This window comes from Embleya sp. NPDC059213 (assembly GCF_042754445.1).
GTDB lineage: Bacteria > Actinomycetota > Actinomycetes > Streptomycetales > Streptomycetaceae > Embleya.
This window is the reverse complement of the sequence record NZ_JBHZAV010000060.1, coordinates 1-53,465: the sequence shown is the minus strand read 5'-3', so window position 1 is coordinate 53,465 and position 53,465 is coordinate 1. Positions and strand designations below refer to the sequence as shown.

The following is a 53,465-nucleotide window of genomic DNA, read 5'->3' as shown; positions in this document are numbered from 1 at the left end:
CACCCCCACACCCCCACACCCCCACACCCCCCTCCCACACCCCCACCCCGTGCCCTCCCGGCGAGCCCCGTGTCATCCCAGCGACGTATCCGTTCACCCTCCGGGCGCATGAACGCCGTCGCAAGGTTCGCCCGCGCGGCGATCGTCGGGGCGCCGGCCGCCGGCTAGCGTTGAGGGCAGATCGGGCACCCGCCCGGTGGCCCTCCGCTCGGAGGCGCCGAAGCACCGGAGCCACGGAGACGGCAGCGATGATCAAAGCCGACGCACTCACCAAGCGCTACGGGCCCAAGACCGCCGTCGAGGCACTGACCTTCACGGTCCGTCCCGGCATCGTCACCGGCTTCCTGGGCCCCAACGGCGCGGGCAAGTCCACCACCATGCGGATGATTCTGGGCCTGGACCACCCGACCTCGGGCACGGTCACCGTCAACGGCCGCCGCTACGCCGACCACCGCGCCCCGCTGCACGAGGTCGGCGCGCTGCTGGAGGCCAAGGCGGTGCACACCGGGCGCTCCGCGTACAACCACCTGTTGTCGATGGCCGCCACCACCGGGATCCGCACCCGCCGGGTGCGCGAGGTGATCGAGATGGTCGGCCTGGACGAGGTGGCCCGCAAGCGGGTCGGCGGCTTCTCCCTCGGGATGGGCCAGCGGTTGGGCCTCGCCACCGCGCTGCTGGGCGACCCGGCCACGCTGGTGCTGGACGAGCCGGTCAACGGGCTGGACCCCGAGGGCGTGTTGTGGATCCGCACGCTGCTCAAGTCGCTCGCCGCCGAGGGCCGCACGGTCTTCCTCTCCTCGCATCTGATGAGCGAGATGGCGCTGACCGCGGAGCACCTGATCGTGGTCGGTCGCGGTCGGCTGATCGCCGACACCTCGGTCGCGGACTTCATCCGCAACGCCGTGCCCAACCAGGTCCGGGTCCGCACGCCCGACGCCGATCGGTTGCGCGCGCTGTTGTTCGGACCCGAGGTGCGGGTCACCGGCCGCGAGCGGGACGTCCTGGAGGTCACCGGGGTGTCCAGCGACGACATCGGCCGGCTCGCGTCGGCGCACGGCATCACCCTGTTCGAACTGGTGCCGCAGCAGGCATCGCTGGAGGAGGCGTTCATGGAATCGACCCGCGACGCGGTCGAATATCGAGTACCCGAGGGCGTGTCCGCGCGGGCGGCGGGCCCGGCCCGCCGGCGCGGCGGCGAGGTCGCGTGATGTCGGCCGGCACCGTCACCCCCGGCACCGGCACCGGCACCGGCACCGGACCCAGGTTCGTCTCCCGGGCCGCCGGCCGAGGCCGGGTCACCTTCGTCCGGGTGCTCAACGCCGAGTGGATCAAGCTGCGCAGCCTGCGCTCGACCTTCTGGGTGCTGGTCGCCGCGGTCTTCCTGGTGATCGCCCTGGGCGTGCTGGTCTGCATCGGCACGGTCAACCGCTGGCCGAACACGAGCGCCGCCGAGAAGGCCCGACTCTCCGCCCCGAACGCGAGCCTGACCGGGCTCTATCTGGCCCAACTGGCCATCGGCGTCCTCGGCGTCCTGGTGGTCACCGGCGAATACGCCACCGGTTCGATCCGGGCCACCATCGCCGCGGTGCCGCACCGGTTGCCGGTGTTGTGGGCCAAGACCGCGGTGTTCGGGGTGGTCACCTTCGTGCTGATGCTCGGCGCCTGCCTGGTCGCCTTCCTGAGCGGGCAGGCGGTGTTGGCCAAGGAGAACATCGACGTATCCCTCGGTGACCCGGGCGTGCCGCGCGTGGTCGTCGGCGTCGCGGTCTACCTCGCCGTCACCGGCATCCTGGCGATCGGCATCGGCGCGATCGTGCGCAACGCCGCCGGCGGTATCGCGATCGTGTTCGGGCTGCTGCTGGTACTGCCCGAGGTGGTGCGCGCGTTGCCCTCCGACTGGCAGAGCCGGATCACCAAGTACCTGCCCAGCGAGGCCGGTCAGGCACTCACCCGGTGGCATCCGAAGGGGGACGAGCTGTCCCCGGGCGCGGGCATCACGGTGTTCGTGCTGTACGCCGCGGTCACGCTCGCGGTGGCGGCGGTGTTGCTCCGCAGGCGCGACGCGTGAACGCGCTGTCGCGACGGTACGGCGGCGAGCGCGGGCTCGCCGTCGTACCGGCACGTGTGGTGGCCTTCACCCGCAGCCATCCGATCTGGGCGGACAGCACCCTCGCGGTGGCCCTGTTGCTGCTCTTCGAGGCCGGGAACCTGCTGCGGTTGTCCGGCTGGGTGGTGTTCGGGGCGGCCCTGACCCTGCCGCTCGCGCTGCGCCGCCGGGCCCCGATCGTGGTGTTCACGGCGGTGGCGATCGTGGCCCTCGGGCAGTGGGCGATCGACGCGCGCACCGGTGCGGACGCGAGTCTGCTGATCGCGCTGTACACCGTGGCCGCGAGCTGCAACCGGCGCCGGACGTTGTACGCGCTCGCCGTGCTGGAGGTGGGCATCGTGCTGGCGGTCGCGCGCTGGACCGTCGACGGGTTCCGGTTCGGCGCGTTCGTCGGGCTCAGCGCGATGGCCGTGACCGCGGCGGTGCTCGGGGCCAACCTGCGGACCCGTCGGCGCTACCTGGCCGCCCTGGAGGAACGCGCCCAACGCCTGGAACGCGAACAGGAACAGCAGGCCGAACTCGCGGTGGCGGCCGAACGCTCGCGGATCGCCCGGGAGATGCACGACATCGTCACGCACAACCTGTCGGTGATGGTGGCTCTCGCGGACGCCGCCTCGATGACCGTGCACAACAAGCCGGAGCGCTCCGCCGCGGCGATGGAACAGGTGTCCGGCACCGGTCGGCAGGCCCTCACCGAGATGCGCCGCTTCCTGGGCGTGTTGCACGAGGACGAACCCGACGCCGCCCGACACCCGCAGCCGGACCTGGCCCGGCTGGGCGCGCTGGCCGAACAGGTGCGCGCGGCCGGCCTGCCGACCACGCTCACCGTGCAGGGCGACACCCGGAACGTGCCGCCCGGTGCCCAGTTGGCGGTCTACCGACTCGCCCAGGAGGCGCTGACCAACACCCTCAAGCACGCCCAGCCCGGGGCGAACGCGCGGATCAGGGTGTGCAGTTCGGCCGATCGATTGGAATTGAGCGTGGTCGACGACGGCCTCCCGCGCCGGATCGGGATCGGCGAGCGGGACGAACCGCGCGGCGGGCGCGGACTGGCCGGCATGCGGGAACGGGCCGCCGTCTACGGTGGAGACGTGGAAGCCGGGCCGTTGCCCGGAGGCGGCTGGCGTGTGTCGGCGCTGTTGCACCTGACCGATCCGGGAGGATCCTGACGTGGCCATCGACGTATTGGTGGTGGACGACCAGCCGTTGTTGCGGTTGGCGTTCACGATGGTCCTGGACGCCCAGGACGACATGAGCCTGGCCGGCGAGGCCGACTGTGGCGAGGAGGCCGTGCGGTTGGCCGAACTGAGGCGCCCGGACGTGGTGTTGATGGACGTACGGATGCCGGGCATGGACGGCATCGAGGCGACCCGGCTGATCACCGAGCGCTGCCCGGAGACCAGGGTGCTGATCCTGACCACGTTCGACCTGGACGAGTACGCGTTCGCCGGGCTGCGCGCGGGCGCCTCCGGCTTCCTGCTCAAGAACGCGCTGCCCGCCGAACTGCTGGGCGCGATCCGCTCGGTGGCGGCGGGAGACGCGGTGGTCGCCCCCCGGATCACCCGCCGCCTGTTGGAGACCTTCGCGCACCGGCTGCCGCAGCACGACGTCACGCCCGGCGCCGAGGACCCGCGACTGGCCCAGTTGACCGAGCGCGAACGCGGCGTGCTGATCGAGGTCGCCCGCGGCCTGTCCAACGCGGAGATCGCCGCCCGCCTGCACCTGTCGGACGCCACGATCAAGACGCACGTGAGCCGGGTGCTGGCCAAACTCGGCGTTCGCGACCGGGTCCAGGCGGTGGTGGTCGCGTACGAGAGCCGCCTGGTGCAGCCGCTCTGAGCCCCGGCGCCGGCCGCCGCTGCGAACCCCGACGACGCCCGGCTCGGGAGCCGCGTGCCGCCGTGGCCGGGGCGCGGCCCCCTTCGTCGCCATGGCCGGCAACACGCACACCACACCGGCGGCGGCCACCGCACCGCGACCCGAACCGGGAGCTTTCGAACTCCGGATCGTCGATGTCCGGAAGCGGGCGCGGATAGCATCGCGGGGCTGTCTCGCCGCATCCGCGCGCGTCCCCGCAGGACGACGCCGAGCCACGGAGCACGCCATGTCGAAGATCTTCGCCGAACTCTCCACGCCGCTCGTGGCGGACGCGTGTGTGCGACACCAGGTGCCGCTGCGGGTCGCCCCGCCGGGCATCGGCGCCGTGCTCCCCGGGCAGCGCATCGCCGGTCGGGTGTTGCCGGTTCGGCACTACGGCAGCGTCGACGTGTTCCTGGAGGCGTTCGGTGCGGCCGAGCCGGGGGACGTGTTGGTGATCGACAACGGCGGTCGTACCGACGAGGCGTGCGTCGGCGACCTGGCGGTCCTGGAGGCCGAGGCGGCGGGGGTGGCGGCCCTGGTGGTGTGGGGGCTGCACCGCGACACGCCGGAACTGGTGGAGATCGGCCTGCCGGTGTTCAGCTACGGCAACTTCCCGCCCGGCCCGACCCGGCTGCACGAGCGCGAGCCCGAGGCGCTGAGCACCGCCCGGTTCGGGCCGCACCTGGTGAGCACCGCCGACCTCGTCTTCGGCGACCGGGACGGCGTGGTGTTCCTCGCCGCCGATCGGGCCGCCGAGGTGCTCGCGACGGCCCTGCGCATCCGCGACACCGAGCGCGAACAGGCCCGCCGGATCCGGGCCGGCGAGACGCTGCGCCGACAGACCACATTCGACGACTATCTGGCCCGCCGCGCGATCGACCCGTCGTACACGTTCCGCCGGCACCTGCGCCGCACCGGCGGCGCGATCGAGGAGTAGCACCGGCCCACCGCCGGCACCGCGGTCAGGACCCGGGCGGATGGTCCGGCGGGTCGGGGGCGCGCGCGAGTGCCAGGACCAGCGCGTCGTCGGCGAGTCGGAGCACGCCGATGTGCCGGACCAGGTCGTCGCCCAACCGTTCCACCGCCAGGACCGGATCGGCGGTCACCCGACCCTCGCCGAACAACGCCCGGATCCGCTCGACCAGCGGATAGTGCCGGCCACTCGTGTCCCGCGCGTCGGCGAACCCGTCGGTCATCAGCAACAGCAGGTCGCCCTCGCGAAACGGCACCACCCACGGGCGGGGCGGCTCCGGATCCAGGTCGCCCAGGCCCAACGGCAGGCCGGGCTCGGGCGGTTCGAGCACATGCACGGCGCCGTCCGCCCGGATCGCCACCGGCTCCTCGTGACCGCGATGGGTGAAGGCCACGTGTTCGGGACGGACCTCGACCAGGAGCGCGGTGACGAACCGCTCCGGCGCGTTCCTGGCCACACTGGTGTCGATCCGGCGTGCCACGGTGCCCAGTTCGGGTTCGTCGTACGCGGCCTCGCGAAACGCGCCGATCGTGATCGCGGCCGTGCGGACCGCCCCCAGGCCCTTGCCGAGCACATCGCCGATGATCACCCGCACCCCGAACGGCGTGTCCAGCGCGATGTAGAGATCGCCGCCGAGCTCGGCCTCCTCGGCCACCGCGAAGTAGCGTACGGCCAGCCGCACCCCGCCGAGATCGTCGCTGGGCGGCAGCAGGATCGCCCGCTGCGCGGCGACGGCCACCTCGGAGACCGCGACCAGGGCCCGTTCGTGGTGGATGCGGGCGGCGGACAGGTATATCGCCAGCGCGGTCGCCATCACGTACATCCAGGTGCTGACCTGGAAGAGGTTGCTGTACTCGGGGCCCAGGTAGCCGTCCTGCGAGGCCAGCCAGTAGCGCAGCGGCAGCGAGACGCAGCCGATCACCAGGATGGCCAGGGGCCGTGCGGTCGCGGCGGCCAGGGTCGGCGCCAGCAGCAGGAACGGGTAGTAGACCGTCGAGGATCCGGTCGCCAGATCCACGGTCGTGACGACGACGAGAATGCTCACGGGCAGCCCGACCTGCCGGACCAGCGACCGGGTCGCCGCCCCGACCCCGCGCGGTGGTGTCAGGTTGCTCATTGTTGCGTCCATGATCGTGGGGAAGCCGGCCCCCGGATGGCTTCGCGGCACCCGCCGAACAGGTGAAGCCGCCCGAACGGACGCGGTGGGCGTCCCGGAGCCGCGGCTCGATACGCCCACCGCGAGGCGGGGGCACGCCCTCAGGGCTGGGGTGCGCTCCGGATGATGGCGAAGGGCGCGCCGAAGGGGTCGGCCAGCCAGGCGAGGCGACCGACCTCGGGGACGTCGGTGGCGGGCATGAGCACCGAGCCGCGGTTGACCTTGGCCCGCTCCACGACGTCGTCCGCGTCGGCGACCTCGAAGTACGCGATCCAGTGCGGGTCCTGGCCGTGCGAGTCCGGAACGATGCCGCCGAACGAGGTGTCCTGCGGGTCGCCCTCGGCCGTGGACAGCACGGTGTAGGTCATCCCGGGCATCTGGAACTCCTGCGAACGCCAGCCGAACAACCCTCCGTAGAAGGCGAGCGCGGCGGCGGGTTCGACGCCGTGCAGTTCGACCCAGGCCAGGGAGTTGGGCTTGCCGAGCAACTCCGAGCCGTGGAAGGTGCCGGGTTGCCAGACGGCGAAATCGGCGCCGGCCGGATCGGTCAGCGGGGACATCCGGCCCATCTCCATGACGTCGAACGGCGCCACTCGAACCGTTCCGCCGCTCTTCGCGGTGGCCGCGGCGGTGGCGTCGGCGTCGGGGGTCCGGAAGTACACCGTCCACGCGGACGACGCGCCCTCCTCGGTGAGCGGACCGAGCCCGGCGACGGTCTTGCCCTCCTGCCGGAAGAGGCCGTAGCCGCCGGCGTCGGGGCCGGCGGACTCGAAGTCCCAGTCGAAGACGGCGCCGTAGAAGGTCGCCGCGGCGGTGGGGTCGGGGCTGCCCAGGTCCAGCCAGTTCGGCGAACCCGTCACGAAGTCGGTGCTGAGCACGTCGCTCCTTTGCCGGGCCGCCGGCGACCCGAATGACATTTTTTGTAGTGACTTGCCCAGTCTGACGCCGGACACCGGCGCCGGGCCCGCCAGCGCGCGGGCCCGGGCCCGAGGTGTCGCCGTTCCTGCGCCGTACGGGTGATCCGGCTACAGCGGTGCCAGGCCGTCGAAGATCTCGTGCAGGACGCGGTCGTCGCGGGTCGAGTCGGCCGCGGGCGCCGGCGCGTGCTCGGTGATGCCCAGCCCGGCCACGGTGAATTCCTCGGCAAGCGCGCGCAACGCCGCGCCCAACCGGGCCGGCTCCAGGCCGTCGGGCTCCGGGACGGACAACGCGCCGAATCGCTTCGGGTCCAGCACGTCGAGATCGACGTGCAGGTAGACATGCGTGGCCCCGGTGGCGGCCACGGCGGCCACCAGTCGGCTCGGGTCGTCGCATTGCTCGACGGACAACCGGCGAATGCCTTCGGCCTCGATGAAGTGTGCTTCGGCCGGGTCGACGGCGCGCACTCCGGCCAGGACGAGCCGCTGCGCGGACGGCCGTTGATCCGGTGGCGGCAGGAGCGCGGTGGGGCCGTCGCCCAGCAGGGTGCGCAGCACCATGCCGTGGAAGGCGCCCGAGGGGGAATCGTCCGGGGTGTTCAGGTCGGGGTGGGCGTCGAACCACACCACCGCGAGGCGTTCGCCGTGCCGAGCCACCGCGTGCGCGATCGGCGCGAGTTCGACACCGCAGTCGCCGCCCACGGTGCACAGGGGGCCGTCGCCCCACTCGGCCAGCACCTCCCGCACGGCCGAGCGCGCGCGGGCCAGGGCGTCGAGTCGGCGCACGCCGTCCCGGTCCGGGGCCGGATCCGCGTCGATGGCGAGGATCGTACGGCGCCGCGCGGGAAGCAGTGCGCTCAACCGGTGCGCGCCCGCGACCAGTCGGTCGGGGTGGGCGGTGCCGGACCCCTGCCATTGGGGGGCGACCAGAAGGTGTTCGAAGCCGGGTGATGCATGAATATGTTTCACTCGACATACATTTGCAGGGGTGGGCGTGGGCTGTCCAGGACTTTGGGGCGCGACGGGGGTGGGCGGGTGCGCCGACCGACTCCGCGCCGCCGTGCTGAGCCGGGTGCGGCCCGGCGCGTGGTCGGCGGCGCGGAGGGATGTTCGGGAAGGGCCGAGAGGCTAGTCGGCGTCGGCGGCGTCGTGATGCTCGACCACCGAGTCCGGGCCCGGCGACATGATCGATTCGTGTCCGTCGGCGGCCCGTACTCGATAGGGCGGGGTGCCGTCGGGGCCCAGGACCTCGACGATCTCCACGAAGTGGTCCTGTTGGCCGACGACTCGGCCGTGGATGAGAAGGCGATCGCCCTTGGTGGCGTGCATGCGGCCTGGCTCCTCTGGGTGGATGGCGTGCGGCGAGACCCCGAGTATTCGCATGGTAACAGGATGATTACGTGTGGTGATGGGTGGGTGCGATCGGGCGGAGCCGGTGGCTGGAGTCCGGGCCGGATCTCTCCTACAGTGCGTAGGACTTACTCTGCCCGGTGAGGAGAGACGTGCGATGGCGCAGCTTGCAGGTGGCGGGCCGGCCGACCCGGCGGACCCGGCCGGCCCGGCCCGCACGGCACGCCCGACATCGCTTCGGGGCGGAGCGGTGTTCGACGCGGTCCCCGCCGAGGTGCCGCGCGCGCGGCGCGTGTTGGTCGCGGCCCTGCGCCGGTGGCACGTGCACGAGGACGACGTGCACACCGCGCAACTGGTCGCCAGTGAACTGCTGAGCAACGCGGTCCGCTACGGCAGCGGGCCGACGATGGACCTGGACGTGCGGCTGGACGCGGAGTCCATACACGTGGCGGTGCGCAATCGGCATGCTCGGCCCAGGCGGCTGTCCCGCGCCAACGGGTCGGCGGTGTCCGGTGCCTCGCTCGGACCGCGGGCGTTGCCGGAGCAGCGCAGGGCGCCGGCGCCGAGTGCGTGGGCGGGGTTCGACGATTCGATGCCGACGGATGCGGCTCCGGAGGAATCGCTCTGGGACCTGTCGGTCTGGGAACGCGAGTGCGGTCGTGGGCTTCGACTGGTCGAGGCGCTGGCGTTGGAGTGGGGGAGCCGGCCGTTGGCGGGGGAACTGCTGGTGTGGGCCACGATTTCGCGGGGCGATCCGGAGGACGCCGGCTCGTAGGCGTCGCCCGGGGCCCCTGGGCCCTGTCCGCCGGATCTCGGTGGGGCCGCGCCGCCGGACGGGGCCTGGCGGGGGTGGGCGAACCGGGCCGGGTGGGTGCAGGCGTCGGTGATGTGGCAGCGGACCAGGGTGGTGCCGAAGTGTGCGGTGCCGACCAGGGTCGTGCCCACCACCAGGCCCGCCATGGTGAGCGCCCCGGCGCGAACGGCCGCGTTGCGCCGCCGGGTACCGATCGGGCAACCCTCCAGGAGCAGTCGGATGCGGCGGCCGGCGTAGGCCGGTGAGCGGCCGATCAGCCGATGCGGCGCGGCGACGGTACCGACCGGTGCGGCGAGCGCGGCCTTGCACACCGCGCTCGCCAGGACGAGTGGGTCGTGGTCGTGGTCGACCGCCCACACGTCGGCGTCGCGTTCCAGGTGGAAGGACAGTTCGTCGCCGGCCCGGGCGGTCCCGGGCAGCCATCCGGCGAGCAGTCGGCAGACCTCGGCGCCGGCCTGCCACCAGTGGTGCGCGCGGGAGATGTGGCCCTGTTCGTGGGCCAGTCCGGCCGCCGACTCGTCGTCGTCCAGCGCGGCCAACGCGCCCGCGCTGACCACGATCGCCCGATGTCGCCAACCCACCGCGGCGAGCAGCACCTCGCGGTCGCCGACCACGATGCTGCCGCCGGGACCGGGCAGCGGGAGCGGATGCGCGGGGGCGCGGGCGCCGCTCAGGCAGGCCCACAGACGTCGGACGGTGGCGGCCACGGCCAGGAACGTCAGCCCGACCAGCAGCAGTTCGGTGTCCCCGACGCCGGCGATCAACTGATGCGGCAACTCGCGCAGCCAACGTGCGAGGCGTGGGGTGTCCGGCAGGCAGATCACCGCGGTGAGCGCGGCGCCGATCGCGATGACGGCGCGGGCCACCAGGGCGGTTCCCCATACCGTCGCCGCGCCCACCGGGCGGACCCGATCCAGGGGGAGCAGGTGTGGTGTCACCACCGCCGCGGCCAGGAGCGCGGCCGGGACGGCGAGCGTGTTCATCGCGCGTCGCGCTCCCGTTCGATCCGGCGGGCGAGTTCGCGCAGGTCCGCCAACTCCGACACGTCCAGCCCGCCGACCAGTTGCGCGAGGGCCACCCGGCGGGCCGGTGCGGACGCGGCGGCCAGCGCGGAACTCACCGAGGACGATACGTAGTCGGCCTCGGTCACGGCGGGCCGATACACGAAAGCCTGCCCCTCCCGGGCCCGGGCCAACAGACCGCGCTCGGCCAACCGATTGCACACGGTCTGCACCGTCGTGTAGGCCCCGCGCGAGGGCTCGGCCAGTTCGGATCGGATGCGCTCGACGGTGCCGGCTTCGATCCGCCACAACACGGCCATGATCTCGGCCTGCAACTCGCCCTGTACCCGTGGCGATTCGTCCATCGCGTGCTCCTTCCTCCGGTGTCCGGGCGCGCCCGCTCCGGCCGGTCGCGGGTCTCGACGGTACCCGCTCGCGGGCGCCCGTCGGAGGCTGCCCGACACACGCCGGCCGCCCGTCCCGTCGCCGCAAGGGCGGTCGGGGCGGGCGGCCGGGTCGAGGCCGAGCGGGTCAACGCGTCGCGGGGGCCGGGATCCGGGTCGTGGCCTGGGAGGCGGTCGTGGGCATCGCCGCCCGGGCCGCCGGGCGTTCGCGCAGCAGCAGGCCGGCGGTCAGCGCGACCAGGACCGCGGTGAGGCCGTGGATGCCGAGGGCCTTGCCGGTCGAGCCCTCGTTGCTCAGCACGATCACCATGTCGCCGGCGGGTATGAAGGACATGGCCAGCATCGCCCACCCCAGCGCTCGCCGGTGACCGGTCAGCAGGAGCGCGAAGAGCACCAGCCCGGTGCCCAGGTCACGCACGCCCTTGATGGCCAGGAAGGCGGTGCCCTCGTGCTCGGGCCAACTCGGCAGACCGAACCCGGACGCGCTCGACTGCGGGGCGATCAGGAAGGAGAGGCCGATGTAGAGGATGAACAGGCCGCCGAGTGCGGCCAGGGTGGTGGTGAGGTTCCTGACGTTCATGGTGGTCTCCCCGTGAGGCGGTGGTTCGGATCGGGCGGTCTTCGTCGTCCTGGAAGAACTCTCGCCGGGGGATCCTGGAAGGCGCATGGAAACGACTTGGAGCGCGGCCCGCGCCGGCCGCCGCAGGCTCGCTACGCGCGGCGCGGCGGTGGCGGGGCGTGCAGGGTGCCGGTGCCCACCATGGCGACGGTGCCGCCGACGGTGATCCGCTCCACGTTCTCGGCAGTGCCGTGCGCGGTGATGGTCAGGGTGCTGGGGCGGCCGACGAAGCGGCCCTGGGACAGGGTGCGTGCCGCGCCGGTGTGGGCCAGGCCGTGGCGCAGCAGGTAGGCCGCGACGCAGCCGGCGGCACTGCCGGTGGCGACGTCCTCCAATCCGCCGTCGTTGTTCCAGTGCCGGCCCTCGGGTGCGCTCGCGTCCAGCAGGTAGGCGAACTCGGCGCCGAAGCCGGCCAGGAAGGCTCCGAAGTCCGGGTGCACGATCCGGGCCCGGCCGAGCGGGTCGGCGCCGTCGACCGGGACGACCAGGTAGCGCAGGCCGGTGGAGACCACCTCCACCGGCAACGTCGGATCCAGGTCGGCCGGGTCCAGGCCCAGGGCTGCGGCGATCTCCGTCCGGCGCGCCGGGTCCGGTGCGGGAATCCACTCCGGCCGACCCTGGTCGAGCACGGCGGACACCCGGCCGTCGGCGTCGGCCCGGGTGCGCACCGGGACGACCCGGTCGGACAGGGCGATCGTCCAACGGCGTTCCTCGCCGACGGCGGCGCCCGACCCGGCGTGCAGGACGGCGCCGGCGCCGAGGACCGGGTGCCCGGCGAACGCGAGTTCCTCGAACAGGTCGAACACCCGGGCGTGCACCACGTCGTCGGCGTCCGGGGTGGTGACGAAGATCGTCTCGAAGTGCCGCAGCTCCTGGGTGATCCGGAGCATCTGCGCGGCGTCCAGGGCCGGCGGATCGACGAAGACCGCGAGGCTGTTGCCGGTGTAGGGGCGGTCGGCGAAGACGTCGACGTGGTGGTAGTCGATGGCAGTCGAAGGCATGGCCCGAGCGTATGCCGCCCGAACCGGGCCCGTGCGGGGTCGAGGCGGTGGCGGGCCGCGCCGAATCACGCCTCGCCACGCGGTGCGTCGGCGTCGACGGTGATCGCGCGGACCGGGCACATGGAGGCGGCGGCGCGTACGTGTGCGGCGTACTCGTCCGAGGGGTTGGTGTCGTAGTGCAGGTAGTCGTCCTCGTCGAAGGAGAAGACGGCGGGTGCGGCGAAGACGCACTGGCCGTGGCTCTGGCACAGGTTCGTGTCCACGGTGACGCGCATGCGGCAACTCCCTTGTCCGGTGGGTCGTTCAGTTCACGGGCGGGTTGAAGCGGGAGTAGTTCGGCGCACTCCAGCGCAGCGGGACGGCGTCGGGGATCTCCACCACGCCGGTGACGGTGAACTCGACCAGGCGCTGCGCTCCCGGCACCCGGGCGACTTCGTCCGCGTCCCAGATGGTGCGGGCGGCGCCGGTCAGATGCAAAGTCGATCCGGTGTCCCAGCCGGGCACCAACAGACCGGCCGCCGGATGGAGTTCGAGGTTGCCCAGGGTGAGGAACATGGCGTTGCCGACGTAGTCCGGCCAGCGCAGCACGGTGGGGGACAACACTTGGACGAAGCCGGGATTGCCACCTCGGTGCGACGCGTCGGTGTTGCCGGCTTCGTCCGAACTGGCCACGAAGAAGGTGTCGGTGGCCCGCAGGGTCTGCTGTTGGGCGGGCGTGAGGGCGACGCCTCGGGTGGGCGGCGCGGTGGCGGGGCGGGGAGCGGACTCCGGTTCGGACCTCGGGTCGGAGAGGAAGCGGAAGTCGCGTTTCTGGATGTACTTGGGGCAGTTGGCGATCACCTGGTCGAGGTCGACGCGCAGGCCGCCGGTCACCGGTGTGGAGCGGCCGTTGATCCGCATCCGGCGTCGGGACGTCGGCTCGATGGCGATCATGCCGACCGTGCTCGGCCCGGCGAGGGCCGCCGCGAGCGGGTCCGCGGCGAGCGGGAGCGCATCGACCAGGAGCGTGCGTGGGTCGGGGACGCGCAGGAAGCCGGGGGCACCGACCAGTTGCGAGGACCAGAGGCGGCCCGCGGCGTCGGTGCCGCCGACGATGATCATGGGCTGCTCCGCGAGGAACGCGGCGGCGACCGGCGGGATGGACTCCCCGATGCCGCCGAGTGCGAACGACGCCTGCCGAGTCAGGTCGGCGCGATCCTGCACCGCGCGTTCTCCGCGGTGGTATCGGGTGGCCACGGCATCCCCCTCCGTTGATGGTTCGGTGTGTGACGAAAGGGCGGGGCAGTGTCCCCGTCGCTCTATCTAATGATTACACACACCACGAACCATTAGAAGGAGAAAGCGTCCTCGTCTTCGATTTCCGGGTCCGGAAACGACTCCGCCCCGGACGGCGGGGCCGTTCGGGGCGGACTGTTCGGGGCGGGCTTTTCGTTCAGGTGGCGGGAAGTGGCGGTGGGTGCTGTCCTCGATCGGGGTCGGACAGGGCGGCGAAGTGCACTTGGCGGCCCAACGCCTGGAAGCCGTAGGTGAGTTGCTCATAGTGCACGCGTTGATCCTCGAGTTCCCCGGTCACCTGTGCGGTGCGCGGGACCGGCCCCGGGCGCGAGGTCGGGTCCGTGTCCGGGAACAACATCACCGGGTGCACGGTGCCCGGATGGCGAGGATCGCCCGAGCGTGGGAAGACCGTGAAGTCCCACGACTGGACGTCGCCCGGAGCCGTGCCCGCGTCGCGCAGCGAGAGGGCGTAGGCGGGCGGTTGTCGCCAGACCTGGAGGGGCGCGAGCACGGCGAGATGGGCGCCGACCGCCCGCCAGATCGGTACGGGCCGGCCGAGGTGGTGCAGGTCGCCGAACAGGTCCCGACGCAACTCCGCATAGCCCGGCGCGATCGCGGCCAGACCCTCGACCGCCGTCGCGACGTCGAGCCGATTGTCGCAGTACGCCAAACTGTGTGCGCGCGGGGCGAGTTCCCGGCGAATCCACGATCGGAGCGGGGCATCGAGGGCGCCGAGCGGGTAGGCGTCCTCGGCACACTCCGCGGTGAACAGCGCCGCCTCGTACAGACCTTGATATCGCGTCGCCAGGTCCACGTGCTCCCCTTGTCGCTCCGTCGCGGGATGGCCGCGCCAGGGTACGGCCATCCGCGTTGGCCCGGTCGGTGCCGGAGTGCGTGCGGGGTCAGCGGCCCAGTTGGGCGTAGGTCTTGAACGTGTAGAGGCCGTCCAGGGTGATCGAGTTGTCGCCGGCGGGCGAGGGCAGGTGGTTGCGCCCGTTGAGGAGCGTGCCCAGTGGGCCGCAGTTCGTGGCGGCCGGGAGCGCGACGGTGTTGTCCCACAACGTGCCCTTGAGGATGGGCGGGTCCTTGGACACCCATTCGTTGGGGCCCTTGCGCATCATGGTCAGCCGGATCGGGTGTTCGGCGGTGCCGATCGAACAGTCCTTGGGCAACAACGGCCCACCCAGGGCGAGCGTCACGTCCAGCCCACCGGCGGACGTACCGTGCGATAGGAAATCGAACCAACCGCCGTACCTGGTCTCGACGTTCACCCCCAGGACGGGGGCCTGCTCGGGGAGTCCGGGGATGCCGAGCAGGCCACCGGCGGCCGGGCTCGGCGTCGCGTGCAGCGCCCCGAACACCTGCCCGGTCGAGCCGTCGGGCAGCGGTCCCTCGGCATGGGTGATGGTCATCGGCCGGAGCGGGACGTCGAGTCCGCCGAGTCGCATCCGGCCGGTGGCGACGTGCACTTCGCAGCGCCACTTGTTCGGGTCGGCGCTCGCCGGCAGCGCGGGGCAGTCGGTGAAGTCGAAGGCGGGCAGCGGCGTGGCGGCCGGGGGTGAGGCGGCTGGGTTCGTGGCGGCTGGGTTCGAGGCGGTTGGGGGTGCCGGTCGACCGTTCGCCAGGGCCGGGGCGGTGCACAGTCCCACGGCGCCGAGCGCGAGTCCGGCACTTGCGACGACCCTGGCCAACTTGCGGTTTCTCGTGCGATCCACGCTGATCGTCCCCTTGTTTCGGCGGATGACTGACTCCCCCTGAAGGTAGGGAAGCCGGACCCCCGGGCAGTATCCGGCGACCCCCAGACTCGGCGCTGGTGCCGGCCCCCGCTCCGGGCGTGGTGCCTGCCGGGGGATGGGGGATCGGGGCGGGTCGGATCGGGGCGGATCGAGTTGGGTTGGGGCGTGTTGGGCTGGGTTGGTTCAGGTTGGGTTTGGGCGTGTTGGGATGAGTTACGGCGAGTTAGGGCGGATTGGGGTGGCTCAGCTCAGTTGTTTGTAGTAGAAGCTGCAGTCCCGGAGCGCGCCGGCGGGGTCGGCCGCGTAGTCGGGGACGACGCCGTATCGGGTCCAGCCGGCCGCGCGATAGAGGTGGTCGGCGGTGCTGTCGGTCTCGGTGTCGAGCAGTAGCAGGGTGGCGCCCACCCGGGCGGCGGCCTGTTCGGCGGTGGCGAGCAGAGCACGGCCCAGGCCGTGGCCTCGGGCGTCGCGGTGCACCATGAGCTTGACCACCTCGGCGCGGTGCCGGCCGTTGGGCTTGCGTTCCAGGGCCAGGCTCACGGTGCCGGCGACGCCGTCCGCGCCTCGTGCGATCCAGACGCACAGGCTGCCGTCGGCGACGGCCGACTCCCGTGCTCGCCACCAACTCGCCGCCTCGGTCGCGTCGAAGGGCGCCAGGAAGCCGAGCGAGGAGCCGTCGGCGACGACGTCGGTGAGGAGGTCGGCCAGGCCGACCACGTCGGCTCGGAAGTCGTCGGGGGTCAACCGGGTGATGGTGTGCATCGAGGTCTCCGTGGCTCTTCTTACGGCAGGACGATCAGCAGCGCGTACCGAACCGGCTCCGGACCGGCGCAGCGGAAGCGCGACGGTCCCCACAACCGGAAGCGCAGGCAGTCCCCGGCGCGCACCTCGTGGACATGGCCGCCGGCGGTCACCTCCAGGACCCCCTCCAACACCCAGATGTGCTGCTCCAATCCCGGTACGGGCGGCCCGTCGTAGGAAATGTCCGCGCCGCCCCGCAACGCCCCCTGGACCACCTCGCCCCGCAGCCCCGGATGCGGCGGCGACACCGACCGCCGGGTGAACCCCGAGGCCCGATCCACCCACACCTCCTGCCGCTCGGCACGCACCAATTGCGGCGGCTCCGCCTCCACCTCGGCCAACAACCGCGACATGGTCCGCCCGTACACCGCGCACAATCGACCCAGCAGAGCCGCCGTCGGACTGATCTCGCCCCGCTCCAACCGGGACAACGTGGATCGACTCACCTCGGCCCGCCGCGCCAACTCATCCAACGACCACCCACGCTCCCCCCGAAGCCCGGCCAGCCGACGAGCCAACCGCCCCTCGATCTCCGCCGGGCCACCTTCTTGGGGCGCTGCCGCGCTGTCATCGGTGCTTCTCATGCTGGGGACAGTATCCCGAATATGAGACGAGTGGGAGGGTGGGGGGTACCTGCGCTTTTCCGGGCACCGGCGTCAGCGGCCCGGGGTCGGGTCGGCCTTGGGCGGGGGGTGCGTCTTGGTGGGGTTGGGGCGGGTGCCTTGCGCTAACCGGTTGGCGTGGGCTGGGGGAGGTGGGCGTGGTCCCGGGGCGCCGGTGGTCGGGAGCCTTTGTCTCTTCGGAGAGAGGTGGGCGTTACTCGGCGGGAAAAGCGCTGGCAACGGCGCGGAAGGAGGGCGGCCCGGGGAGGTTCGCCGAAGGCCCTTCCGAGTGGGTCGGGTGTTCACGGCCGGCGGTCGTGTGTCGGTGGGCAGCGGATGGCCTTGTGCTAAACGGTCGGCGTGGATCGGCGGAGGTGGGCCCGGTCCCACGGTCACCGGCGGTCAGGAGCCTTGGGCTCTCCGGCGAGACGCGGGTGTTGCTTGCCGGGAAAGGCGCCGGCAACGGCGCGGAAGGGTGGGCGGTCTGGTCGGGTCCGCCGGGGGGCCTTCCCGAGTGGGTCGGGCCGTTTCGGCGTGCGGTGGGTGGGCGGTTGCGGGTGAGAAGGAGAAGGGCGGGGCTGTGAGTGGGCGGTTTCGGTTGCCGGGGTGCACAAACCGGCCCTCGACACGCACTCTCGCCGGTCGGTTCCGTAAAGCCGCAGGTCAGCGGGAACTCGGGTGCCGGAAACCGTCTCGGGATCCCGATGGTGACCCTCGAACCCCTCAGACCACCTCTCATCCGACCGTCCCAACCCCAAACGCCCCTCGAGACAGGCCCGCCCCACCCGGAAAGGCACCCCGTCGGCGATCCTTGCGGGCGGCCCCCGTCACCCGACCCGAAACGCCCACCGCGAGCCCGGTCCACACGCAATCCATCACCGGCATTCACAAACCGGCCTTCGACACGCACTCGCACCGCGCAACCTCGCAAAACCGCAGGTCAGCACAAACCCGCACGCCCAAAGCAGCCTCGGCATCCCGATCGCGACCCTCAAAGCCCTCCGACAGCCCCTGCACCCAACCACCTGACCCGAAACGCCCACCGAACCGCCCCCGACCCACTCGGGAAGGCCCCCCGGCGGACCTCACCGGGCCGCCCCACCCGCTCCGCCGTTGCCAGCGCCTTTCCCGCCAAGCAACGCCCGCGTCTCGCCGGGGAGTCCAGGGTTCCCGGCCGCCGGTGACGGTGGGACCGGGTCGATCTCCGCCGGTCCACGCCGACCGTTTAGCACTGAGCCTCCCGCTGCCGACCAAGACGCGACCGCATGCCGCAACCGCCCGACCCACTCGGAAAGGCTCCCCGGCGGACCCGACGAAAGCGCCCACCTGCTCCGCCGTTGCCAGCGCCTTTCCGGCGAGCAACACGCGCCTCTCGCCGGGGAATCCAAGGCTCCCGGCCGCCGGTGACCGTGGGACCGGGTCCATCTCCGCCGGTCCACGCCAACCGTTTAGCCCTGAGCCTCCCGCTGCCGACCAAGACGCGACCGCATGCCGCGACCGCCCGACCCACTCGAGAAGGCTCCCCGGCGGACCCGACCGGACCGCCCACCCTTCCGCGCCGTTGCCAGCGCCTTTCCCGCCAAGCAACACCCACGTCTCGCCGGGGAGTCCAGGGCTCCCGGCCGCCGGTGACCGTGGGACCGGGCCCATCTCCGCCGACCGTTTAGCACTGAGCCTCCCGCTGCCCACCGACACGCGACCGCCGGCCGTGAACACCCGACCCACTCGGAAAGGCTCCCCGGCGGACCCGACGAAAGCGCCCTCCCGCTCCGCCGTTGCCAGCGCCTTTCCGGCAAGCAACGCTCACGTCTCGCCGGGGAGCCCAAGGCTCCCGGCCGCCGGTGCCCGTGGGACCGGGCCCATCTCCGCCGGTCCACGCCGACCGCTTAGCACAAAGCCACCCGCCGCCGACCAAGACGCAGCCGCATGCCGCAGACGCCCGGCCCACTCGGGGAGGCTCCCCAGCGGACCCGACCGGACCGACTGCCTCCGCTTCGCTGCCGCCGGTGCCCCTTCGCCGAGCAACACCGCACGCTCGCCGGAAAGCCCAAGGCTCCCGGCCACCCGCGCCTCCGAGACCAGGCCCCCACCCCCAGCCCACGCCGACCGTTCCGCACAAAGCCACCCGCGCCCAACCCCACCAAGACGCAACCGCCGCCCGACGCCGACACCCCGGTCAGCGCCCCCGGTGTCGTCCCCGGGGCGTGGGTACGGGAGTGGGCTTGGCTTGTGTGGGGTCGTCTGTCTTCGGCTTGCCTCGTGGGGGTTTGCCGTGGTCGGCTGCGGCCAGGATTGCTGCCAGGGCGGTGGTGACCGGGACCGAGGCGATCAGGCCGATGCTGCCGACCAGGGTGCGGGCGATCTCCTCGGCGACGATCTCGCTGGTGGCTACGTCCAGGACGTCCCGACGGGCGATGGAGAACAGCAACATCAGGGGCAACGCGGCGCCCGCGTAGGCCAGTACGAGGGTGTTGACCGTGGACGCGATGTGGTCGCGGCCGATTCGGATGCCGGCTCGGTACAGCCGACGGGCCGTCATGGTCGGGTCGGCCTGCTTGAGTTCCCAGACCGCCGAGGTCTGGGTGACGGTCACGTCGTCGAGTACGCCGAGCGAGCCGATGATGAATCCGGCCAACAGCAGGCCGTGCAACTCGATGTCCGGATACATCGCGTGGACCAGGCCGGTCTCGTCGGAGGTGTTGCCGGTCAGGTGCGCCCACCCGATGAACAGCGACCCCAACACCCCGATCAGGGACAACGACACGAGCGTGCCGACCACCGCGACCGAGGTGCGGGTGGACAGGCCGTGGCACAGGTACAGCGCGACGAACATGATCGCGCTGCCGCCGACGACCGCGACCAGGAGCGGATCGGAACCGTGCAGGATGGCGGGCAGGATGAAGAACGACAACACCGCGAAGCTGATCGCGAGTGCGATCAGCGCGGTCAGGCCGCGCAGCCGACCCACCACGATCACCGCGACCGCGAACAGGCCCGCGAGCAGCAACATCGGTGGGCCGCGCCGGACGTCGATCACCGAATAGCGCAGGTCCTCGGGCGCGCCGGGGGAGTACGCGAGCACCACGCCTTGCCCGACCGAGAACCGGCGCGGCTGATCGGGCCGGAGCAACTCGGTGAACCGTCGGCCCCGGTCGGCGCCGGAGGTGACCTCGATCGTGGCGCGGCGGCAGTCGGCGGGGGCGGCCGGGGTATTCGGGGCGTGTGGTGCGCCCGACGCGCCGAGTGGGGGTGGGGGCCAGGGGATACCGCCGGGGTGCTCGTCCGTACCCGGGGTGCCGCCTGCGTCGGTGGGGCCGGCGAAGACCTCGGCGTCCGCCTGGGCGCAGGGCAGTTCCTCGACCTTGGTGACGCGGCCGTCCCGGGTCTCCTGGTCGAAGCCGGCTCCGGTACGGGGGTGCGGCGGGGTGCCGCCCGGCCACAGCACGACCAGGCCCACCAGTACGGCCGTCGCGAACGGGATCAGTACGGCGGCCACCAGGCGGCGCAGCCGGGCCGACGCGGGTGACGGCGGCCCGTGCGCGTGGCTGTGCCCGTGGCCCGGTGGGTGAACGTGCGCGCCGGGGACCTCGTTCGTACCGTCGTGATCCGCGTGATCCGCGTGATCCGCGTGATCCGCGTGATCCGCGTGATCCGCCCGTGTCCTGTCCATGGCCCAGCCCCTCCCGATCCGGCCGACGCGTCATCGAGGCGGGATCTCGGCGGAAGCGTATCGGGCCGCAAGGCTGGTTCCGCAGCCTGAGCCGTCGTGGGCCACCGGCGCAAGCAACTTGCGGGGGATCGCCCCGAGGCCGCAAGATTCTTGCCTGCCGGTCGGGTTCAGGGCCTGGCGTTTTGCGTGGCAGCGTCGAGGAGGGGAGCGTCGAGCATGGCCGAGATCGACAGCATCGACCACACCATCCTGCGCATGTTGCGCGAGGACGGGCGGCGGACCTTCTCCGAGATGGCCGGCCAGATCGGCCTGTCCGTCGCGGCGGTCAAGCGCCGGGTGGACCGGATGCGCGAGGAGGGCGTGATCACCGGCTTCACCGTCCAGATCGACCACGCCAAACTCGGCTGGGGCGTCGAGGCGTTCACCGAACTGCGCTATCCGGGCAGCATGCCGGTCGGCGAGATCGTCCGCACCGCCACGGACACCCCCGAGGTACAGGCCGTCTACACGATCGCGGGCGACCCCGACGCCCTCATCCACGTCCGAGTCCGCGACATCACCCACCTCCAACAGGTGATCGACCACCTCCGCCGCAGCGGCAACGTAACCGGCACCAAGACCCTGATGGTCCTGGGCTCCTGGACCAAGGAAAGCTGACCCACCTCCCGCCCCCGTCCGCGCGCCACCTGCCCGTCTGTGCCCGGGTGGCCGCCCGCTCGCCCGCTCGCCCGCCTGTCCGCCTGTCCGCCCGTGTCCGTAGTCCCTGCTCGTCTGCGCTGCCGGCCCGTGCGCGTGCGCGTGCGTGCGCGTGCGCGTTGCCGCCCGTCGCGTTCGGATTACCGGCCGGTCGCGCGTCGAACCGGAACGCGGGGTGGGGCGGGATGAGGGCGGGCGGACGCAGGGGAGGCGGTGCACGCGGCCGGGTGCGGACGCGAGCGGGCAGCCGCACGAACGGGCGGGAGGCAGCGCGGGTGAGCGACGGCGCGAACGCGGACGGACGGCACGCGGGCGGGCCGGCGGCGTGAGCAGGCGCCCGCACACCCGTGCGCGTTTCGATATCCGGTTGTGGTGGTGGTTAGGGTTCGGGCATGGGTGAGCGTGTTTTTCGGGTTACCGTTCGAGGGGCCTTCGATGGCCTCAGTGATGTGCAGCGGGCCGGGTTGTTGGCGGTGGCGGCGGAGCATGATGTGTTGCGGGCTGCGTTCACGGCGGAGGGGCAGGTGACCTACGACGTTGCGGCGCGGCCGTTTTTCACCTTTCGGTTCCTGGATTCCGGGGACGCCGAGGAGGACATCGTCGCGGCGACCGATCGGGCGTTGGCCGGTGCCGAGGCGTGGCTGAACGAGCGCGGTTACGGCTACAAGAATCTCAAGGCCCAGGCCGAGGATCTTTCCCTGGCGGCGCTGTCCAAGCGCCAACGGCGGGCCCGCGCGGCCGGTTAGGGCGTCCCGGCGGCGCCGGTCGTGGCGCGTGCCGCGAAGGCGAACGAGTCCCGGAGGGACCAGTTGCCGTCGTCGTCGCAGACCACCAGGTCGAGCCGGTCGACGCGCGTGGTCAGCGGCAGACGGCCCGTCACCTCCTGTGCCAGGGCCCGCAGTTCGTCCGGACCCTGACCCAGCGCGACGGTCAGGTGCGGGCCGACGTCGTCGGCGTCGTCCAGGTACGCGCCGCCGTAGGGGAGGTGGTCGGGCCATCGGGTGGTCACCGCGTCGATCAGGCGCAGTACCGGCTCGGCCGGATCGGGCGCCAGCCACAACCCCCGGTGGAATTGGCCGACCCGGTCGAAGACCAGGTCCAGCACGGGCCGCGCGGCGGCGATCTCGGCGAGCGCGGCCAGCTCCGTCGGGCCGATCTCCGCGGGCGTGAGCCACGGATAGAGCACCGTGACGTGCGCCGGGATCCCCTCCGCGGCGCGCGGGTCGTAGCGCTTGCGCCAGGGCTCGACGACCTGTTCGACGTCGGGGACCAGCAACACCAGGGCACTCGCCGCGTTCCGTTCGGGCATTCCCGCAGTGTACGGTCCGCGTCCGGTCCTACCGGGCCATCGTCGGATCGCGGCCGGGGTGTTTCGCCCATCGGGGTCGGCGTCGCGTGTGGGTGGGTTCGACGCGCCGGTTCCGGGGGCACTCGTCCCGCCATGGCTGTGTTGAGAGTCTTCGCGCGTCCCATGATCGCCTCGATCCACCTGTTCCAGGGCTACGACTGCGTGGTGCATCCGGACCGGGTGGTGCCGGCCGCCGAACCGGTGGTGCGCCGGATCGCCGGGTGGCTGCCGGTGGTGCCCGCCGACCCGCGTACGGCGGTACGGGTGAACGGCGGCGTGCAGTTGGTTGCCGGCACGCTGCTCGCGCTCGGCCGGGTGCCGCGCCTGGCCGCGCTCGCGCTCGCGGTCACCCTGCTGCCGACCACGATCGCCGGCCATCGATTCTGGGCCGCCGAGAGCGGTCGGGAACGCGCCGGGCAGCGCATCCACTTCCTCAAGAACGTGTCGATGTTCGGCGGCCTGCTGATCGCCGCCGCGGACACCGGCGGCAAACCCTCGCTCGCCTGGCGCACCCGCCAACGGGCACACGCGCTGCGCCACGACGCGAACCTCGCCCGTCGCAGCGCCAAGGTGAGCGCGACCTCGACCGACGCGGCCCACCGGCTCGCCGACCTGGTGCCCGGCCGCTGACACCCGCGTGCGGGTACAGCGGGTGCGGCAGGTGAGGCAAGTGGGGCAAGTGAGGCAGCGTGCGCGCCACGTGTGGCCGGGAACCGATTCACGTAGGTGACCATCGAAGCGGCGTGACATCGACGGACGACAACGACGCCCCCGCGACGCAACACACCATCGAGCCGGCCGGGCCGGGCCCGGTCCGCACAGGGCACCCGGACCGCCCTCGGACCACGATCCGAGTCGCGCTCGCCCTCGCGACGTCGGCCGCGGTCGCCGCGGCGGTGCTGCTCGCGTGGCCGCCGTGGGCCGGGGGCGACTCGGACCGGGTCGGCGCCGGGCCGACACTTGCCCCGGCGAGCCGGTCCTATCCGGTGTTGCCCGGTCCCGAAGACGGCCGCTACGACGCCGAGTTGTCCGGCCGGCTGATTCGACAGCGGCAGGCATTTCGCCAGAAGGTGGCCGAGGTTCTGCAACAACACCTGCCGCCGGGAGCGGCGATGGCGATCAGCGAGAGCTCGTTCGGGGACTACCGGCTCACCGTCGACGGCACGGAGTATCGGGTCGTGTTGTACATCGATCCGGGCCGGATGGGCGAGCGATCGCCCAAGGGCGCGGTGGCGATGGCTTCCGGATCCCGCCCGCAACTCGGCGTGGATCGATACGAGCCCCGGTGCAGGCCGGCACCTGCTCGGGCCGCCGGTCGGGGTTGCGTCGACGGGGCGCTGCCCAACGGCGAGTTCGCCACCGTCTACTTTCCCGAGCGCACCGATGTCCCGGTCGGTCCTGCCGACTGGGGAGTGTCCTCCTCCTTCCGGTACCGGGGCGGCCGGGTCGACCTCGGGATCGTCCCGCATCCGCGGTCCCGGATGGTCCCGGCGATCACCGGCGAGCAATGGCTGCGGTTGGTCACCGACCCGTCCTTCGTCGAACTCGTGGACTACTGGCGGGCGTATCCCGACCTGAAGGGCAACGGCTGGTAGGGGCCGGGCCGGCGAAGCCCGTGCCCCCACCGGTGTGTCGAGGTAGGTCAGCGCAGGGCGCGCGCGTCGCCCGCGATGAGAAGCGCACGAGCTGTCGGGATGGTGCGCCCGGCCTGGTTGTCGGCCCACCGGGCCAGCGCGTCGTACTGCTCGTGGGCGAGCATCGTGGTGAGCGTCGCGATCGCGTTGCGGTCGGCGGCGGAGGTCAGGATCAGGTGGGCCAGGCCGGTTCCGGACGCGGTGACGGTGAAGGTGGACTCCACCGCCGTACTGCCGCCCGGGCCCTTGGCCTCGGCCCGCAGGGTGTGTGCGCCGAGCGGCAGGCTGCCTGAGTCGATCGGCGTCCCGGGTGCCAACTCCCGCCCGTCCAGAGTGAGTCGGACCACGTCCGCGCCGGTGGTGGCGAGCGCGGGGACCGGGTTGCTCGCGCGCTCCACCCGGGCGCCGGTCGCCGGTGCGAGCACCTTGACCGTCGGGGCGACGGGCGACACCGGCGGTCCGATCTGTCGCCACGCGGCGATCCAACCGGCCAGCTCGGCGGGGCGGTTGGTGATGACCGCGTCCACGCCTCCGGTGTCCAGGGTCTTCCAGCCGGCGGCGTCGTCCACCGTCCAGGCCATCACGGCGACGCCGGCGCGGTGCAGGTCGGCGACCAGTCCGGGGCGGGTGGCCAGCGCGGCGGCCGAGGGGTTGTACGCCTTGAGATCGAGCTGCCGGGCCAGGGCGACCGGGTCCGCGTCCAGGGCGCTGCGGAGCAGACCGAGCGGCAGGTCCGGCGCCACCTCACGGGTGAACACGAGGGCGTCGACCTCGAAGCTCTGCACGAAGACCCGCCCGCTCATCCCGGTGTCGCGGATGTCCTTGACGATCCGGGCCACTTCGTCCCTGCTGTGCCTGCCCTTGATCTCCAGGAGCAGGTTGCCGCCCCGCGCGCGCAGGTCGTCGAGTTGGGCGCGCAGGGTCGGCACCCGGGCCCCGGAGTGCAGCGGGGAGAACCACGAACCGGCATCCAGGCCCGCGAGTTGAGCGGCCGTCAGGTCGCGGATCCGGCCCTTTCCGTCGGTGGTCCGGTCGACCGTGTCGTCGTGCAGGATGTGCGGGATGCCGTCCTTGCTGGGCTGGACGTCGTTCTCGATCCAGTCGGTGCCGGCCCGGCGGGCGGTCTCGTCCGAGATCAGCGTGTTCTCCGGCGCGGCCGAGGAGGCGCCCCGGTGGGCGATCACGGTCGGCGGGGCGCCGGGCGCGCGCAGGTAGGCGTTCGCCTCCGGGGCGATCCGGGTGATCCGGACCTCGTCGAAGGAGACCCGGGCACCGTTGACCAGCAGGGCCTGCGCGCCGTCGGCGGAGCGCTGGACCCGGGTGCTGCGCAGCGCCTCGCGGCCGTCCACCACCAGGCGGGCCCGGCTGCCGTGCACCTCGACCGCGACCCGGACGTCCCGGCCGGTTCCGGCGGCGGTCGGCGCCGAGCCGGTGTCGGTCACGTTCCAGGTGTTGGCGGTGGTGCGCTGGGCGAACTCCAGGCCGTTGGCCGCCGTGCTGCCGGTCCGCATGGTGGCGATCGACCACGGGGGCGCTCCGCCGGCGGGCACGTCCAGGCCGAAGGCGGTCCAGCGGGCGGTGTCGACGGCGCTCTCGAAGCGGACCACCGCCTCGAAGCGGAAGTCCTCCAGGTGCCGGCCGAAGGTGATCCGGCTCTGTTGGCCGGAGTTCACCGAACTGCCGACCAGGCGGCCGTTCTCCACCTTCCAGTCGCCTTCCACCGCCCGCCACCCGTCGGGCAGCGCGGAGCCGGCGAAGTCCTCCGAGACCACCACCTCGTCGGCGGCCGGTGCGCCGGCGGGCTCCGCGCTCGCGGGCAGGACGTCGATCAGGCCGGCACCGGCGCCGAGGCCGAGGGCCGCGACCAGGGCACCGGCCCGGAGTCGGGAGCGATGCCGCCGAGGCAGCCGGAACGGGGACGAAGACGTTTGCGAGGACATGATCGAAACGGTAGGAAGCGCGAACGAACCCCCGAATACGCGACGGCGAAGCTCTGCTCAACGATCGGGTACGCACGAGCGCATTCGGATGTATCGCCCCATGTGTCGGCAGTTCGGGTGTATCGGTCCATGTCGTCCTTGCGGTCGGGCGTGCCTGTTCGGGCTCCGCAATCCCGCGCCAAGCGCGGTACAAGCCCGACCCGGTACTTCTTGAGCCATCCGACGACGAACACCGGCCGGGCCGCCCGTGACGGCGACTTTGAGCCAACCCGAAGTAGTGAGGGGAAGATGCTAGGCACAGTCAACGCTTTCCTCCACGATCTCCCCGGGAGCACATCGTCTGCGCCGCCGACCACGAATCGGCACCAGGACACCTCAGGAGAGTCGATGAGTCCAACCGCCTTCCCCGAATCGGATCCGGCCGCATCCCTGGCCGCTCTGCTCGCTGCCCGGATCGATCACTCGCCCACGCCGACCGCCGTGATCGCCGGCGAACAACGGCTCTCCTATCGCGAGTTGGGAAATCGGGCCGACGTGATCGGGGCGCGCCTGGCGATGGCCGGGGTAACCAAGGGGGATCTGGTCGGCGTCTGCCTGCCGCGCACCCCGCACCTGCTCGCGACGCTGATCGCGGTGTTGCGTGCGGGGGCCGCGTACGTCCCGTTGGACCCCGAGTATCCGCGCGAGCGCCTGGAGTGGGTGATCGGTGACGCGCAGGCTCCCGTCGTGGTCACCGATCGCGCGCACGAGCACCTGCTCGCCGGCGCGACGGCCGACCTCGTGTATGTCGACGCCGAGCCGCCCACCGGGGTGCGGCCGGCCCGGGCGCACACCGGCCCGGACGATCTCGCCTACGTGCTCTACACGTCCGGCTCCACCGGCCGCCCCAAGGGTGTGCGGGTGACCCACCGCGGGGTCACCGCGATGTTGCGCTGGGCGGCCGACACCTACCGGCCGGACCAGGCCGAAGCGGTGCTGTTCGCCACCTCCGTGTGCTTCGACATCTCGGTCTACGAGATGTTCTTCCCGCTCGTCGTCGGCGGCACGGTGGTCCTGGTGGAGAACGTGCTCGCACTCGCCGACGCGCCGGCCCGGGACGAGGTCACCCTGATCAACACCGTGCCCAGCGCGATGGCCGCGCTGTTACGCGGACCCGGACTGCCGCGCGGCGTGCGCACGATCAACCTGGTCGGCGAGGCGCTCTCGCGTCGGGTCGCGGACCAGGTGTACGCGTGCCCGCAGATCGAGGAGTTGTACAACCTGTACGGGCCGACCGAGGACACCGTGTACTCCACCTGGGCGCTGGTGGACCGCACCGACCGGGCCGAGCCGCTGATCGGCATACCGCTGCCGGGCACCACGGCGCACGTCCACGACGAACACGGCGCCCCGGCCGGGCCCGGCGAACTCGGCGAGCTCTACCTCGCGGGCGACGGCCTGGCCCAGGGCTATCACGGCCGCCCCGACCTGACCGCCGAGCGGTTCGTCACGGTGGCGGGGGAGCGCCGATACCGTACCGGCGACCTGGTCCGCCGCAGGCCGGACGGCGTGCTGGAGTATCACGGGCGGGTGGACCACCAGGTCAAGCTGCGCGGCTTCCGCATCGAACTGGGCGAAATCGAGGCGGTGTTGACCGGCCACCCGGGCGTGCAGGCCGCCGCCGTGGTGCTGCGCGAGGACGCGGCGGGACCCTATCTGGCGGCATTCGTGCAGGGTGCCGACCCGATTCCGGAGCCCACCCCGGCCGAATTGCGCGCGCACTGCCGGACCCGGGTCCCGACCTACATGGTGCCCGACGCGGTCGCCCTCCTGGCGGAGCTGCCGCTCACCCTCAACGGCAAGATCGACCGCAAGGCGTTGCCCGCCGCGACCCGATCCCGGTTCCGGGACACCGAGTTCGTCGCACCGCGTACGCAGACCGAGACCCGGATCACCGAGATCTTCCGCGCCGTGCTCGACGCGACCCGGATCGGCATCCACGACCCGTTCCTGGACTCGGGCGGCAACTCGCTGCTGGCGGTCGGCCTGTTGGCCCGGATCGAGCGGACCTGCGGGGTCCGGATCCCGTTGGACACGTTCTTCGCCGCTCCCACTCCGGCCGCCGTGGCCGAGCGGGTGGACCGGGCCGAGGGGCACTCGGCCTCGACGGTCGACCCGCCGTACCGCGACGCGCACGGGCCCGCGCTGGTGAGCACCGTGCAACGCGAGTTCGCGATGCACGAGTTGGTCGCGTCGGGCAGCGCGCTCTACAACGTGCCGCTGCGGATTCGGGCCACCGGCGCACTGGATGTGGCCGCGTTGGGCCGGGCCTTGGGCGAAGTGGTGCGCAGACACGAGGTGTTGCGCACCGCGTTGTCGTACCGGGCCGGTGAGCCGGTGGCCGAGATTCGCCCGCCCTACCCGGTCGAGGTGCCGGTGCTCGACCTGCCCGACGCGGACGGCGACGCGGATCGGCACGAGGCACGCCTGAACGCCCTGCTGCGTGCCGACGCGCTCCGCCCGATGGACCGGACCGAGGGCAAACTGCTGCGTGCGCTGGTCGTGCGGGTCCGCCCGGACCGGTACGAACTGCTGCTCACCGTGCACCACATCGCCGTGGACGGCTGGTCGATCGGTCTGCTGTTGCGCGACTTGGCCCGCGCCTACCAGGGACTGCCGCTTTCCGAACCGACGCTGCAATACCGCGACGTGGCCGAATGGGAGCGGCGGTACGCGGACGCCGAGGACGAGGAGGCGCGGCGCTGGGCCGGCCGACTGCGGGGCCTGGGCGTCGAACAGCACATCCCCGGCGACCGCGACCGTCCCGACCCGTTCGACCCGAGCGGAGCCCGGCTGGCCCGCAGGCTGGATCCGGAACTCCTGCGCGCCGCCGAGGAATGGGCGGCGGGCGAGGGCGCCAGCCTGTACATGACCCTGCTCGCCGCGCTCGGCACGCTCGTGCACCGCTCCACCGGTCGCACCGATCAGGCCGTGCTGACCCCGTTCGCCGTCCGCCCGCATCCCGAACTGGAGGACGTGGTAGGCCCGTTGCTCAACACCGTGCCGTTGCGCTTTCGGATCGAGGGCAGCGATACGTTCCGCGAGTTGGTGCACCGGCTGCGTCCGGTGGTGCTGGACGCGCTCGATCACTGCGCGCTGCCCTATCTGGAGCAGCTCCGCTTCGCCGGTGTGGGCGGGGCGGAGACCTCGACCCCGGTGTCGCAGATTCTGCTCGCGGTCCAGAACCACCCGGGTGCGTCGGTCGAACTGCCGGACCTGAAACTGGAATTCCTGCACGAGGTGTGCAACGGCGGGGCCAAGACCGATGTCTCGATGTTCCTCGAATTCCCGTCCGACGGGCCGTTGTTGTCCGTGGAGTACCGCACCGGACGCTACGACCCGGCCTCGATCGAGACGCTGATCGACCACCTGATGGCCGTGCTGGCCGAGGCACTGGCCGCGCCGGACCGAGCGATCGTGGAGACGATCATGCTCGACCCGGCCGAGTCCGCCCGGCTGATCGAGGCGGACAATCCGGCCGCCACCGCACGTCCCGACCTGTGCCTGCCCGATCTCGTCGCGGCGCAGATCGCCCGGACCCCGCACCGAACCGCCGTCTCGGCCGACACCGGAACCCTCACCTACGCCGAACTCGACGCCACCGCAAACCGATTGGCCAACGCCCTACGGGCGCACGGCGCCGAACGCGGCACCCTGGTGGCGATCGCCATGCCCCGCTCCCACCTGCTGCCCGCGGCCCTGTTGGGGGTGCTGCGTACCGGCGCCGCCTACCTGCCGATCGACACCGAACAACCGGTGGCCCGCAATCGGGCGTTGCTCGACGACGCCAAGGTCACCCTGATCGTCGCGGAGCGAGCCCACGCGGCCGGCACCCCGCTCCTGACCGATCCCGGCTACGACGTGGTCCTCGTGGACGGCCCCGAGGTCACCGGCGCCGCCGCGACGGCGCTGCCCGAACAGGCCGAGGGCGAGGACCCGGCCTACCTGATCCACACCTCCGGCTCCACCGGCCGGCCGAAGGCGGTGGTGGTACCGCACCGGGCCATCGTCAACTTCCTGCTCTCGATGGCCGATCGTCCCGGGCTCGGCGCCGCCGACACGATGGCCGCCGTCACCACGCTCACCTTCGACATCGCCGCGCTGGAACTGTGGTTGCCGCTCGTGGTCGGCGCCCGGGTCGAGATCGCCGGCCGGGATACCGCCACCGACGGGCGCAGGCTCGCGGAGTGGCTCGACCGCCGCGAGGTGACGGTCTGTCAGGCCACCCCGGCCACCTGGCGCATGTTGCTCGACGCGGGCTGGACCGGCCGACCCGACCTGGTGGCGCTGTGCGGCGGGGAGGCGCTCACCGGGGACCTGGCCCGGGCCCTGCTGGACCGCTGTGGCCGGGTCTGGAACATGTACGGCCCCACCGAGACCACCGTGTGGTCGACCGTCCTGCGGGTGGACCGCACGCACGCGGTGCGGCGGGTGGTGCCGCTCGGCACGCCGATCGCCAACACCCGCGTTTACGTGCTCGACGCGGCCGGGCGGCCCGCGCCGATCAATGCCCCCGGCGAGTTGTGCATCGCCGGCGCCGGGGTCGCACTGGGCTATCTGGGCCGCGCCGAACAGACCGCCGAGCGCTTCGTCGGCGACCCGTGGGGGCCTCCCGGCGCGCTGATGTACCGGACCGGCGACCTCGCCTGCCGCCGACGCGACGGCACGCTGGAGTACCACGGCCGGGCCGACCATCAGGTCAAGCTGCGCGGCTTCCGGATCGAACTCGGCGAAGTGGAGGCCGGATTGACCGCGCTCTCGGGCGTCACCGGCGCGGTCGCGACGTTGTGGCAGGGGCCGGCCGGGCCGACCCTGGTCGGCTACGTCGTCACGGACGGCGCGTTCGACGCCGTGGACCTGAGCGCGGCCCTCGGTGAACGGCTGCCCCGGCATCTGGTGCCCGGTGTGCTCGTCCCGCTCGACGCGCTGCCGCTGACCCCGGCCGGCAAGATCGACCGGGCCGCCCTGCCGGAACCTCGGCCCGGCGGCAGCGGTGCCCCGCCCCAGGGCGACTGCGAGGAGATCCTGGCCGAGATCTGGCACGAGTTGCTCGGTCCGGACCGGATCGGCCGGGACGACGGGTTCCTCGCGCTGGGCGGCAACTCACTGCTCGCGCTGCGCCTGATGGCGCTGGTGAGCGAACGCTTCGAGATCGACTTCCCGCTGCGTGTGGTTTTCGAGGCGCCGACGCTGGCCGCGATGGCCCGGCGCATCGAGGACATCCTGCTCGGCGAACTCGGCGAACTCGGCGAACTCGGCGAGCCGGACGCGTCGGGCGAGTTCGGCGACCCCGGCGCCTTCGCCGAGCCGGGGCCGTGGAGCAACCACGCCGGTCACGGCCTGGCGAACCCTTCCATCGACCGGGACAAGGAATGACCGACTCCGAGGAGATCCTGACCACCCGCTCCGAGCCCGACCCCGAGCAGGTCCGCCGCGAACTGCTCCGCCGTCGACTGGCCCGGGCCCGGGTGGCGACGCCCCGCGCCGAACCGACCCGCAGGCCCGCCGACGTGCCCACACCGCTGTCCGCGGCGCAGCGCCGGATGTGGTTCCTCGCCCAGTACGAACCCGAGGGCGCCGCCTACAACATGCCGCTGGTGTTGCGCCTGTCCGGCCGACCGGACATGGCCGCGCTGGTGGCCGCGTTGACCGACGTGGTGGCCCGGCACGAGGTGTTGCGCACGGTGTATCCGAGCGTGGACGGCCATGTGTTGCCGACGGTGCACGACGTCGACCAGTTCCGGGTGTCGGTGCTCGACCTGCCGGAGCCGGAGGTGGCCGGGCTGCTCGCCGCCGAGGCCCGCCGCCCGTTCGACCTGGTCGGCGAACTGCCGATCAGAGCGTCGCTGTTGTGTTCCGGCGAGCGGTACGTGCTGAGCGTGGTGTTGCACCACATCGCGGCCGACGCGTGGTCGATCGGCGTGTTGTTCCGGGACCTGGCCGCCGCGTACACCGCGCGGTGTGCCGGTCATCCACCCGAACTCCCGCCGCTGCCGGTGCAGTACGCGGATGTCGCGTACCGGCAGCAGACCACGCTCGCGGCCGAACTCGATCGGCAGTCGGCCTGGTGGCTGGCCCGTCTGCAGGGCGCACAGACCACGGTGACGGTGCCGGTGGATCACCCGCGTCCGGCCGTCGCGGACACCCGGGGCGAGCGGATCGAGGTGGCCTTCGGGGCGGAGCGGTCGCGGCGCATTCGTGCGTTGGCCGAACGTACCGGGGGCACCACGTACATGGTGCTGTTGACGGCCTTGCAGGTGGTGTTGGGTCGATATAACGGGACTTCGGATGTGACGGTGGGGAGTCCGGTCGCCGGGCGTACGCACAGCAGCACCGACTCCCTAATAGGCTGTTTCGTCAACACTCTTGTTATGCGGACGGATGTGTCCGGTGGGGTCAGTGTGCGGGAGTTGCTGGGGCGGGTGCGGGAGCATACGTTGGCGGCTTTTGCTCGGCAGGAGTTGCCGTTCGATCGGTTGATCGATGTGCTCGGGGTGGAGCGTGAGCTTGCCTATACGCCGCTGTTTCAGGTGTTGTTGAACGTGCATAATCAGGCGCCTGCGCGGCCGCTGCTGCCTGGGGTGGAGGTCGAGTGGTGTGATACGCACACCGGGGCCGCCAAGTTCGACCTGTCGGTCGCGGTGCTCGACACCGGTCCCGGCGACGAGCTGGTCGCCGACCTGATCTGGCGCAGTGTGCTCTACGAAGAGGCGACCATCCGGCGGGTGTTCGGGCACCTGACCACCGTGCTGGACGCGATGACCGCCGACCCGGATCGACCGGTGGACGAACTGCCGTTGTTGACGGCCGTCGAGGAGCGTCGGCTCGCGGGCTGGAACGACACCGCCCGGGACTGGGACACCGAGGGCACGCTGCACGCGCTGGTCGAGGAGCAGGCCCGGCGCACCCCGGACGCACCGGCCGTACGCGGCGCGGACGGGACGCTGAGCTACGTCGAACTCGACGCGCGGGCCGAGCTGTTGGCGGGTCGCCTGCGCGGCCTCGGGGTGGGCCCGGATCGGGTCGTCGGGCTGTTCGCGGAGCGTTCGGGCGCGCTGATCGTCGGCATGCTCGGCATTCTCAAGGCCGGTGGCGCCTATCTGCCGCTGGACCCGCTGTATCCGGACGAGCGGGTGCGGGCGTTGCTGGACGCGGCCGACGCGGTCGCGGTGGTCACCACCGAGGACCTGCGGGCGCGGGCGACCGGTTCGGTGCCGGTCGTGGTGCCCGAGGCGGCCCCGGCGGGGCCGGAGCGCGCCGTCCCCGGAGCGGCGGGTGGCCGGGCCGACCCGGTCGTTGCGGCCGGGCCCGACAACCTCTGCTACGTGCTGTTCACCTCCGGGTCCACCGGCACCCCCAAGGCGGTCGCCGTCGAGCACCGCAACTACCGCAACTACCTGGCCGGTCTGCGCGAGCGGGTGGGTCCGGGGCGTACGGCCGACGGGCGGCCGTGGAACTGGGCGCTGGTGTCCACGTTCGCCGCGGACCTGGGCACCACCAACGTGTTCGGCGCGCTCACCGGCGGTGGATGTCTGCATCTGTTGACCCGGGACCAGGCCACCGATCCGGACGCGTTCGCCCGGTATCTGGGCGAGCATCGCATCGATGCGATGAAACTGGTGCCCAGTCACCTGGAGGGCCTGGCCGCGCTCGGCGATCGGCTCGCCGACGTGCTCCCGCGCGAGCTGCTGATCTGCGCGGGCGAACCGCTGCGCGCGGATCTGGTGGACCGGATCCGGGCGGCTCGGCCGGAGTTGACCCTGCACAACCACTACGGGCCGACCGAGACCACGGTGTCGATGCTCGGTGCCCCGGTGGCCGCGGTGCCGGCCGGGGCGGCGAGCGCGCCGCTGGGGCTGCCGTTCGGCAACGTCGGCGCGTACGTGCTGGACGGGCACCGGCGGTTGTCGCCGGTGGGCGTGCCGGGCGAGTTGTACGTGACCGGGGCCGGGTTGGCCCGCGGCTATCTGGGTCGGCGGGAGGCGACCGAGGAGCGCTTCGTCGAGTGGGCCGGGCGCCGCGCGTATCGCACCGGGGACCTGGTCCGGCGCCGTGCGGACGGCCTGATCGAGTTCCTCGGCCGGGCCGATCACCAGGTCAAGATTCGCGGCTTCCGGGTGGAGATCGGCGAGGTGGAGGCCGAACTGGCCGCGCAGCCCGGTGTTCGCGAGGCGATCGTGGTGGCCCGCGGCGAGGGCGCCGCGCGCAAGTTGGTCGGCTATGTGGTCGCGGAGGCGAAGGTCGCCGCGGACGGCGCGGCGATCCGGGCCGCCACCCGGGCCCGGCTGCCCGACTACATGGTGCCCTCGGCCGTGCTGGTGCTGCCCGCGCTGCCGCTGACCGGCGCGGGCAAGGTGGACCGGGAGGCGCTGCCGGAACCCGAACTCGCCCCGGCCGAGACCGGCCACGTCGAGCCGGACACGGCCACCGAGGCGGCGGTGGCCGAGGCGTTCGCCGAGGTGTTGGGCCGGACCGGGGTCGGTGCGGTGGACGACTTCTTCGCGTTGGGCGGTGACAGCTTCACCGCCGTACGCGCGGTTCGCACGATCGGCCGCGGCCTGTCCATCATCGACCTGTTCCAACAGCCCACCGTGCGCGAACTCGCCGCTCTGCTCGACGCACGCGCCGACGAACCGGACACGGGCGAGCGCCCGCGCCCGCTGCTGCACCGGCTCACCAAGGACGCCGGGCCGACCACGCTGACCCTGGTCTGCGTGCCCTACGGCGGCGGCAGCCCGATCACCTTCCAACCGCTGGCCGACGCGCTGCCCGCCGAACACCGGCTGTACGCCGTGGAGTTGCCCGGCCACGATCCCAGTCGCCCGGAGGACGAACCCGAGGCGCTGGACTCGCTCGCGGACCGGCTGACCGCGCAGATCACCGAGCGGATCAGCGGGCCGATCCTGCTCTACGGGCACTGCCTGGGCGGCGCGCTCGCGACCGCGCTGGCCGGGCGACTGGAGGCGGCGGGCGCCGAGCTGCGCGGCGTCGCGCTGGGCGGCACCTTCCCGGCGGCGCGACTGCCGGGAAGGTTCGCCGAGTGGCTGGCCCGGCGGCTGCCCGGGGACCGGTTGCTCTCCGATCGGGCCTACCTCGACTACCTGCGCGCGATGGGCGGTTTCACCGACGTCTACGACGAGGCCGAACAGCGTTTCCTGATCCGGGCGTTGCGGCACGATGTGCGGCAGGCCGAGGACTTCTACACGCGCGCCTACGGGGCCGAGCGGCCGGTGCCGGTGGCCGCGCCGATCCTGTGCGTGGTGGGCGACAAGGACCGGGCGACCCTGCTGTACGAGGAACGCTACGCCGAGTGGGAGCACTTCGGTCCACGGGTCGAGCTGGCGGTGATCCCGCGCGCCGGCCACTACTTCCTCAAACATCAGGCCGTCGAACTGGCCCGGGTGCTGGGTCGCTGGTCGGCGGGGCCGACGCCGGCGGCCGAGCGGCCGAGTCCGCGGCCGGCCTCGGCCCGGCCGGATCTGGCCACCTTCGCGAAGGTGGCGGGCGGCCAGTTCGTGTCGATGATCGGCACCGCGCTGTCCACGTTCGCGCTCGGCGTGTGGGTCTACCTACAGACGGGTTCGGCCTTCGACTTCGCGATGATCTCGGTCGCGGCGGTGTTGCCCGCGGTGTTGTTGTTGCCGATCGCGGGCGCGGTGGCGGACCGGGTGGACCGGCGGCGGATCATGATCGTCACCGATACCGTGGCCGCCGCCGCGATGTTGTCGCTCGGTGTGTTGTTGTGGACCGACCACCTGCACCTGTGGCATGTGTACGTGGTGGCGTGCGTCGGCTCGGTCTGCAACGCGTTCCAACGACCCGCCTACATCGCGGCGATCGCCCAACTGGTGCCCAAGCGCTATCTGGGTCAGGCCAACGGGCTGGCCCAACTGGGCACCGGGTCCGGCGACATGCTCGCCGCGCTGGCCGGTGGCGTGCTGGTGGCTGCGGTCGGGCTGCACGGCGTGGTGTTGTTCGACATGGCCACCTTCCTGATCGGGGTGACCGTGCTGCTGCGGGTGCGCTTCCCGGACGCCCTGTTCGAGAAGCGCGAGGAGCCGCTGCTGCGCGAAGTGGTCACCGGCTGGCGGTACATCGTGCGCCGGCGCGGACTGGTCGCGATGGTGGTGTTCTTCGTGGTGTTCAACTACCTGTTCGCGGTGGCCACCGTGCTGGTCACCCCGATGGTGCTGGCCGACGGTTCGGCGGTGACGCTGGGCGTGGTGACCGCGTTCGGCGGGGTGGGCGCGGTATTGGGCGCGCTGGTGATGGCGTTGTGGGGCGGGACGTCGCGGCGGGCCACCGGCATGATCGGCTTCACCTCGGTGGTCGGCCTGGCCGCGGTGTTCGCGGGCAGTCGGCCGGAACCGGTGTTCGTCGCGGTCGGGTTGTTCGTGTTGTGGGCGGCGCTGATGATCCTGAACTCGCACTGGATGGCCCTGATCCAGACCAAGGTCGGGATGGAGTTGCAGGGTCGGGTGTTGGCCACCAATCAGATGTTGGCGATGTCGATGATGCCGCTGGGCTTCGTGACCGCCGGCCCGCTGGCGGACAAGGTGTTCGAGCCGCTGCTGCGGTCGGACGGTGCGCTCGCCGATTCGGTGGGCGTGGTGCTGGGCACCGGGCCGGGCCGGGGCACCGGCTTGTTGCTGGTCCTGGTCGGTCTGGCGCTGGGCGTCTGGGGTCTGATCGGGTTGTCGTACCGGCCGCTGAGTCGGATGGAGGACCTGTTGCCGGACGCGATCCCGGACGTGGAGATCGGCGACAAGGACACCATCCAGGCCGAAGCCGACCGGCAGTTGGCCCGCAAGGGGGAGGCGGCCTCGCCGGTGTCCTGACCGGTTGGGCGGGTGCATTGTGGGGCGGCGGACGAGCACCGCCGCCCCACACCGGGGTCAGGGTCGCAACCCCGGGCCCACCTCCAGCTTCGCCGTCAGCGGCAGCTCGGCGCTGGAGCCGCCGATCCGCAGGGTGTAGCCGCCGGGCTCGGTCTCGCGGCGGCCGGATTCCGCCGACCAGTGCTCGAAGGCACGTGCCGGGATGGTGAGTTCGACGGTCACCTCGGCGCCGGCCGGTGCGCTCGCCCAGGTGTGGCCGGCCAGCCACAACACAGGGCGCTCCACCATGCCGTCGGCGCGGCTCAGGTATGCCTGGACCAGGTGCCGGCCCGGACGTGGGCCGGTGTTGCGGATCCGTACCCGGGCCACGAAGTCGGCGCCGGAGGCGACCGTTTCCACCCAGAGGTGTTCCCACGTCGTCCAGCCCAGGCCGTGGCCGAACGGGTAGGCCGGCGTCACGCCCGCCCGCAGCCAGCCGCGATAGCCGATGTGGATGCCCTCGGCGTAGTCGAGCCGGCCCGCGACCGGAGTGGTGGACAACACCGCCGGATCGTCCTCGTGCGCGGGCCAGGTCATCGGCAGCCGCCCGCCGGGCTCGCGGTGCCCGAGCAGTACGTCCGCCAGCGCCGCGCCGAACTCCTGGCCGGGGAACCAGGAGACCAGGATCGCCGCGACGTCCGCTCGCCACGGCAACAACACCGGCGAGCCGCTGTTGACCACCACCACCGTGTTCGGGTTGACCGCCGCGACCCGGCGGATCAACTCGTCCTGCCGGCCGGGCAGGGACAGGTGCGAGCGGTCACGGCCCTCGCTGTCGCTCTCCTCGGTGCTGCCCACCACGACGACCGCGACCTCGGCCTGCGCCGCCAGGGCGACCGCGTGGTCGAGTTCGGCGTCCTCGTGCACCACCGGCCGGTCCACACCCAGGACGAACCCGGTGCCGGGACGCTCCGCCGCGAAGTCGTGGCGCAGGTGCAGCTCGACCTCCCGATCGGCGGCCAGGTCCAGCACGGCCCATCGCTCGGGCGGGGTGAGGATGCCGCCGAGCGGGTCCTCGGTCACCAGGTCGTCGTCCACGAGCGGGACACCGTCCGCGAGCAGCCGGAACCGGCCCACGCCGGCCACCCCGATCCGGTGCGGCCCGTCGACGCGAGCTCGGAGCACGCCGACCGCCTCGATCGCGACGGCCCGCGCGACGATCGGGTCGTCCAGCCACAACAGTCGCCCGCCGCCGCGCAGTTCCTCGTGCAGCAGCTCGCCGTCGGGGCCGATGAAGCGCACCCGCAGGCCGGGCTCGCCGGTCTTGGGGTCGTGCACGTCGGCGCCGGTGACCGCGGGCAGCCGGTGCCGGATGCGCGCGCCGACGGCGTGGGTGACCTCCACGTCGGGCCCCAGCGCCGCCCGCAGCCCGGCGAGCGGGCTGATCGCGTACGGCGGGATCACCGTCGCGCTGCCCCCGCCCTGGATCCGGGCGACCTCGGCATTGGGACCGAGCACCGCGACCCGGCGCAGCGTATCGGGGGTCAGGGGCAGCGCCGTCCCGGTGTCGCGCAACAACACCATGCCCGCCGCGGCGGCCTCGCGCAGCAGCGCGGCGGCATCCGGCGCCGGTCGCGGGGGCGCGGGCGGCACGAGGGCGCCCAGCGCGCCGACGCGGGCCGCGAGCAGCAGCAGTCGGCGCACCTTGCGCTCGATCGCCTCCGCCGGCACCAGGCCCGCGCGCACCGCGGCCACCAGCGCCGCGCCCCACGGCTGGTCCGGTCCCGGTCCCGGCATCGCCAGGTCCAGTTCGGCCCGCCCGGCACCCTCGGTGGAGCGGGTCGCGAACCAGTCCGAGACGACCAGTCCGTCGAAGCCCCACTCGGTGCGCAACGGCGTCTCCAGCAACGGACTTTCCGTCATCGTGACGCCGTCCACGCTGTTGTACGCGGCCATCAGCGCCCAGACCCCGCCCGCCCGCACGATCTCCTCGAACGGGGCGAGGTGAACCTCGTGCAGCGCGCGCTCGGACATCCGCACGTCGACCGAATACCGTTCGGTCTCCGAGTCGTTCGCGGTGTAGTGCTTGACGGTGGCCGCGACACCGCCGGCCTGGATGCCGCGGACCAGCGCCGCGCCGACCCGACCGGACAGGAGCGGTTCCTCCGAGTAGCACTCGAAGTGCCGGCCGGCGTACGGGCTGCGCTGAAGGTTGACGGTCGGGCCGAGTACGACGTCGACCTGCTTGCGGCGGGCCTCGATCGCGAGCAGCGCGCCGAGCCGCTCGACCAGACTTTCGTCCCACGAGGCGGCGAGCGCGGTCGGACAGGGCAACGACGCGGACGGCTCGCGCTCGTCGAAGCGCTCACCCCGCACGCCTGCCGGGCCGTCGCACAGCACCATCTCGCGCAGTTCGATGGCGGGTTCGGCGGCGGTTCGCCAGAATCCGGACCCGGTGAGCAGGCGGACCCTGGCTTCGAGATCGAGGCGGGCCAGGGCCGCCTCGACGAGTTCGAGGGTGTGGGCGTCCGGCGCCCCGGGTTGGTGCGGGGGTGGGGGTATGCGGGTGGTTTCGAGCGGCTCGAAGGCGCCGGACGCCTCTTCGGCCGAGGACGGGGGAAGGGTGCGGTCATCATGACCGTTGGCCTGCGACACGCGGGGCACACTACATTCAATACATTCCAGGTGGAATGCTTTCACGAGGGGAGCCGAACGGATGTCGGATCGCACGGGGGCACGCGGCCCGTACGCGCGCGGTGTCGCACGGCGGCAGGAAATCGTGCACGCGGCGCTGGAGGTGTTCGCCACGCGCGGCTACGACGCGGTCTCGCTGCGCGAGATCGCCGCCCAGGTGGGCCTGTCCCATACCGGCCTGCGGCACCACTTCGCGTCCAAGGAAGAGCTGCTCACCGCGGTACTGCGCTACAAGGACGAGCTGACGCTGACCCCGGACGAGCAGGTGGACGTCTCCGGCATCGCCTGGGTGCGGGCCAGCCGGGACGTGGTCGCGCTCAATGCCCGGCAACCACTGCTGATCCGGCTGTTCGCGACGTTGTCCGTGCAGGCCACCGACCCCGCGCATCCGGCCCACACGTACTTCGTCGAGCGCTACCGGATCGCGCGCGAGATCGCCGCCGGGCACCTCGCGCGGGCCCGGGACGACGGCGACATCGCCGCCGACGTGGACGCCGAGCACTGCGCCGAGCTGATGCTGGCCGCGATGGACGGCCTCCAGGTGCAGTGGCTGCTCGAACCCGACCGGGTGGACATGGTGGCCGCGTACGGACAGTTCCTGGATCGTTTCCTCGCCGTGCTCGCCGTTCCGCTGCCCTCGGGACGGCGGAACGGCGAAGCGGCGAACGGAAGCTGAGCCTGCGTCAGCCCGCCCGGCCGATCTCGTGCCGGCCGGCGGGGTAGGACCGGCCGGCGTGCACGAACGGCACCGGGCTGTGCACGTTCAGCAGCGTCGGCGTCACCGTCACCTCGATGAGACCCGCCGGGCAGGGCACCGCGCCCGAGGCCCGGCTCAACTCTCCGAGTGCGGGCTCGATCCGGGCCACCGCGAAGCCCGGTTCGGCCGGCTCGACCCCGAGCACGCGCGTCATCAGGTCGCGGGTGGGCGTCGAGGACCAACCATGGCTGATCGTGCCGCCGTACCAGGTCTCGCTCCACGAGGTCTCGCTGCGGGCGAGCAGCGCCGCCCAGTCCAGACACAGGCCGGCGATCAGGTCGGCCCGGCCCGCTCGGGCCAGCGCGTCGTGCACCACGTAGCGGAAGAACGGCTGGGCGCGCACCACCGCGTGACCGGTGTCCCACCACGGCTTCGGCGGCCCGGCCCGCAGGTGCGCCCCGCCGACCTCGGTGTTCGAGCCGGGCTCGGCGGGGCCGTCCGGAGCGCTGAACGCGGCGTGTACCAGGTTCTCTTCGGCGGTGAGCACGGTCACCAGGCGCTCGATCCGCTCGGCCGGCACCAGGCCGCCCACGATCGCCGCCGCCTGGCCGTGCTGGGAGGCCATCGGGCGGCGCTCGCCGTCCGCGATCGAGTCCGCGTAGCGCTCCCGCTCGGGATCCCACAGCCGCTCGAAGCCGAGCACGAGCCGGGCATGCGCGGCCCGTGCCCAGTCCGCCCGGTTTCGATCGCCGAGCCAGTCGGCCAGTTCGGCGAACTCCAGCAGGGCCCGACCCCACAGCCCGCACAGCGCCGCCGAGACGCCCTCGGTGTGCACGGCCGACCAGTCGATGATCACCCAGCCGAAGACGTCGGTGGGCAGGCCGGTGTCGTCCAGGAACGGCACGAACCAGCGCAGCACCCGCTCGGCCACCGGGAGCAACTCGGCGATCTCCTCGCGATCGCCGACGTAGCGGTACAGGTTCCACACCGAGTGCACCCAGTGCAGCGCCCAGTCCGGGATCACCGTGAAGTCGGCCCACTCGGCGTCGCCGGCCACCGCCATCGGCAACATCCCGTCCGAGCGCGGCGACGCGGCCAGCCGGGGATGCCAGCGGGCCAGCCGCCAGTCGGAGTTGGTGGTCAGGTCGACCATCTGGTGCACCACCGCGTCGCCGGTCCAGGCCCGCTGCTCGCGGGTGGGGCAGTCGACGTAGGCGTCCGCCGAGCACAGCGTCACGGTGCGGCGTCCGACCCGCCAGATCTGTTCCAGGCGCGGATCCGAGCAGGCGAACCACGCGTCGCCGGTGACCGGGTAGGTGCGTTCGCGGACCGCCACGCGGTGCACGGTGACGCCGTCCGGGGCCTCGACCAGGACGCCGCGCAGGCCGTAGGAGTCGAACGACTCCAGGGCGCGACGGGTGCCGTCGACGGTCACCGCCAGGCTCGCGTCGTGCTCGCCGGGCGCGGGCCGCCCGTTCGGGTCGACGAACTCGGCGGTGCGAACCAGGACCTCGGCGCCGGCCGGGCCGTGCGCGTCGACGACCACGGTGCCGGAGAGCACCTGCTCCGCCGTGTAGGCGCCGGCCGGGCCCGGGGTCAGCACCGTCTCGCGTGGTTGCGGCCAGGTGATCGGCCGGCCGCCGAACGGGCCGCCGGGGTAGCTGGGCGGCTCGGGCCGACCCGGCTCGCCGGTGGTCATCGCGCGCCGCAGCACCGCCGCCGGCCAACCGGGATCGTGGTCGGGGTGTTGCCAATCGGCGGGCAGCGCACGGGCGTTCAGCAGCTCGCGACCGCGCCCGGAGATGGTGCCGCCGCCGGGGGTCGCGGTCCACCCGGCCAGGACCCGGGCCTGCCAGTGCTCGCCGGTGACGAACCACGCGTCCGGGCCGAGCCGGGCCTCGAGCACGAACGCGCCGTGCACCAGGTCGTTGGCGAACGGCGACGGCGGCAACCACCACGGATTGGGCCCGTCGTAGACCCAGGCCAGCGCGGTCACCACGTTGGTGCCCGGGCGCAGGTGGGCGGCCAGATCGAGATCGTCGTACGGCCGCAGGCGCGGATTCGCGCGCACCGGCCCGCGGGCCACCTCGACCCCGTTCACGGCCAGCGTGTACCCGGACAACGCGACCACGCGCGTGGGCACCCGCTCGGGCACCCGGTCGAGATCGAGCACGGCCCGCAACGCGACGGTATGCCGCCCCTGCGGGCCACCCGCCGCGTCGGCCCAGATCCACCGGGCCCGCCATCGGCCGGGTGGAAAGTCGGTACTGACGATCACGCGATCATTCCTTCGTGTCGAACTGAAAATTCCGGCCGCCGAACCAGGCGCCGAAACCGGACGAAATCCGGCCGGGCCGATGCCGACGCCGAACCACGTACCGAAGCCGGGCGAAAGGCCCGGACCATCCGGCAGCAATATGGAGTAGATGCATCCAAGTCGGGCAATCCGTGGCCCGGCCGGCGTTCGGGTCACCTCGGCCGAAGGCCGGGTCCGCTCGGCCGGTTCGGCGCTTGAGCACACAACCGCCCGGCGTTTGCCGGCAACCCGCCCGGCTACCGGGCCAGGTGCTCGCGGACCGCCGCCAACCACGCTTGCGGCCGCTCGGTCTGCGGACTGTGCTTGGCCCCCGCGACGACCCGAAGCTCCGCGCCCCGGATGCCCGTGGCGAACTGCTCCGCCGCGCCCCGCAGTCGCCGATCGTGTTCGCCGACGACGACGGTGACCGGGCAGGAGATCTCGGCCAGCCGGCCGACCAGCGACGGATACGTGCCCAGCGCCTGCGCGCACCCGACGAACGCGGCCGGGTCCATCCCGGTGATCGCGCGTGTCTGCCGCTCGCGGCGGGCCAGGTCCTCTGCCGTGGCCCCCGCCGGAGGGCGGGAGAACGGCTTGAGCAAGGTCAGCAGCGGCGCCAGGCCGAACCTGCCGACCACCGCGTTCATGCCCCCGGAGAGCACCCGAAGCAGCGGCGTGGAGGTGGGCTCGGCGGCGGTGTCCATCAGCACGAGCGAGCGCACCCGGTCCGGATGGGCCAGCGTGTACCGCAGCGCCAGCACGCCGCCCATCGAGTGCCCGAGCAGATCGATCGGCTCGGGCAACACCCGCTCGACGAACCCCTCCAGGTCGGCGGAGAGGTGATCGAAGGTGTAGGCGGCTCGGTCGGCGAACTTGGTGCTGTCACCGTGTCCGCGATGGTCGTAGGCCAGGACCCGGCGATCCCGCGCCAGCAGTGGCGCGACACCGTCCCAGTCGGCCAGGCTGCCGGCGAATCCGTGCAGCAGGAGCAGCGGTGCCGGGCCCGGCTCGGGCGCGGCGGAGGGCAGGTCGCAGTAGCGCAGATCCGCCCCGGAAAAGGGTGGTCGAGGGGTGTCGGAGTGATGCGATTCGGCCTCGCCGCGGGTACCGCCGGCGAGGAGTCGGGATGATGCCGTCCACGAAAGCCTTCCATCTGGCATGTATTCGATGTTAGCGTCCCGCCGTCGTGATGTGACACACAAATCCCCCCGGATTCCTCGGGGCCAAGGCCCCCCGGCCGCCATTCCCACCCCGGATCCGCTACCGGACGTCGGCACACCCGACGCTCTCGGCGACCGAACCACCCGTGATCCACTGCTTCCTTCGAAGGACAGGTGAGCCCCTGTGTTGCTCCGAGGAGACGGACCCGCTCCGGCGCGACGTATCGCAATAGGCGTCCTGCTCGCCACCTTCGGCCTGACCGCTTCGGTCGGCTGTTCGGTCGAGAAGAAATCGGACGACAAGAAGCCCGCCGGCCCGGCCGCGGCCCCGAGCGGCCCCGCCCGCGGCGTCACCGACACCACCGTCAAGCTCGGCGTCGCCGCCACCGACCCGGCCCAGCTCAAGGCCTTCGGCGTGCCCAGCGAGGGCCCGGCGAGCAAGGACCTGTACGCCGCCTGGATCGCCGCGCAGAACAAGCGCGGCGGCGTCCAGGGGCGCACCATCGAACTCGCCTTCCGCCCGTTCCTGCCCACCGGCCCGGCCGAGGCGCAGGCCGCGTGCGTGGAGCTGAGCGAGGACAAGAAGGTGTTCCTGGCCATCGGCATCCTCACCGGGGACACCCCGCTGTGCTTCACCGAGACGCACGGCACGCCGTACCTGGGCCAGTGGGGCCAGTCCGCCGAGCGGGACCGCCGCTCCAAGGCGCCGTTCGTCGCGCTGGAGATGGCCGACGACCGGCAACGGGCCGCCGCCGTTCAGGCATTGCTCGACCAGAAGTTGCTCCAGGGCAAGAAGGTCGCGCTGTACTGGGAGGCGCAGGACGCGGCGGTGACCAAGAACACCGTCAAACCGCTGCTGGACGCGGCCGGCGTCGACATCGTCGTGCAGACCCCGCTCGACGACTACGGCACCGACCAGGCCGCCGGTGACCAGGCGTTGGACACGCTGGTGCAGAAGATGCGCTCGGCCGGTGCCGACACGATCCTCAACACGTCCAACTTCTCCAACCTGATGATCGCGCTGCAACGCGCGAACTGGCTGCCCGAGCAGGTCTACGCGACCTCGGCGCAGGCGCTGAGCCCGGCGGTGGTCAAGACCACCGGGATCAAGCCCGCGACGATGCAGAAGGTGACGGTGGCCGCGCCGTACATCCCGACCAAGGCGGAACTGCTCGCCGATCCTGCGGTCACGGCGTGCGTGGACGAGTACAACGCCGGCGGCGGCGAGCGCTTCGACGCCCCGGCGGCGAGCCGGGAGGCGCTGAGCGCGGTGGCCAACTCGTGCGCCTCGTTCCGGTTGTTCGTCCAGGCCGCCGACGCCGCCGGTCGCGACCTCACGGCCGCGTCCTGGCAGCGCGGCGCCGAGTCGCTGACCAAGCTCTCGCTGCCCGGCATGCCGCTCGCCTCGCTCGCCCCCGGCAAGCACAGCGCCGGCGACGCGGTGGGTGTGTACCGCTGGGACACGACGCAGAACCAGATGCTCCCGGCGGGACCGCCGATCTCCGCCGCGAAGTGACGGCAGCCGGCTCACCCGACACCACGTGAGGGCAGCCGACCCACCCGACACCACGTGACGGCAGCCGACTCACACGACACGAAGTGACGGCACGCGAACCACAAGAAAGGCCGATCACCTATGGACGGCGGCACCGCCGCACCTCAGCGGGACGACACCGCGGGCGAGCCGGGCAACCTGGCGGACCTCGCCGGCGCGATCCTGGACGAATCACCGCGGCCGGCCGGGCGCACCTCGCGCCGCGGCCGGACGTCGCCGCCGGCCACACCCGGCCCGACCACCGTCGCCGACACCGCCGTCCCCGGTGTCGGCGACGGAGCCCGCCCGGCGGCCGGGAAACCGGCCGCCGAGCAATCGACCCTGCGTCAGGGGCTGCGCCGGGGCGGCACGTCCGTGTTCACGGTGCTGCTGATCCTGACCGCGCTCGACGAACTCGAAGGCGCCGCGCTCGCGGTGCTGGCCCCCGACATCCGGGACAGCCTGGGCGTGGGCAACGGCACCATCGTCTTCCTCGGCGTCGCCGCGGGCGCGTTCACCGTGCTCGGCGCGGTGCCGATGGGCTGGATCGCGGACCGCTGCCGGCGTGGTCCGGTGATCGGCATCTCCACCGCGTTCTTCGCCGTGATGGTGTTCCTGTCCGGCTTCGCGACGAACGCGTTCATGTTCTTCTGGACCCGGTTCGGCGCGGGTGTGGCCAAGTCCAACAGCGGTCCCGTGCAGGGGTCGTTGTTGGCCGACACCTATCCGATCGGGATCCGCGGCCGACTCGGCGCCTCGATCGGCGTGTCCGGCCGGCTCTGCGCGGTGCTCAGCCCGCTGGTGGTCGGCGGCATCGCGGCGGCGGTCGGCGGACCGGACGGCTGGCGCTGGGCGTACTACCTGCTCGGCCTGCCGGTGGTGATCTTCGCCGCGTTCGCCTTCTTCCTGCCCGAACCCCCGCGCGGGCAATGGGAGAAGAAGGACACGCTCGGCGAGGTGATCGAGGACGAGAACCCGCCGCCGATCTCGATCGAGGCGGCGTTCGCCCGGCTGGGCCGGATCCGCACGCTCAAGACGGTGATCCTCGCGTTCGCCGCGATGGGCTTCGGCCTGTTCACCACACCGGTGTTGGGCAACCTGTTCCTGGAACAGGAATACGGCCTGGACGCGTTCGACCGGGGCCTGGTGGGCACCGCCGGCGGTATCGGCGGACTCGTGGTGCTGCCGTTCATCGGCCGCTACTACGACCGGCGCTTCCGCGAGGACCCGGCGCAGGCGTTGCGGCTGATCGGGTTGTTGATCGTGCCCTCGGCGTTGTTCGCGCCGCTTCAGTACTTCTCGCCCAACGCGGTGCTCTACACCGTCTTCGGGGTGCCGCAGATCGTGCTGCTGTCCTGTGCGTTCGCGCTGATGGGACCGCTGATGCAGACGATCGTGCCGTATCGACTGCGCGGCCTGGGCACCGCGATGGCGTCCATCTACGTGTTCTTCATCGGCGCCACCGGCGGCGGCCTGGTCTCCGCGCCGCTGATCGACAGCTTCGGCCCGCGCACCGCGGTGCTGATCACGCTGGTGCCGACCACCGTGATCGGCGGCCTGCTGATCATGCGCGGTGCCGGCTACGTGCGCGACGACCTCGCGCTGATCGAGGCGGAACTGCACGAGGAATACCAGGAGCACGAGCGCCGGCAGGCCCGACCGGATCAGGTCCCGGTGCTCCAGCTCAACCACGTGGACTTCTCCTACGGTCAGGTCCAGGTGCTGTTCGACGTCGGTTTCGAGGTACGCCGCGGCGAGGTGTTGGCCCTGCTCGGCACCAACGGCGCGGGCAAATCGACCATCCTGCGCACGATCGCGGGCCTGGCCACGCCCGAACGCGGGGTGATCCGGCTGGGTGGCCGTACGGTCACCTTCGTCGCCCCCGAGCAGCGGGTCCGGCTGGGCATCGTGTCGTTGGCGGGCGGTGCGGGCGTGTTCCCCGGGATGAGCGTGCGGGAGAACCTGGAGATGGGCGCGTACATCCACCGCGCCGATCCCGAGCAGGTGCGGACCCGGATCGAGCGTTCGCTGGGGCTGTTCCCGCAGTTGGTCGAACGGGCCGACGAGCCGGCCTCGGCCCTGTCCGGTGGGCAGCAGCAGATGTTGGCGCTGGCCATGGCGATGTTGCACGACCCCGAGGTGCTGCTGATCGACGAACTCTCGCTCGGCCTGGCGCCGGCGATGGTGGCCGAACTGCTCGCGGTGATCGAGCGGTTGAAGGCCGAGGGCCTCGCGATGATCGTGGTCGAGCAGTCGCTGAACGTGGCGATGTCGATCGCGGATCGGGCGATCTTCCTGGAGAAGGGCCGGATCCGGTTCGAGGGGGCGGCGGCCGACCTGGCCGAACGCGACTTCGTCCGGGCGGTGTTCCTGGGCGGCGACGCGGAGGCCGGTGATCCGGACGGCGCCGCCGGCGGCGGTGCGGTCGTGGAACCGGCCGATCCGGCCGATCCCATCGATCCGACGGGCCCCATCGATCCGACCGACCCCGCCGATTCGGCAGACCCCACGGATTCGGCCGGAAAGGTTGCCGACCATGGCTGACCTGATGACTCGCCAGATCGCCTTCGACGGCCTGGTCAACGGCCTCGCGATCGGCCTGATCGCGCTGGGCATCGTGCTGGTGTACCGGTCCAGCCGGGTGATCAACTTCGCGGTCGGCAACCTCGGGGTGATCGGCGCGGCGCTGCTGCCGCTCGCGGTGATCAACTACGGTGTGCCGTTCTGGGCGGCGCTGATCGGCGCCCTCCTGGTCGGCACGCTCGCCGGCACCATCGTCGAACTCGCGGTGATCCGCCGGTTGTTCCACTCGGCCCGGGTGACCGTACTGATCGCCACCATCGGCGTCGCGCAGGCCTGCGTGGCGGCGGTGCGCGCGCTGCCCGACGTGGACGGCGCGGTCCGGGCGAGCTACCCGGTGGCGATCACCGAACAGTGGGAGATCGCCGGAGTCCGGGTGACCGGCGCCCAGGTCTGTGTCCTGGTCGTGGTCCCGCTCGTGGCCGGCGCGCTGACCTGGTTCCTCGGCCGCACCACCCAGGGCCGCGCGGTCACCGCGTCCGCCGAGAACCCCAACCTGGCCCGTACGGTCGGGATCAGCCCCAAGATCGTGTCCACCGTGGTCTGGACCCTGGCCGGCCTGCTCTCCACCCTCGCGATGATCCTGATCGCCGGCCAGTCCGGCCGGGTCTCCGCCACCGCCGACCTGGGCCCGAACACGATGGTCCGGGCGATGGCCGCCGCGGTCATCGCGGGTCTGACCTCGTTCCGCTGGTCGATGCTGGCCGGGGTGGTGATCGGGGTGCTCCAGGCGGCCGTTCGATTCAACTTCGTCGAACAGACCGGTCTGGTCGACTTCCTGCTGCTGTGTGCGGTGGTCACCGCGGTGTGGGTGCGCGCCCGGCGCGACGCCCGTACGGACGGTCGCGGCGACGTGCGCGCCTTCGCCACCGGCCCGCGCCCGGCCCCGATCCCGGAACGACTGCGCGGCGTGTGGTGGATCCGGCACCTGAACCGACTCGCCCTGGTGCTACCGCTCCTGGTCGCGGTGCTGCTGCCGCTGGTGGTCACCCAGGCATCGCGGCACCTGCTCTACGGCACCATCCTGGCGTTCGCGATCTGCGCCTGCTCGCTCACCGTGCTCACCGGCTGGGCCGGCCAACTCTCGCTCGGCCAGATGGCGTTCGCCGGTCTGGGCGCGCTGACCACGGCCGCGCTCACCCGGGGCCTCTCGATCGACATCGGCGCAGACCGTACGATCGCCTTCCAGGCCCTGCCGTTCGCGCTCTCCGCGCTGATCGCCGCACTGGTCACGGCCGCGCTGGCGGCGATCGTCGGCGCCGGCGCGCTGCGGGTGGACGGCATGCTGCTCGCGGTCAGCACCTTCGCACTCGGCGTCGCGGCGGCCGGCTACCTCTACCGGCGGCCGTTCCTCACCGACGGCAACGCGTCCTCGGTGCCGCTGCCCCGAGGGGACCTGTTCGGCCTCGACCTGTCCGACGAACGCACCTACTACTACGTGCTGTTGGTCGTGTTGATCGTGGTGCTGGCGCTGATCGCCCGGCTGCGCGCACACGGCACCGGGCGGCGCACCATCGCGGTCCGCGACAATCCGGAGGCGGCCGCCGCCTGTACCGTCGCGCCGCTGCGCACCAAGGTCACCGCGTTCGCGCTGTCCGGGGCGATCGCCGGCCTCGGCGGCGCGCTGCTCGCGGGCAGCGTGCAGAGCGTGCCGCTGACCGAACGGTTCTTCCAGGTCTCGGATTCGCTGACCCTGGTCGCGATCGTGGTGATCGGCGGCCTGGGTTCCACCGTCGGCCCGGTGATCGGGTCGGTGTGGGTGGTCGGACTGCCCGCCTTCTTCCCCGGCAACTCGCTCGTGCCGATCTTCGCCTCCAGCATCGGACTGCTGGTCCTGCTGCTGTACTTCCCGGGCGGACTGACCCAGATCGCGAACGCGGCACGCGCGGCGCTGCTGCGCTGGGCCGAAGGGCGGTTGCCGGCGGAGCCCGAGCCGTCGACGTCCGCGCCGAAACCGGAACGTCCTCTACGAGTTCGCGAGCGCACCCAGACACCGACGGCCTCGGCCGACGCTCCGGTGCTGCGCACCCGCGAGGTGTCGGTGCGCTACGGCGGCAACACGGCGGTGGACTCCGTGTCGATCCAGGTGCGCCCCGGCGAGATCCTCGGCCTGATCGGCACCAACGGCGCGGGCAAGTCCACCCTGCTCAACGCGATCGGCGGATTCGCACCGGCCACCGGCACCGTCGAACTGCTCGGACAGGACGTCTCGCGCCGGGCCCCGGCCAAGCGAGCCGCCCTCGGCCTGGGGCGCACCTTCCAGGCGGCCCGCCTGTTCCCCGAACTCACGGTGCGGGAGACGGTGTTGGTCGCACTGGAGGCGCGCCGCCGGTCCGGCCTGCTGTCCACCGCGCTGCTCCTGCCCGCCGCCACGCGCGCCGAACGCCACCGCCGGACCGAGGCCGCCGACCTGATCGACCTGGTCGGCTTGGGCCGCTACGCGGACACCCCCGTCGCGCAACTGTCCACCGGCACCCGGCGGATCGTCGAACTGGCCAACCTGATCGCACTGGACGCGCGGGTGTTGTGCCTGGACGAGCCGACCGCCGGTGTCGCACAACGCGAGACCGAGGCCCTGGGCCCGCTGTTGTTGCGGCTGCGCCGGGAACTGGACGCCGCGATGATCGTGATCGAGCACGACATGCCGTTCATGATGTCGATCAGCGACCGGCTGTACTGCCTGGGCGCCGGGCGGGTGATCAGCGAGGGCACACCGGAACAGGTGCGCACCGACCCGGCCGTGATCGCCGGCTACCTCGGCACCGACACCCGCGCGATCGACCGGTCGGGTGCGGCCACGGCGGCCGTCCGCGACACCCAAACGTCATCCGGGGCCGAGTCCGGCTCCGGCTCCGGCCCGGGCTCCGGGGGCGGCCCCGAGTCCGCCCCCGCCCGCTCGCACCCCATGCCCGACCCCGTGATGGAGAGCTGACCCATGCCCCTGGACCCGCCGATTCAGCGCATCATCGACCTGTTGGCCGCCCACCGCGACACCAACGAGCCGCCCGGCACCCTGGAGGAGCGGCGCAAGCTCGCGAACGCGACCATGCGACTGGCGTTCACCGGCCGGCCCGACGACGTCACCGCCACCGATCACCTGGTGCCGGTCGCGGACGGCGAGATCACCGTACGCATCCTGCGACCGGCCGGACTGCCCGCCGCCGCACCGGTGTTCTACTTCATCCACGGTGGCGGCTGGTTCCAGGGCGACCTGGACACCGCCGAGGTCGAACTCGGGCCGATCACCTCGACGGTGCCGTGCGCGGTGGCCCTGGTCGACTACCGCCTCGCCCCCGAACATCCCTATCCGGTACCGCTGGAGGACTGTGTCGCGGGATACGCGTGGTTGCACGCCAACCACGCCGAACTCGGCCTGGACCCCGAACGCGTCGTCGTCGGCGGGTGCAGCGCGGGCGGCAACCTGGCCGCCGCGCTGTGCCTGATCGCCCGCGACCGGGAACTGCCGATGCCGCGCGCCCAGTTGCTCGACGTCCCGTGCCTGGACCTGACCGAAATGGACACCGACGGCGACCCCGAGTCGATCCTCGACTTCGGCGGCCTGACGCCCGAGGCGTGCAACGAGTTCTTCGGCCTCTACCTGGCCGGGGTCACCGACCCGCGCGATCCCAGGGTCTCGCCGATGTTCGAGCCCGACCTGAGCGGACTGCCGCCGGCCGTGATCACCGTCGCCGAATACGACCCGGTCCGTGACCAGGGCGAACGCTACCTGACCCGGCTGCACGAAGCCGGCGTCCCGGGCGCGGCCTTCCGGGTGCTGGCCCACCTGCACGGCGGCTGGGTCATTCCCGGCACCGTCACCCACGCCCTCGTCGGCGACCTCCGCGCCGCCTCCGTGCGGCGCGCCCTCAGCGGGACGCTCGCGCCCTGACCGGGACATTCACGTCCCCTCCGGACCCGAAGCGACCCACGCACAGGTCCCATCCCTCCCTTTCCCTGCCATCCCATCCGTCCCTTCCATCCCTTTCCGTTCCTCCCGACGCACGTTGCGCCACCGTCCCCTTGTCTTGCGTGATCCTTGGAGGTCAGGGTGTCCGTCCACATACCCGTCCATATCCCCCGACAGAGAACAGCACGCAGAGCGGCCCGCCGACGCATCGGCGTGGCCCTCGCCTCGACCCTCGCCCTGCTCGCCGCGCTGTTCGGCGCGGTCCCGGCGAGTTCGACCACCGCCGCCGCGACACCGCTCGTGCAGGGCAGCGTCGCGCAGTACGGCATCGCCAAGCAGCAGAACCTGCCGGTCACCATGTCCGACGGCACGGTCCTGCGGGTCGACGTCTACACCCCGGCCACCGCCGGCACCACCACGCCCGCCACCGGCTCGTTCCCGGTGCTGCTGACCCAGACCCCGTACGGCAAGGGCTCCACCGAGGCCGAGCTGTCCTGGTTCGTGCAGCGCGGCTACATCGCGATCGCCGCGGACGTGCGCGGCACCGGCACCTCCAACGGCTCGTGGTCGCCGTGGGCGCCCAAGGAGGGCCAGGACGGCGCCGAACTCGTGGCCTGGGCGGCCCAGGTGCCGCACTCCGACGGCAAGGTCGGCCTCACCGGCGGCTCCTACGCCGGCATCAACCAGATCATGACCGCCTCGTCCATCGGCCCGAACTCGCCGATCAAGGCGATCTTCCCGCTGGTGGCCGGCAACGACCTCTACCGTGAACTGGCCACGATGGGCGGCATCCCCGATGCCGAGTTCATGTCCTTCTGGCTGACCTACACCGGCATCTCGCACATGACCGCGCCGCTGGCCGAGGCACTGCGCGAGGGCTCGACGCAAAACATCCTGGACACCCTGGCCCTGGAGCTGCAACACCTGGGCGGTGTCGCCTCGGCCAACCTGCCGATCCTGACCGGCCTGCTCGGCGGTGGCGAACAGGCCTACGACGGTTCGTTCTGGCAGCAGCGCCGACCGGCGGACATGCTCGCGAACGTGGTCGCCAACGGCGTGCCCGCGTTCCTGGTCGGCGGTTGGTACGACCTGTTCCAGCGCGGCGCGTTGATGAACTACGCCGGTCTGCAGAACGCCTGGGCGGGCCGCCCGGTGGGCGCGCCGATGATCGCCGGCCAGCCGGTCACCGACCGCTACCAGCTCCTGATGGGCCCGTGGTACCACGACCCGCGTCAGGACCCGACCCTGGACCTGCCGGCCCTACAACTGCGCTGGTACGACAAGTGGTTGAAGGGCATCGACACCGGCATCACCGGTGGCGCCAACCCGCTGCACGTCAAGGAACTGGGCAGCAACCGCTGGCTGGACACCCGCAACTACCCCTTCACCGGCGCCGACCCCACCCGCCTCTACCTGGACAAGGGCCGCACCGGCAGCGCCTCGGCCTCCACGAACGACGGCCTGCTCACCCCGACCGCGCCCACCGGCAACAACAGCGAGTGGATCAGCTGGACCGCCAACAACAGCCCGTGCACCCGCTCGACCGCACAGTGGCTCGGCGGCTTCATCAAGGATCCCGCCTGCACCGACAGCAACACGGCGCGCGAGACCGGCCCGGGCTCGCTCGTCTACACCACCGCCCCGCTGACCGAGACCAAGGTGCTCGCCGGCCCGATCGGCGCGACCTTGTACGCGCAGTCCAACACCCCCGAGACGCACTGGGTGGTCACCGTCACCGACGTGGCCCCCGACGGCTCCTCGGTCCCGCTCAGCTCCGGCTCCCTGGCGGGCTCGCACCGCGCCCTGGACCCGGCGCGCACCTGGTACGCCCCCGACG

General features: G+C 72.3%; 37 protein-coding genes and 1 pseudogene. 18 read left to right on the top strand and 20 right to left on the bottom strand.

The annotated features are described in order from the left end of the window. The first annotated feature begins 248 nt into the window (after nucleotides 1–248). The 5 genes from ACFXMF_RS22750 to ACFXMF_RS22730 all read left to right on the top strand — a co-directional run bounded on the left by ACFXMF_RS22750 (nucleotide 249) and on the right by ACFXMF_RS22730 (nucleotide 4,904). On the top strand, nucleotides 249–1,208 hold the full coding sequence (locus ACFXMF_RS22750; RefSeq protein ID WP_379988014.1) for an ABC transporter ATP-binding protein: 960 nt from the start codon (nucleotides 249–251) through the stop codon (nucleotides 1,206–1,208). Further along, nucleotides 1,208–2,068, top strand: coding sequence for an ABC transporter permease subunit (locus ACFXMF_RS22745; RefSeq protein ID WP_379988013.1), 861 nt, complete (start codon nucleotides 1,208–1,210; stop codon nucleotides 2,066–2,068). Before ACFXMF_RS22750 ends, ACFXMF_RS22745 begins: the two co-directional genes overlap by 1 nt. Next, nucleotides 2,065–3,276 (top strand): histidine kinase, encoded by a 1,212-nt coding sequence (locus ACFXMF_RS22740; protein WP_360322074.1) that lies wholly within the window; start codon nucleotides 2,065–2,067, stop codon nucleotides 3,274–3,276. Before ACFXMF_RS22745 ends, ACFXMF_RS22740 begins: the two co-directional genes overlap by 4 nt. A 1-nt stretch (nucleotide 3,277) precedes the next feature. Continuing rightward, nucleotides 3,278–3,946, top strand: a complete 669-nt coding sequence (locus ACFXMF_RS22735) for a response regulator transcription factor (protein WP_360322071.1) — start codon at nucleotides 3,278–3,280, stop codon at nucleotides 3,944–3,946. A 265-nt stretch (nucleotides 3,947–4,211) separates the two neighbouring features. Then, nucleotides 4,212–4,904: an RraA family protein gene (locus ACFXMF_RS22730; protein WP_379988012.1), complete on the top strand. Its 693-nt coding sequence runs from the start codon at nucleotides 4,212–4,214 to the stop codon at nucleotides 4,902–4,904. Nucleotides 4,905–4,929: 25 nt separating this feature from the next. Here the strand turns inward: ACFXMF_RS22730 and ACFXMF_RS22725 are convergent, their stop codons facing one another. From ACFXMF_RS22725 to ACFXMF_RS22710, 4 genes are all read right to left on the bottom strand, one after another. Beyond that, nucleotides 4,930–6,057 (bottom strand): PP2C family protein-serine/threonine phosphatase, encoded by a 1,128-nt coding sequence (locus ACFXMF_RS22725; protein WP_379988011.1) that lies wholly within the window; start codon nucleotides 6,055–6,057, stop codon nucleotides 4,930–4,932. Nucleotides 6,058–6,197: 140 nt separating this feature from the next. Continuing rightward, nucleotides 6,198–6,974, bottom strand: a complete 777-nt coding sequence (locus ACFXMF_RS22720; RefSeq protein WP_360322062.1) for a VOC family protein — start codon at nucleotides 6,972–6,974, stop codon at nucleotides 6,198–6,200. Between the two features lie 147 nt (nucleotides 6,975–7,121). Further along, a complete protein-coding gene (locus tag ACFXMF_RS22715; RefSeq protein ID WP_379988010.1) occupies nucleotides 7,122–7,982 on the bottom strand; it encodes an arginase family protein in 861 nt (286 codons plus the stop codon). 159 nt (nucleotides 7,983–8,141) lie between these two features. Then, a complete protein-coding gene (locus ACFXMF_RS22710) occupies nucleotides 8,142–8,342 on the bottom strand; it encodes a DUF1918 domain-containing protein (RefSeq protein WP_360322056.1) in 201 nt (66 codons plus the stop codon). Nucleotides 8,343–8,421: 79 nt separating this feature from the next. Here ACFXMF_RS22710 and ACFXMF_RS22705 point away from each other — a divergent pair, with 79 nt between their 5' ends. Next, nucleotides 8,422–9,138, top strand: coding sequence for an ATP-binding protein (locus tag ACFXMF_RS22705; RefSeq protein WP_360322151.1), 717 nt, complete (start codon nucleotides 8,422–8,424; stop codon nucleotides 9,136–9,138). Between the two features lie 500 nt (nucleotides 9,139–9,638). On the opposite strand, the pseudogene ACFXMF_RS22700 reads toward ACFXMF_RS22705, so the two are convergent. The 11 genes and pseudogenes from ACFXMF_RS22700 to ACFXMF_RS22650 all read right to left on the bottom strand — a co-directional run. Then, nucleotides 9,639–10,160, bottom strand: a pseudogene (locus ACFXMF_RS22700) (M48 family metalloprotease); the annotation flags it as partial. After that, nucleotides 10,157–10,543, bottom strand: a complete 387-nt coding sequence (locus ACFXMF_RS22695; RefSeq protein WP_360322053.1) for a BlaI/MecI/CopY family transcriptional regulator — start codon at nucleotides 10,541–10,543, stop codon at nucleotides 10,157–10,159. The pseudogene ACFXMF_RS22700 and the gene ACFXMF_RS22695, both read right to left, overlap by 4 nt. Nucleotides 10,544–10,709: 166 nt before the next feature. Then, on the bottom strand, nucleotides 10,710–11,162 hold the full coding sequence (locus tag ACFXMF_RS22690) for a DUF4267 domain-containing protein (RefSeq protein WP_360322050.1): 453 nt from the start codon (nucleotides 11,160–11,162) through the stop codon (nucleotides 10,710–10,712). A 131-nt stretch (nucleotides 11,163–11,293) separates the two neighbouring features. Then, the gene (locus ACFXMF_RS22685; protein WP_360322047.1) at nucleotides 11,294–12,202 is read right to left on the bottom strand and encodes a PhzF family phenazine biosynthesis protein; all 909 of its coding nucleotides are present in this window, start codon (nucleotides 12,200–12,202) and stop codon (nucleotides 11,294–11,296) included. 65 nt (nucleotides 12,203–12,267) lie between these two features. Beyond that, the gene (locus ACFXMF_RS22680) at nucleotides 12,268–12,477 is read right to left on the bottom strand and encodes a ferredoxin (RefSeq protein WP_379988009.1); all 210 of its coding nucleotides are present in this window, start codon (nucleotides 12,475–12,477) and stop codon (nucleotides 12,268–12,270) included. Between the two features lie 28 nt (nucleotides 12,478–12,505). Next, complete coding sequence (locus ACFXMF_RS22675; protein ID WP_360322041.1) at nucleotides 12,506–13,438, bottom strand: pyridoxamine 5'-phosphate oxidase family protein; 933 nt, start codon at nucleotides 13,436–13,438, stop codon at nucleotides 12,506–12,508. 196 nt (nucleotides 13,439–13,634) lie between these two features. Beyond that, on the bottom strand, nucleotides 13,635–14,291 hold the full coding sequence (locus tag ACFXMF_RS22670) for a hypothetical protein (protein ID WP_379988008.1): 657 nt from the start codon (nucleotides 14,289–14,291) through the stop codon (nucleotides 13,635–13,637). A gap of 88 nt (nucleotides 14,292–14,379) precedes the next feature. Then, nucleotides 14,380–15,192 (bottom strand): hypothetical protein, encoded by an 813-nt coding sequence (locus tag ACFXMF_RS22665; protein ID WP_379988007.1) that lies wholly within the window; start codon nucleotides 15,190–15,192, stop codon nucleotides 14,380–14,382. Nucleotides 15,193–15,456: 264 nt separating this feature from the next. Continuing rightward, on the bottom strand, nucleotides 15,457–15,975 hold the full coding sequence (locus tag ACFXMF_RS22660; protein ID WP_379988006.1) for a GNAT family N-acetyltransferase: 519 nt from the start codon (nucleotides 15,973–15,975) through the stop codon (nucleotides 15,457–15,459). Nucleotides 15,976–15,995: 20 nt separating this feature from the next. Then, entirely contained in the window at nucleotides 15,996–16,598 is a 603-nt protein-coding gene (locus ACFXMF_RS22655) for a helix-turn-helix domain-containing protein (protein WP_379988005.1), read from the bottom strand. A 2,194-nt stretch (nucleotides 16,599–18,792) separates the two neighbouring features. Beyond that, entirely contained in the window at nucleotides 18,793–20,286 is a 1,494-nt protein-coding gene (locus tag ACFXMF_RS22650) for a YibE/F family protein (protein ID WP_379988004.1), read from the bottom strand. Between the two features lie 216 nt (nucleotides 20,287–20,502). On the opposite strand from ACFXMF_RS22650, the gene ACFXMF_RS22645 reads away from it, so the two are divergent. Beyond that, nucleotides 20,503–20,943: an Lrp/AsnC family transcriptional regulator gene (locus ACFXMF_RS22645; protein WP_360322847.1), complete on the top strand. Its 441-nt coding sequence runs from the start codon at nucleotides 20,503–20,505 to the stop codon at nucleotides 20,941–20,943. A 431-nt stretch (nucleotides 20,944–21,374) separates the two neighbouring features. Beyond that, nucleotides 21,375–21,728, top strand: coding sequence for a DUF6204 family protein (locus tag ACFXMF_RS22640; RefSeq protein ID WP_360322849.1), 354 nt, complete (start codon nucleotides 21,375–21,377; stop codon nucleotides 21,726–21,728). On the opposite strand, the gene ACFXMF_RS22635 is transcribed toward ACFXMF_RS22640, so the two are convergent. After that, entirely contained in the window at nucleotides 21,725–22,291 is a 567-nt protein-coding gene (locus ACFXMF_RS22635) for a 2'-5' RNA ligase family protein (RefSeq protein WP_379988003.1), read from the bottom strand. The two genes, ACFXMF_RS22640 and ACFXMF_RS22635, sit on opposite strands and share 4 nt — an antisense overlap. A 132-nt stretch (nucleotides 22,292–22,423) precedes the next feature. On the opposite strand from ACFXMF_RS22635, the gene ACFXMF_RS22630 reads away from it, so the two are divergent. Beyond that, nucleotides 22,424–22,960, top strand: coding sequence for a DoxX family protein (locus ACFXMF_RS22630; protein ID WP_360322853.1), 537 nt, complete (start codon nucleotides 22,424–22,426; stop codon nucleotides 22,958–22,960). Nucleotides 22,961–23,073: 113 nt separating this feature from the next. Continuing rightward, nucleotides 23,074–23,925 carry a hypothetical protein gene (locus ACFXMF_RS22625; RefSeq protein ID WP_379988002.1) on the top strand — a complete coding sequence of 284 codons (852 nt, stop codon included), beginning with the start codon at nucleotides 23,074–23,076 and terminating at the stop codon, nucleotides 23,923–23,925. Between the two features lie 47 nt (nucleotides 23,926–23,972). Here the strand turns inward: ACFXMF_RS22625 and ACFXMF_RS22620 are convergent, their stop codons facing one another. After that, nucleotides 23,973–25,904: a glycerophosphodiester phosphodiesterase gene (locus tag ACFXMF_RS22620; protein ID WP_379988001.1), complete on the bottom strand. Its 1,932-nt coding sequence runs from the start codon at nucleotides 25,902–25,904 to the stop codon at nucleotides 23,973–23,975. A gap of 387 nt (nucleotides 25,905–26,291) precedes the next feature. On the opposite strand from ACFXMF_RS22620, the gene ACFXMF_RS22615 reads away from it, so the two are divergent. Both ACFXMF_RS22615 and ACFXMF_RS22610 read left to right on the top strand, forming a co-directional pair. Beyond that, nucleotides 26,292–31,319: an amino acid adenylation domain-containing protein gene (locus tag ACFXMF_RS22615; protein WP_379988000.1), complete on the top strand. Its 5,028-nt coding sequence runs from the start codon at nucleotides 26,292–26,294 to the stop codon at nucleotides 31,317–31,319. Beyond that, complete coding sequence (locus ACFXMF_RS22610; protein ID WP_379987999.1) at nucleotides 31,316–36,781, top strand: amino acid adenylation domain-containing protein; 5,466 nt, start codon at nucleotides 31,316–31,318, stop codon at nucleotides 36,779–36,781. The genes ACFXMF_RS22615 and ACFXMF_RS22610 overlap by 4 nt, the downstream gene beginning before the upstream one ends. Before the next feature lie 57 nt (nucleotides 36,782–36,838). On the opposite strand, the gene ACFXMF_RS22605 is transcribed toward ACFXMF_RS22610, so the two are convergent. Beyond that, nucleotides 36,839–39,415, bottom strand: coding sequence for a beta-glucosidase (locus ACFXMF_RS22605; protein WP_379987998.1), 2,577 nt, complete (start codon nucleotides 39,413–39,415; stop codon nucleotides 36,839–36,841). A gap of 61 nt (nucleotides 39,416–39,476) precedes the next feature. Here ACFXMF_RS22605 and ACFXMF_RS22600 point away from each other — a divergent pair, with 61 nt between their 5' ends. Then, the gene (locus ACFXMF_RS22600; RefSeq protein ID WP_379987997.1) at nucleotides 39,477–40,130 is read left to right on the top strand and encodes a TetR family transcriptional regulator; all 654 of its coding nucleotides are present in this window, start codon (nucleotides 39,477–39,479) and stop codon (nucleotides 40,128–40,130) included. Between the two features lie 7 nt (nucleotides 40,131–40,137). Here the strand turns inward: ACFXMF_RS22600 and ACFXMF_RS22595 are convergent, their stop codons facing one another. Together ACFXMF_RS22595 and ACFXMF_RS22590 are read right to left on the bottom strand one after the other, a co-directional pair. Beyond that, nucleotides 40,138–42,429, bottom strand: a complete 2,292-nt coding sequence (locus tag ACFXMF_RS22595) for a hypothetical protein (protein WP_379987996.1) — start codon at nucleotides 42,427–42,429, stop codon at nucleotides 40,138–40,140. A gap of 275 nt (nucleotides 42,430–42,704) precedes the next feature. Continuing rightward, the gene (locus ACFXMF_RS22590; RefSeq protein WP_379987995.1) at nucleotides 42,705–43,607 is read right to left on the bottom strand and encodes an alpha/beta fold hydrolase; all 903 of its coding nucleotides are present in this window, start codon (nucleotides 43,605–43,607) and stop codon (nucleotides 42,705–42,707) included. A gap of 184 nt (nucleotides 43,608–43,791) precedes the next feature. Here ACFXMF_RS22590 and ACFXMF_RS22585 point away from each other — a divergent pair, with 184 nt between their 5' ends. The 5 genes from ACFXMF_RS22585 to ACFXMF_RS22565 form a co-directional block, all read left to right on the top strand. Next, complete coding sequence (locus tag ACFXMF_RS22585; protein WP_360322871.1) at nucleotides 43,792–45,123, top strand: ABC transporter substrate-binding protein; 1,332 nt, start codon at nucleotides 43,792–43,794, stop codon at nucleotides 45,121–45,123. Between the two features lie 120 nt (nucleotides 45,124–45,243). Next, nucleotides 45,244–47,685, top strand: coding sequence for an MFS transporter (locus ACFXMF_RS22580; protein WP_360322873.1), 2,442 nt, complete (start codon nucleotides 45,244–45,246; stop codon nucleotides 47,683–47,685). Further along, nucleotides 47,678–50,653 (top strand): ATP-binding cassette domain-containing protein, encoded by a 2,976-nt coding sequence (locus tag ACFXMF_RS22575; protein WP_379992208.1) that lies wholly within the window; start codon nucleotides 47,678–47,680, stop codon nucleotides 50,651–50,653. Before ACFXMF_RS22580 ends, ACFXMF_RS22575 begins: the two co-directional genes overlap by 8 nt. Before the next feature lie 3 nt (nucleotides 50,654–50,656). Continuing rightward, nucleotides 50,657–51,610: an alpha/beta hydrolase gene (locus ACFXMF_RS22570; protein ID WP_360322877.1), complete on the top strand. Its 954-nt coding sequence runs from the start codon at nucleotides 50,657–50,659 to the stop codon at nucleotides 51,608–51,610. 231 nt (nucleotides 51,611–51,841) lie between these two features. Next, nucleotides 51,842–53,465, top strand: a 1,624-nt coding sequence (locus ACFXMF_RS22565) for a CocE/NonD family hydrolase (protein WP_380020741.1), incomplete at its 3' end; no start/stop codon positions are given.

Coding starts and splice junctions, on each gene's coding strand:
- ACFXMF_RS22750 (WP_379988014.1), top strand. CDS start 249: ATGATCAAAGCCGACGCACTCACCAAGCGCTACGGGCCCAAGACCGCC.
- ACFXMF_RS22745 (WP_379988013.1), top strand. CDS start 1,208: ATGTCGGCCGGCACCGTCACCCCCGGCACCGGCACCGGCACCGGCACC.
- ACFXMF_RS22730 (WP_379988012.1), top strand. CDS start 4,212: ATGTCGAAGATCTTCGCCGAACTCTCCACGCCGCTCGTGGCGGACGCG.
- ACFXMF_RS22725 (WP_379988011.1), bottom strand. CDS start 6,057: ATGAGCAACCTGACACCACCGCGCGGGGTCGGGGCGGCGACCCGGTCG.
- ACFXMF_RS22710 (WP_360322056.1), bottom strand. CDS start 8,342: ATGCACGCCACCAAGGGCGATCGCCTTCTCATCCACGGCCGAGTCGTC.
- ACFXMF_RS22705 (WP_360322151.1), top strand. CDS start 8,422: ATGGGTGGGTGCGATCGGGCGGAGCCGGTGGCTGGAGTCCGGGCCGGA.
- ACFXMF_RS22695 (WP_360322053.1), bottom strand. CDS start 10,543: ATGGACGAATCGCCACGGGTACAGGGCGAGTTGCAGGCCGAGATCATG.
- ACFXMF_RS22690 (WP_360322050.1), bottom strand. CDS start 11,162: ATGAACGTCAGGAACCTCACCACCACCCTGGCCGCACTCGGCGGCCTG.
- ACFXMF_RS22685 (WP_360322047.1), bottom strand. CDS start 12,202: ATGCCTTCGACTGCCATCGACTACCACCACGTCGACGTCTTCGCCGAC.
- ACFXMF_RS22680 (WP_379988009.1), bottom strand. CDS start 12,477: ATGCGCGTCACCGTGGACACGAACCTGTGCCAGAGCCACGGCCAGTGC.
- ACFXMF_RS22660 (WP_379988006.1), bottom strand. CDS start 15,975: ATGCACACCATCACCCGGTTGACCCCCGACGACTTCCGAGCCGACGTG.
- ACFXMF_RS22655 (WP_379988005.1), bottom strand. CDS start 16,598: ATGAGAAGCACCGATGACAGCGCGGCAGCGCCCCAAGAAGGTGGCCCG.
- ACFXMF_RS22650 (WP_379988004.1), bottom strand. CDS start 20,286: ATGGACAGGACACGGGCGGATCACGCGGATCACGCGGATCACGCGGAT.
- ACFXMF_RS22645 (WP_360322847.1), top strand. CDS start 20,503: ATGGCCGAGATCGACAGCATCGACCACACCATCCTGCGCATGTTGCGC.
- ACFXMF_RS22640 (WP_360322849.1), top strand. CDS start 21,375: ATGGGTGAGCGTGTTTTTCGGGTTACCGTTCGAGGGGCCTTCGATGGC.
- ACFXMF_RS22635 (WP_379988003.1), bottom strand. CDS start 22,291: ATGCCCGAACGGAACGCGGCGAGTGCCCTGGTGTTGCTGGTCCCCGAC.
- ACFXMF_RS22630 (WP_360322853.1), top strand. CDS start 22,424: ATGGCTGTGTTGAGAGTCTTCGCGCGTCCCATGATCGCCTCGATCCAC.
- ACFXMF_RS22620 (WP_379988001.1), bottom strand. CDS start 25,904: ATGTCCTCGCAAACGTCTTCGTCCCCGTTCCGGCTGCCTCGGCGGCAT.
- ACFXMF_RS22615 (WP_379988000.1), top strand. CDS start 26,292: ATGAGTCCAACCGCCTTCCCCGAATCGGATCCGGCCGCATCCCTGGCC.
- ACFXMF_RS22610 (WP_379987999.1), top strand. CDS start 31,316: ATGACCGACTCCGAGGAGATCCTGACCACCCGCTCCGAGCCCGACCCC.
- ACFXMF_RS22600 (WP_379987997.1), top strand. CDS start 39,477: ATGTCGGATCGCACGGGGGCACGCGGCCCGTACGCGCGCGGTGTCGCA.
- ACFXMF_RS22590 (WP_379987995.1), bottom strand. CDS start 43,607: ATGCCAGATGGAAGGCTTTCGTGGACGGCATCATCCCGACTCCTCGCC.
- ACFXMF_RS22580 (WP_360322873.1), top strand. CDS start 45,244: ATGGACGGCGGCACCGCCGCACCTCAGCGGGACGACACCGCGGGCGAG.
- ACFXMF_RS22575 (WP_379992208.1), top strand. CDS start 47,678: ATGGCTGACCTGATGACTCGCCAGATCGCCTTCGACGGCCTGGTCAAC.
- ACFXMF_RS22570 (WP_360322877.1), top strand. CDS start 50,657: ATGCCCCTGGACCCGCCGATTCAGCGCATCATCGACCTGTTGGCCGCC.